The following is a 57671-nucleotide window of genomic DNA, read 5'->3' on the forward strand; positions in this document are numbered from 1 at the left end:
TAATCACTGGCTTTTCCAGAAAATACTCCGCATCATTGATTTGGATTCGTAAATTATTCTTATGAATGCATTTCTCATCTCCACCAATAATACCCATAGGATTAAAACCCGTAGATTTTATATCTCCTTCAATATACAGGTGGTACCCATCAAGGCTGATAAAATCAATGAATTCCTTCTCCCTGATTGTTTTGACCGATTGCATAATATCTTCCGTTTCTTTGCTGATGGATATCTCCTCGAAGGGAATGACGACTTGATCCACAAATTGCTTAAAAAACGCATATAAACTTAACTCCGATTTCATAAACTCTTCTTTCCAATCGGAGCGAAGCTCATCCAGCAGCAAACATATAAACAGACCAGAACCGTAGCAGCTTCTTCTGATATTAGCCGAAGATTCAAGTTCATCTATTAAATACGAACTGAATTTGTGCAATACTTCCTCATTAGGTAGGGTGGATTTTTCGGCATAGGCATTTAATTCAACATACCAAGCGGGTCCTTCCAGCGTTTCGATAAGATATTCATTTAGCACGTACTCCCCAAGCAGTTGTTCTCTTTGTTGACGGATGGCAATAAATCTGTACATTGCGTGATTACGCTCTTCAATAGTAGCTGCCATTACACTAAGATATAAATGATGTCTTTCTTGAATCCGCAATTCCATATTTTCGAGGGATAAAGGGTAGGTAATCATCAATAATTCATCTGCATAACGCTCATCTCCCATCAGGAATTGATAACCGTGAAATAATTCGTGTACACAAATGGCGTACAAGTCTTCGAATTCTTCATGTAATTCCAGATTAACGATGGCTGTAGGGTGATCCTCATATAAGATGATGGTATCTCCTGAGAATTCATTACTCCAAGAAAGCAAATGTGGATGATATCCTACCGTTTTGAATTTGGGATGATTGTACAGATACACGTTATCCTTATTATAAAATGCAAAAGAAACAGCCTCGAACCCTTTCCAATATTTCTGCAGCTTGAGGTTCGTTAAACACTTAACAATCATCTCCAAATGAAATTCCATCCCTTACCTCCTCGTTAATGGCTCTGCTTAGTATGCTCTTCTCGGTATTCTGTTGGTGTTTGACCACTAGCCTTTTTAAAAACCTGTGTAAAATAACGTGGGTCCTGATAACCGACAAGAGGAGCTATCTGATACACTTTTACGTTGCTGCTCTGCAAAATATACTTTGCCCTCTCCATCCGGCAGTGAGTAACATACTCCAAAAAGGTATAACCCGTTATTTGCTTATATAAAGTGCAGAAATGACTGATGCTGAGATCAGCCAGCTCCGCTACTTCCTCAATACTTAAATCTTTATGGTAATTACTCTCAATATAACGTTTCGCTTTCTCGATGGCGCTACGCGTATCCTCGCGGTTCACAGGCTTGTTCCCTTGCTCCAATCGCACACCAAACTCTTCTTTCAGAGCAGAGATCACTTCATTTAAAGTGCCGAGATTGTGCATCTTGCTAAGTAATCCATGCAAGGACCAATCTGAATTTATATTCAAATACTCATAATTTCTGTACAACACAACGATCAATTCAACAAGAAGACGTTCAGCCATATCCTTAGGAACAGCTTGTGACTCAATAAATAAAGCAAGCTCATCAAATAAAGACCACATCCGGTCTCTATTTAAGGTACGTATACTTTCAATCAGCGCGGTTTCCAGCTCTTTTGGGTATCTCACCTCTTTACTGCTTGGGAAAGATATCTCTTCATCAATAAAGACCCCGGCAAGCCCCGAATAGAACCGTTGATATAAGGCCTTCGCGGCCAGAGGGTAAACCGTACTTAATTGATCAATGCCTTGTGTGGTGCGGCTGATGCCTACGGAACAAGACTGCTTGGAGTATCTCTTGATTCCCGCTATCAAATGTTCACCAAGTTCTCTCCTGCTGGCGCTTAAAGATCCAGGGAACAGTAGTATCCACTCTCCATTATGAAACGGGAAAACCGTCAGCACGCCATGCTCCAGTGACCATTCTTCCACAATATTGCGGATTGCAAACAGCCATAGCCGTTTTTCTTCTACACTCCATTGACTGCTCAGTGTGGTGTAGTCATCTAACTGGACAACAGCCATGAAATATCCGCTCTCCAGTTCACTGTTCTCCAGCCATTTCAGATGCTCAAGCGGCCTTGCATTTCCCAAAGTGATTTCTGCAAACAGACGTTCACGTGCAAGCAGTGACAGCATCTGGACAGAATGAATCAGCTGATCATTTTGCTTCTGTTCATCCAGCTTAGTTCTGGCGCGGTTTAGCATTTCAACCAGTTCATCATGATCGATCGGCTTCAATAAATAATCAAAAGCACCTTGACGTAATGCTTCTCTTGCATATTCGAACTCTCCGTACCCGCTTATAAAAATAAACACCAGCTTCGGGTTTTTAGACAATACTTCCTTCATCAACGTAATCCCGTCAATTACGGGCATGCGAATATCACTAATCACGATATGTGGTGAAGTGTCTTCTATCAAGCGGAGAGCTAATTCTCCATTTCGGGCCTCTCCCACAATCTCCATCTGAAGATCATTCCATGGAATGGCTGCTTTTAAGCTACGAAGAATAATCGGCTCATCATCCACGATTATTACTTTATATTTCTCTTGTAACTCATCCATTCCCTGCACCTCCAGCATCATTGTACACTTGAGCTTTGGATCAAATTCCAATATTGAATGGAGGATGCCTGCACTTGCTTTAACGCTTGCTCAGCAGACATTTCTCCGTTAATCATCTGTTCTATAACACTCAGGAACGTTTTTTTCACTTCTGGTGACAATACATTATCATAAGGGACAAAGCTCTTCCGGTTAACTTCCATCATATTCATGACTTGCGCGAATACGGGTCCTGTCTTCTCAGGATCAAAGGCGATGCGCATGGACGGAATTCTCAACCCTTCATATACAATCCGAGTCTGAACCTCCTGGGTGTAAAAAGCTTTCATGAGATCGAGTGCAGCCTCCCGCTTCGCTCCGCTTAGTTCGGAGGAAAGACCGATGCCAAATGTATAACCGCCGGCAATCGAAGGTTGTTCCCCCTTCTTCAATGTGGGAAACGGAATAACACCTACCTCATTTTGAAAATCCGTAGGAGCTGCTGTTCCGGCAAATAAATTGATATCCCAGTTTCCGTTCAGATACATCGCAGCCTTGCCGCTCGTAAATAGTCCCACCGCATTTTCTGTGGATAACGCATTCGATTTCGTACTGAAGGCACCTTCTTTGATCCATTGCTCCAAGTGCTGAAAAGCCTTTAAATACGCCTCATTCTGAAAGCTGGCTTGATCTTCACCAGTGATCAGCTTCTCGATCAAGTCGGCGCCGGCATAACGATCCATTAAATAATGTGCAAAAATTCCTGCGGGCCAACGATCCTCGTTGCCAAGTGCAAATGGAATATATCCTGCCGACTTCAGCTTTAGTATGGCAGCATCAAGCTCTTGCAGCGTTTCTGGCGGCTTCAAACCGAGCTTTTCGAATATGGTTTTATTAAAATATAAAGGTTCAGCATTCCCTTCAATGGGCAAGCCATAAATATGGTTGTCAAAGGTCCAGAGATCCAGATCCTTGAATTGATTGGTTAGCGCATTCTCCCGGACGAAATCCGTCAGATCAATCAGACGCTTAGAGCGCACATAGGGCTCAATTTCCGCTCCACCGAACAAAACAAACATATCTGGCGGGGTGCCAGTAACCATCTCGTTCTTCAGCTTTTGATCACGGTGCAACGTCTGATCCACACCTTCAAAGTTAACTTTCACATTTGGATGCTCTAACTGGTATTTGTCCACGATATCTTCATAAATAGTCAACAGTGGCCGATCATGCTCTTTAATCCAGAAATGACGGAAAGTTAATGTGATTTTCTCTGGTGAATCATCTTCAATGGGTTCTTGCTTTCCTAAAGTTATAAATAAAACCGCACCCGAAATCAGCACTAGATATAACCACATCCAGCCCCATTTCAATAACCATTTTTTGATAACATTCTCCCCCTTTCTTTCCGTACGGTCGATTACGGCAGTATTTTTGGTATTCGGATTCGGATGGTTGAACCAAAGCCGGGGGATGAACACACTAGTATGCCGTATGGACTGCCGAACCGAATATTCAAGCGTTCATGCACATTTTTAAGCCCCACGCCGCTATCACTGTATTTCTTCTGAGCACTTCCCTCGTTATCCCAAAGACTCATCATCTTGGCAAGGTCAAAGCCGGGTCCGTTATCTTTTACGATAATGATCATATCCATGCCCATTTCATAGGCCGTAATCTCAATGATCCCTGGGTCCTCCATCTGCTCAATCGCATGATACAGCGCATTCTCAACAATCGGCTGAACGATCAGCTTTTGTGTCATGAACGTCCTAAGACCATCCGAAAGATCTATAACATAAGAGAATTTATCTTCAAAACGAAACTTCTGGATATCCAAATAATGACGGACATGCTCGAACTCCATATGCAGCGGAATCAGCTCCTGATTCTGACTGATGCTGATTCGCAGCAGCTTGCCGAGTGAGATGACCATTTTGCTAATATCTTTATTGCCTTGCAGCACTGCCATCGAATTAATCGATTCGAGTGAATTATAAATAAAATGAGGGTTAATCTGCGCCATTAGCGCTTGCATTTCTGCTTCCTTCTTACGACCCTGCTCAGTCTCCACCTGCACAAGCAGTTCATTGATCTGCGTGCTCATCCGATTAAAGCCATCAATCAGCAAATCACTTTCATCATCAGCACGATAGGGTGTAGTGATCGGCGTAAATATCCCCTGCTTCACCCGCTTCATCCCGTTAACCGCACTATTAATACTATGAACGAGCCTCCGTACGAAATAGCGGTCGAACAAAATGGCGGATAACAGCGAAACTGTACTTAAAATAATCGCAATATTCCGGATGGATACAGATTCTGACGAGATGAGATTCATAGGTGTAATGGCTACTAAATACCAGGCTGCATTATGAGAAGGTAGGAAGGTTATGAGTGATTTTTCCCCCTGATAGTTGTCGATGTAATAGTCATGTTCCTTAGCATAATCATTTTGTAAAAAGGGGAACTCTGTGCGTTGTCCAATATGTTCACCGGATTTATTAAAAACGATATTTCCTAGCTTGTTGACCAGCAAAATATCCCCCTTCTTAAGGGTTGCTGCTTCCCAGAAAATCTGATCCAATAAATCAGGTTTTACATTAACAACCAGATATCCGATATCTTCGAGAGAATATGAATCTTTGATTACTCTTGCTTGTACAAGTACCGGATTGCCGGAGATCTCCGAGTCATTTTCTCCCGGTCCTGACCACACGGGCCGCCCTTCGGCGCCTTCCATCGCGTCAAACCAGCTTTGTCTCTTCAAGTCCTCAAAAGACATCGATGCATTGTATTGATAAATTAAACGATCTTTACTATAAAAACTAAATGAAGTAATCATTGGATGATCAATGAGATAACTGCTAAGCTCCTGCTTTCGATCATAAGTGATTACAAAGTTCTTCTGCTTCAGTGATTGCTGAACAACCGGCTGCGTAATTTTTGAATTCGTGATCGAGGTGATTTCACTAAGCGCGAATTTAAGCTTTCGATCCGTTTCAAGCAGTGAAATCCAGTAGAAGTTGCTTGATTTTTTCTCCATTGCATTAGAAAAATTAACGTAAGTGACGATCCCCATCAGAATAACCGGAATAAAGACGAGAAGAATAATAGCGAACAAGATTTTACGGCGGAGTTTCATGATATTCCCCTTCCCCCTGCTGTCTCTGTCCTCTAGTATTCTTCACAAAACCGCCTATTCCCTGTAAAGATCAAAAAGTAAGATCAGCTCTTAATAGCTCCTGAAGTAAGTCCAGCAATCACCCAGCGGCTAAATAACAGGAATACAATCAGCAGTGGCAAGGTTGCCGTAAATGTTGCTGACATGATCATTCCGTAGTCTAGACCATCGCGATTGGAGAACAGCTGTTGGAGCGCAATCTGAATTGTGAAATGCTCTTGATTCTTCAGTACCACTAAAGGCCAGAAGAAGTCATTCCAAACGGTCATAAAATTCAGTATACCTAGTGTAGCCATAGCTGGAGTAATGACCGGGATAGCGATGTTCCAGAAGATCCGGAAATGTCCGCCGCCATCGATCCGACCTGCTTCAATCAATTCCGTATGTACAGCTGTAGTGATATACTGCCGCATCCAGAAGATCCCGAAGGCATTAACCATCGCCGGAACAATAAGTGCCTTGAAAGAGTCTATCCAGTGGAGCTTGGCCATAATTACGTAAGTAGGTAATACACCAAGCTGCTGTGGCACAAATAATGTAGCAATTACAAAGTAGAACAGAAAATTTTTAAACGGAAATTCATATTTGGCAAAGGCATAACCTGCCAGTGTACAGAAAAACACGACTGATATTGTAACCATAGATGAGACAAATAATGAGTTGCCCAAGGCTTGAAAGAAGTCTGTTTTGTCCAGTACCCGCTGGAAATTCTCAAAAAACTGGTCTCCAACCGTAAGCAAAGGTGGCACATGGAATACTGCGCCTCTGTCATTAGTGCCAACTACAAACATCCAGTAGAAAGGAAAGATGGACACGAGCGCACCAACAATCAACAGCAGATAAAATCCTAACTTGCCGATGATCCCTAGATCATCCGGATCTTTTTTAAATACACGCAGCGTACTCACGCTTTACCCCCTCCCGTATCTCCACCCATGCGATTTGAGACCAGCATATTGAGGACAGAGAAAATAATCGTGACCAGGAACAGCAAGACTGCCGTAGCTGCTGCCGTACCAAAAAATCCGTTGCGGAATGCTTCGCTATACAAATAAGTAACCATAGTGATTCCTTCCTGACGTGTAGATCCAGTTCCCGCTTGGCCCAAAAATACATAAGGCTCAGTGAACAGCTGCAAGGCACCTATAGTTGAAAGCAAGGTAACAAATACAATGAATGGCTTCAATAGCGGTAACGTTATAAAGGTTAGCTGTTGTCTTCTGTTCGCACCGTCAATACGTGCCGCTTCATATAGATCTGTAGGGATACTTTGCAAGCCTGATAGAAAAATAATGGCATTATATCCCGTCCAGCGCCACATTACCATTGTAGAAATGGCGATTTTAACGCCCCACCAGCCAGAGTTGAAGGCCATACTATCCAGTCCCAAGCCGTTTAGTATCCAGTTGATCATTCCGTTGTTGCCAAACAGTGTACTGAACACGAGCGTAACCGCAACGATAGACGTAATATTAGGCATAAAAAATAAAACCCGGAACGTCTTCTTAAAGCGAGTCATCGCCGAATTCAACAAAACAGCAATCAATAGAGCTAGTAATATCTGTGGAACAGTACCCATAAGCCCCATAATTAACGTGTTGCTAAAAGAAATCCAAAAGGTCGGATCACTTGTGACCAGATCATAGTTTTTCCACCCTACAAATTTCATAGGATTCAGGGCATCCCATTTAAAGAACGAGAGATAGATCGTGAAAAAGATCGGATATAGTCCAAATATCGAGAACAGAATAAAAAAGGGCGAAATAAACGTGTAAGCAGTGATGCGGCTCCTTCTTTGTTCAGTTAAAAAGCGGCGCTTGCTCTCGGCATGCGGACTTGAAATAACAGGTTGTGCCATGTCACACCTCCAGGTAATCTAACGTGTAAATCCGAATTCACAGAGAATGTTTCACTCTATGAATCCGGACCTTCTAGAAATTGAATTTCATAGGCTTTTAGCTGCGTTCAGCCAATGTTTTCGCTTGTTTTACTGCTTCGTTCCATTCTTTGGTCGGATCTGCTTTTTTCTCCAACACATTTTTCAAGGCGTTTTTGAAGAAAGTATCGGTTTGGTCATGAAGCGGACCGTAGTATACAGGTTTTACCCGGTTTGCTGCTTTACCGAATTCTACAGCGGTTTGTTGTCCACCGAAGAAATCATCTTTGAAATCTACGAATGCAGGATCTTCATACAGGGCAGGAATGGAAGGCATAAGGCCTTTGGTTTTGAAAGATTCCAGTTGGTTTTCCTTGTTATCCATCCATGCGATAAAGTCATAAGCTTCTTTCGAGTGTTTGCCTTCTTTTGGCAGCGTCAGGAACGAGCCACCCCAGTTACCAGCACCTTCAGGAAGCTGAGCAATTTTCCATTTGCCAGAGGAGTCTGGAGCATTACTCTTAACATTTCCCGCCATCCAAGCTGGTCCCATAACTACTGCAAATGAACCGTCGTTCATGCCTTGACCCCATTCAGGAGACCAGAGCATAACATTGCTGATCCAGCCTTCTTGAATACCTTTAACCGTGAAATCATAAGCTTTTTTGACTTGCGGATTGGTATCTCCGATAAAGCTGCCATCAGCTTTGCTGAAATAGATTTCATCAGCAGATTGATCACGCAAAGCATTAAAGGTAAGATCCGTAAGGTCTACAAATGGTTTGCCTGTTTTCTCTTTGAAAGCTTTGGCAACAGCTGCGAACTTATCCCAAGTATCAATAGCAGCGCCGAATCCTTCTGAGTCACTTGGCAGTCCAGCTTCTTCAGCCAAATCTGTGCGGTAATATACAACCGTTGGACCGATATCTGTTGGAAGACCTAGCTGGAAGCTGCCATCTACGGAAGAAGCTTGTTTCCATTTCCAATCCAGATAGTTGGCTTGAATATCTTTGGCGCCCAGATCATTCAGGTTATAGAACTTGTCCTGAGCGTTGATGAAACGTTCCATGAAACCGATTTCAAGTTGGAAAATATCAGGCGCACCCGATCCAGCCGACAAAGCAGTGGTCAAATTATTATGGTGAGCGGTTTGGTCACCGGTATTTTGCACTTTGATCGTAATGTTTGGATGTTCCTTAGTGTACTCCTTCGCTAAATCCTCGTAGTTCACGTTGCCCAGTGTCCAGAAAGAAAGTTCGATTTTCTCAGCCGGTTCTGTTCCCTCATCCTTAGTAGGTTCACTAGTTCTTTCTGCGTTGTTACCTGCATTTTTGTTTGATGTGTTGTTGTTCTCGGCGTTGTTGCCTCCGCATGCTGCCAGTGAACCTACGAGCATGATAGCGACTAACGATAGCGCCAAGTGTTTTACTTTATTCATTCCCCTGTACCCCTTTCAAAGGTTTCTCTTACAAGAATTAGTGTACAGGGTTTAAATTCTTTTTTTGAGGAGGTAAACTTCCGATTTATGGTGGAAATAATTACGAAACCATTCATATTTATGTTATGTCTAAGGAGGGAGTATAAAATTTCGTCCAAATATGTTCCTCACAGAATACGTGTACTTCATCATAAATTGGATTTCTTGTGCTTCCCCAGGTATACTATTTTTATTTCTTACTTCATTACATGATCAAAGGAGTTATTTCCCATGCCCATTAACCGCCCGCTGCTAAGCGACAGCGATTTCCAAGAAGCCGTTGACCGCAAATTACCTGTTCGTGTATTTCAGGACGATCATTTAGTAAATTCAGGAGCAACCGTTGTCCGCTTCACTGATTTCGATGTTGTTATTCAATCTAGAGTTAGTGATCTGACTTACTACTCACGCAAGAGCTGCGAATTTTTTGAGGTTAGACCCTAAAGAAAGCCGGAATGCAATGATCTCTAGGATCATCGCGTTCCGGCTTTCTTTAACAGACATAGGGTATAGCTTTCATCTTTAATTTTTGTTGTAGGTGCTGTACGCTTTCATTTTCTCATTCAGAACTTCCTGGAAACTCATTCTCTTCTTGTCTGCTTTTCCTTGCTTGGGATTGACCACGGGCTGAGGTCTAAAAAACTGATGATTGTAAGCCATAAGATTATGTACGATCACATTCATTGGATTTCAACCTCCTTCCGTGATGTTCCTGAAATTTACATTTCTGCTTGGTTACTTACGGCTTATTTACCCATCTTCTCCAAAGTTTAAACAGTTTTATCAGATTCATATTAAAAAATGAAAAAGTGCACCCTTTACAATATGCTAAATACATCTTTGTAAATCACGTATGTCTTTCCACGAAATAAGTTTAATCTCCTCATTAATAATCAATTCCTTAATTTCAATATCATTTAGAAGACGATATTCCAATTCTCTTTCTGTATAACATTTCGTTATTGCTATTAATTGATCTGTTATTTTAGATGGATGTATAGTTAACTGTGTTATTCCAGGTTTTAAATTCTTTAACAATTCAGTTAATCTCATTTTCATTTTGCTATATTCCGCAGCAGGGTAAAAACAGTAAGGAAGAGAAATTATATCATCGATTAATAAAATCCCCCTTTCTTTTGCTGAAGAAATTCTTTTTTGAAACAATCTCAACTGATCATTATTAAAAAAGGGTTGTTCTAATATCCTAATAGGTAAATTAAAGGGCAGGCGGTACTTTTCACACAAATCAAATATTATTTCTAAAAAATCTCGCCCAGTGTATAACCCCATAATACTCCCCCCATGACTATCCAGATGAGTTGGATCAATGTCTTGTACGATTGCACTTTGGATTTGCGATTCTAACTCTATTCTAATCTCGTCATCAGCAGCGTTTCTTTCCAGAAGAGTGGCATCTTGATGAAAATCCCCTTTCCCCGTAATTAAGCTACTCAAGATTTTTTCTTTGAATACTGGTTGATACGGATATTTCTCGCCACTCGTTAGCGTTAGATGAATTCCAATATTCTTTATTCCTTTCCAATTAATTATCTTCATAGCGTCATTTGAGTCTGGGCAAGGCATCATAATAGATGTGGATGTTATAGCTTTTCCTTCAAATAAGTTAACAATAGCTTCATTAGTTCCTTTAGTTATTCCGAAATCGTCGGCATTAATTATTAACAGACGGTCGTCAGCCGCAAAGCCTAATTTTCGAATCATAAACCTTCCCCCTATTACTGAATAATTTAACAAAAAGAAAATAAAAAATAAGGACGTAGACACCGTGAAGTGTTTGCGTCCTTATTGTGAATAGCGTGCTAAACCAATTATTCGCACCTTAGAGCAGTGGAAACCTTGAATCTAGCGCTGAGACGGGAACCTTGCTTTCCCCTTCTCATCATTATTATGATCCACTCGCCCTCTCATCAGTTCAAGCAGATATTCGGGTTCTGAGTTCATATGCAGCATTTGAAGTGCAGTTTTTGGTGCAAAACCTTCAGCCACACTATGGGAGATCAAGGCTTGCAGTGGATTAAAATAACCTCGAACATTCAGCAGCCCTATAGGCTTCTGATGAATACCAATCTGCATCCAGCACAGAATTTCAAATAGCTCATCGAAGGTTCCAAGACCTCCCGGCAAAGCAATAAAAGCATCCGCCATACCGCTCATTACCGCCTTACGTTCATGCATACTAGAGACCTCAATCAGATTCGTCAATCCGGAGTGTCTGATTTCATCTTGAAAAAGATCCACTGGCATAATTCCTACAGCTTCGCCACCATTAGCGAGTACCCCGTCCGCAACCTGTCCCATAAGGCCATTCCGCGAACCTCCATAGACCAACCTACAGCCTTGTGCCGCTATATGATAACCTAATTCCCTAGCCATTTCCGTATATTCAGAGTTAAGACCTGGATTCGATCCGGCAAACACACATATTGTAAAAGCCATTCCTATCACTCCAGACTGGTTATTATGGTGAAATTGAGATTAATTCACTTATTGTACCTCAGAATATTAATATATGTGTTAAATGTAAGTCATCTTTTTGTTTGTAATGTTAATTGGTACAGCGTACTATTCCACTCCGCAGATAGACCTGTAGCTTTGGCCAAAGCCGCTGCTGGCACTAGAGAAGTATAGCTTACTTTAATGGATTCTGCTGATGGTAATGAAATTTTCTTCCCAGCTTTCGTCAACGTCAGTTCCCCCTCCAAAGACAGGGTATATCCCAGACTTTCTGCTACATCCCTAATCGGTACTTTTACACTTCCATCCATAAAAATAGCAGACTGTGCGGAATCCATTTTTTGACCATCTACAATTACAGTAACAGGCTTTAAAATAGGAGATATAGTAAAAGGACGTGAATCAACCGCGCTAATTCCGAGTTGACCAAACCTATTTGTTCCCCAAGCCACAGCTGTTCCATCCTTCAGGACTGCATACTTACTATTCTCACCCATGGCAAAAGAAACAGGATCACTCAATCCTTTTATTAACTTAGGCTGCGTAAAAACTAAACGGTTGTCGGTTGATGGTTGGGTACTCCAAGTCCACACGGTGCCATCATTTTTAACAGCTGCAAAGTTGTCTAAATCCAGCGTAAGTTTTGAGATCGTTTTTACGGCTGTAATCTTTTGCAGACCTTGTAGTGAGGTACCAGCTTTCCATACCCAGTATTCTCCTTTTTTATTGCCAACAAGATTGAACCCGTTTTTCGTCTGGACAGATACAATATCCGTAAGACCTGGCATCTTGCTCATCGTGACTTCGTTATAATTATTGCTGTCAATTGTTCCCCAGACGCTCCCGCTCTCGGTTAAAGCCAGTATACTGAGATCGCTCATAGAGACGGACTTTACATGGTATAAATCCTTAACTGGGGTCGGTTTCTTCATCACATTCGTGTTCTCTGTTTGCGGGATAGCACTCCAAATCCACAGCGTACCGTTAGTTCGAATGGCGGCATGATAAATACTGCTTCCGATCCACTTCACTTCGCTCAAACCCTGTACCTTAGTGGCAGCAGGCAGCTCTGTATAGCCCACATCTGAAGCTTCTGGAGGATTCCACTGGAGTAGACTTCCATCGTTTCTCAAAGCTAATGCACTATGCAATCCTGACGATATACTAACCACATCACTCATTCCTGAGATCCCTTGAGGAAGCAGAACCTTGTGTTGTTTAGCACTTGCCCCATTGCCAGCTTCTGCTACACTCTTATCCCGATAATCTCCCCAAGCCTTAACCGTACCGTCTTCGTTCAGCGCTACATAGTACGCTTCGCCGATCGCCAGCTGTTTCGTATGTTCAAGCCCAGCTATTTTATGGGGAGTAATCGTCCACCCCTCAGGCCCGGCGGTACCATTAGCAAATTGACCAAAAACATTACTCCCCCAGGACCAAACATCTCCGTCAGTTCCCACCGCAAAAGAGCTTCCACCCCAAAAACCAGGCGAAGCAACAATCTCCTTAATCCCACCCAACTTCCCAGGTGATGGAGCTGCACTTATAACTTGAGGGACAGACAATGCAGTCACCAGACTTGAACAAACCAACAAACTAAACAGCCTTAGCTTCCTTGAAAATAAGTGCATCTTGATTTTCCCTTCTTATGATATTATTGTAATTATTATTTCTATTACACTAAGACGCTATAAAGCTGACAAAAGTTGTAGTTTATCTTAAATCCCGGGATTCAGATTGGTTTGAATTATGATATAATTACGCTGCCTTAGATCTACTCTTATTCAACCGCAATACCGGAACCAAATGATCATGGAGGGAAATCATGCTTAAATTTATAGGTATTATGATGCTTTTCAGATTAGTAGGCAACCCTTTTCTGGCTTTATTCATCCTGCTTGTTATCTTATATTTCTTAGATCGGCGATACGTGGGAATTTTCCCTAGTATTACAAAGCCCTTCAAACGGGTGCGGCAAATCTCCAAGCTGCGCACAACAGTATCATTGAATCCAAATGATGTTTCTGCTAAATTTGATTTAGCCCGGAATCTGTCAGAACGTAAAAAATACAAGGAAGCCAAGGATATCCTGCTACAGATCGAAGACCGTTACGAACAATCTGCCGAATATTGGGTGGAGCTGGGTCATGTGAATCTTAAGCTGGGCGCTTTGGAAGAAGGCGAAGATCAGATGCTTCGAGGTCTAGAAATCAACCGAAAAGCCCAATATGGTCAGCCATATCTTCGGTTAGCGGAAACCTTTCGCCATACAAATCACGATAAAGCGTTGCATTACGTTACTCAATTTCAAGAGATTCAATCTTCCTCTAGTGAAGCCTATTATTTAGCCGGCTCCATGTACAAAGCACTGGGCAGAACTGAGGATGCTAAACGTGCTTTCGACGAATCCACCGCCATTTACCGTTCGCTACCCAAATATAAAAAACGGCAAGAACGCGGCTGGGCGTTACGTAGCTTTTTTGCCAAAATGAAATAAACTTTGTACTTATATTTTCACAAAAAAACCTCTAGCCGCCTATTTAGGCAAACACTAGAGGTTTTTTGCTGTGTAGAGTGATTACATGTTTACATCTTGTTTAGTGGGTTCTCCACTTTGTTTGACCGCAAATGGCCACCAGTTCCCACGGCCGAAGATCCGCACCATAACAGGAACAAAAAACGGCAAGAAGATTAGTGCATACAAGGCCAACCCTACAAGCACCACTGTTGCAATCTGCATCATCGACAATACCCCTGAAGGGTACATCGATGCGAAGGTGCCGCCCAAAATAACTACCGCCGAAAGAATGACTGTTCCCATATTGCGCATAGCATGCAGGATCGCTTCCCGTACATCCCATGTTTTATATTCGTTAAAGCGGGCCATTAAGAAAATACTATAATCTACACCAAGTGCAATCAGCATAACAAAGCTGAAGAATGGCGTTGTCCAGGTAATCCCTTCAAAGTGCAGAAGGTGAACGAATATAGCCTCTGTAACACCCAATGCTGAAAAATAAGTAATCAAAAGAGAAATAATAAGGTAAATCGGCATTACGATTGAACGAAGCAGCAACACCAAGATAATGAAGATCCCACCCAGCATCAAAATTACTGTACGTGTGTAGTCTTCGTTGGAAATATTACGTAAATCGTTCTGGCTGCTTGTAACCCCGCTGATTGCAGACTCTGCATTTTCCAGCTTCGTTCCTTTCACTGCACGATCTACTGCTGCTTGAATATCATCAACACTGTCAATAGCTTCTGAACTATATGGATTCTCAGTGAATACTACATCCAGCGTCATTACCTTACGGTCGTCAGACAAGTAGGTATTAAATACCTGCTCTATACCTTCAGCTTCAAGAGCCTCAGCCGGTACAAAGAATCCACTCAGCTCATCATCCTTAGCCGCTTGAATCTGATTCAAATAATCTTGTGCAGAGCCCAGCCCACTGGTAATTTGTTTCAGGCCGTTTGCACTGTCGCTTAAACCAGTAGTTAAGGCTCCTATCTGCCCAGTTAATTGACCAAAACCATCCGCAAGCTGCTGCTGTCCGCCTTGCAATTGATCTAGTCCACTAGTAATGGATGGAATTTTATCTACGATCTGTCCTTGGCCTGCTGCGGCCTGCTCCAGCCCATATTGCAGCTGACCGATGCCCGCAACAAGCTTAGCTAAACCTTGTGCGAGTGCGGTTTGCCCTGCCGAAGCTTTGGCATAGCCAGCATTCGCCTCATTTAAGCCAGCTGCTGCTCCTTTAAGCTGCTCTGAGATCTGCCCGAGACCCGCTGCCAGCTGTGCTGCCCCAGTACCACTCTGCGTTACGGTGCCTTTAATGGTCAGGTAATTAACATCCTGCAGAATTTCCGGATAACTGCTCTCAAGACCATTAAAAGAACCATCCAGTCCCTTCAACGCTTCTGCCACACCTTGCAGCTGCTGCGGAAGCTGCCCAAGCCCTTGATTCAGCGCAGTTAAACCGCTGCCGATTTTTTTATATCCCTCCAACAGCTTCGTATTGGCATCCGCAAGCTGCTTGGCACTAGCAGCTGCCTGTTGAAGTCCTGCTTTGATTTCTCCTGCACCAGCTGAGCCGCTTTTTATTCCGCTCTCAATACGTGCCAGCCCATCGCCTAACGCGACGATTCCATCTTTCAGTTCTGCTGTGCCTTCCGTCAGCTTAGCGCTGCCTTGAGCAGCCTCTGTAAGCTTAGGTACATTTTCACTCAGCTGTTTACTAGCTTCAGACAATCCCGTTTGAATCTTGGTCAGTCCCTCACTGGTCTGATCCAGACCGTCAGATAAAGTCCCCACCTGATTCGGGATTAAGAAATCACTGATCAGCTCTCCCGTTGGACGAGACATGCTGCGCACCGATTTTACGCTGTCCACTTTTTCCAGCTCGCGGCTGATTTTTTCTGCAAGTCCAAGATATTCTGAAGTATCCATCCGATCATCATTTTTGATTACGATCTTGCCAGGCATGGATTCACCCGGCCCGAAGCTATCCGAAATGATGTTAAATCCTTTTACCGAGGCATATTCTGAGCCAATTTCCTCCAAGCTGTTGAAGGACAGCTTTCCGCTATAGGTAACAAGGAACGGAGCTACGATTACTGCAACAATTAGCAGCGCGGCCCATGGTCTTTTTAAGGAAAAAGAACCTGCTGCTCCCCAAATACGGCTCTCACTGTGCTCCAGCTTGCCGCGTGAAGGCCAGAAGAGCTTTTTGCCAAGTACCGCCATGAAGAATGGAACAATGGTTACAAGCGCCAGCAGCATAACCGCAATCCCCACGGCAACGGCTACCGCCGAGCGATACAGAATGAATTTGGATAATCCAATCGCTACAAAACCTACGAATACCGCAAGTCCGGAATAGAACACCGTTCCCCCAGCCTTACGGTAGGTTGCAATAATAGCACTTTTGGTATCTTCTGCTGTCATCATTTCTTCTTTAAAACGACTGATTAACAGGATACAATAATCCGTACCAATCCCGAACATGACCGCAACCATAAAGATTTGAGTAAATGTAGATAATGGAAAATCATAACGGTCCACTAAAAAAGCCACAACGGACTGAGAAACAATATAGCTGAGTCCTACCGTCAGTAGCGGAACAAACGGTGCCACGAACGAACGGAACACCACGAACAGGATAAGTAAAATAAAGACTACCGTAATATATTCCGATTTCTTAAGCCCGGCTTCCGAGCTAGCAATCATATCCTCAGTAATCAAACCCTCACTGGTTAAATAATGATCCGCCTTAACATCTGAGAGTAATTCATCCACTTTATCAGGAAGTGCGGTGACAGACTCTCCTCCGCCTTTGATAGACAACGCCACCATTATCGTCTTACCATCCTTGGCAATCAACGTATCCTTAAGCTCACTTTGTGAAAAAGGATCGGTGATGGAATCGATCTGCAGCATCTCCTTATTCGCAGCCAACTTCTCAACGCCCTGCTGGATACTAGCTGTTTCATTGGCTCCGATTCCCTCTGGATTATTGAATACAAGAGCTACCTGATGCAGTGTCTCTCCGCCCTTATCATTCGCCGCTTCCTTTAAGATTTCTGCCGCTCTAGATGAGGAATAGCCATCAGGTACAGTAACCTGCCCCTTCTCACGGACAAGATCAGAGAACGAAGGGGCCGTCATGACCAAAACTACGGCCACAGCGAGCCAGATTGCGATAACCGCCCATCTTGCTTTTAGAATCGTCTTCATGGATTCTTCCCTCCATCATCATTCTGAATTAAATTCGCCAGCTTCTCGAACATCATGACGAACATTTCAATATCCTTCTCTTCAAAATGAAACAAATACGGGGAAATCACTTCATGTACCTGCGTCTCCGCTGCTTCAAAAACTTTTTTTCCGTGCTCAGACATCGACAAATACACCTGGCGGCGATCATTCTCGTCACGAGTTCGCTCGATTATACCCGCTTGCACCAATCTGTTGATGATTGCAGTAATGGAGCTTTTACCCACGCAAAAAGATTCAGCAAGATATGTAGACGTACATTGTTCCTGAGCATTAATCAACCGAAGAATTTGATACTGATCATTCGTTGTCTCCGCCGCAATACTATCTTTAATTCTTGCTGCTACTTGTCTTGTCACAATCAAATAAGCATCCATGTAGCGATTGATCCAATGTTGCACTTCGTTATCCAAAGCTTCCTACCTCCAAAATATAGTTCAACTATCGAACAGTTTCATTGTCAAACTATAATACCTGCTTTTATAAAAGTCAATTGGCTTTTTTTCGGGCATTTAAAGGCAAAACGCAAAAAAAACAGGCCGAGATTCCTCTCGACCTGCCATTTTATGACCTTCAAAGACTTTTTAGTCCTCTTCCTCGGTCTCTTCAACTTCGTATACACATCTTAACATTTCAATTCCGGCTTCATTCTCTCCTAAGCTGTACACCATGAACCCTAGACTGCGATAAAAATCTGCGGCGATTTCATCCTCAGTCTCAGCTACCAGATAACGCGGCTGACGAGTAGCGAGCAGCTCCAGAATCATCCCCCGCGCATAACCTTTCCCTCTATTCTCTGGCAAGACGGCAATATGCCGAATGTCCAAAGAACCGTCTTCGGTTTCTTCGAAGCCTACAAGACCAAGCAGGAGTTCTTCTTCTTCCCAGCCATATAACTGCAGCCCGGCTTGTTCGCTGTACTCAGACGATGTCTGCTCCAACGCGTTGGGGTCATCAATGACCGCATACGTCAACAGCTCGTTCACCTCAGGCGAACCAATAAGGGATTTAAGATCTACCAACATTGTTCACATTCCTCCTTCTCTGTTGCTTCTGTACCCGATTCGAAACATACAGTAACCCGTCCATATCCCTAACATGTTTAACAATAGATCATCAATATCAAAGCTTCCGACATGCAGCAGCATTTGCAGAGACTCCAAAAGCAGGATGCAAGGAACAGCATATAAAGAGATTCTTTTCCAAGAAATTGGCCGTGTCTTTGCAAGTGGAATTAGTATTCCAAATGGAATAAACACAACAACATTTCCAAGCAGATTCACAAACCGGCTGATCAGCGATAACCCGTTATTCATGTCGAAATAAAGTGACACCGTACGTAATGGAATCAAATTGTACTGAAGCGGGCCACCTGTATGGATCTCACGCCCAAAACCGATGAACATCCAATAGATAACAGTAGCACTATACAGAGTCAGCCCTATCCGTGTCAATGCTCTCAGCTTCCGTAATCTGCTGGATTCTCCAGATCTACGAATGATCAATTGCCCGGTTTAACTTCTATAATTTCAATACTTCCATCTTTTTTACCCACAATAGCCATTGCTGCAATTCCAATAAATAAGCCGTGTTCCACAACTCCTGGAATACTTTGGATGGTCAGTGCCAGCTTCGGTGCGGACTCAATGACTTCGAACCGGCAGTCTGCGATGTAATTGCCGTTATCTGTCTTGTACAGCTCTTCTCCGCTACGACGCAATTCAGGATTGCAACCCAGCTTGGCAAGTTCAGCCACAGTCCATTCCCATGCAAAAGGAACCATTTCCACAGGCAGCGGGAATTTGCCAAGTGTGTTTACCACTTTACTCTCATCAGCAATAACGATCATACGAGTACTGTTACTCGCAACAATCTTCTCCCGAAGCAGCGCGCCACCGCCACCTTTAATAAGCTGTAGACTACTATCCAGCTCGTCCGCTCCGTCAATGGTCAGGTCCAGACTATCAATATCTCCAAAAGCTACGATTGGAATCCCAAGTTCACGCGCCTGTTCTTCGGAAGCACGGGAGGTTGCTACAGCGGTAATTTTTAGACCTTCACTGACGCGCTCACCAAGCTTGTTGATCGCCCAATAGGCTGTAGATCCAGTGCCAAGGCCGATCTTCATGCCATCTTTTACAAATTCCACTGCTTTTTCCGCGGCTAATTGTTTAACATTGATACTCATTTTATTACCCCCATGTTATCCGTTATAATGATCTATGATGATGTTGAAATCACCTATTGTTCAGGAGGATTCCGGATGAGAACCGAAAACCAAATTCAATCTAAAATCAACGTATTGACACTGCAGCGCAGATCTCTGGAATCAAGATTAGCTTCATTAACAGAGAACAGCCCACAGCAAGATAACCTACAAGCTCAGCTCACTAGAATTGAAGATATGATCATGATGCTGGAATGGGTGCTTAATGCACCCGTAGGGAGATATCATGCCTAAGTGCTGACTGCCATCCATTATTTTACCAATCAATGTGCCGGTAGCTGTGTTTAACATAAAACACGATTGCTTCCGGCTGTTTGATTCTTTTTTATATCCAAATTTGTATTATGCTTTGCGCAGATCAAAAAATCAATATTTTTCACCCTACTCTATGTATATTGTAAATTCACTGCATCCTCTAGATTGAGAATCATCTCTTTTTCTGTGTGATTAGCCGTCCTGTGTAAGTAGGCTTTATGCTCTGAATACGCATCCAAAGGCATTGGTCTACTAATCTTGTCAAGCATATTACGCTCGACATCAGCCAATAAGTAATCCCCTTTTCCCGCTGCAACTCTGCACAAAATAATCAAAGCTACAGGCTTGTTCACAACAACCGCTCCATTCGACCGCGCAAATACAGTGTATTGAAATAACGGAATGGCCTCAGGTTCTTCAACACCAGCTGCACTAGATTGGTCAAAGATAGAATACATAAGGGAAGGATCACTTGATGAAGTACCGAGTTTCTTCTGATTAGACACCAACTTGCTGTTTTGGTAGGTAAGGAATCCCGCTGCTGCCAGCACAAGCACAAGTAAAATCACCAATATCGCATACATCATCCCATCCCCACCTCCCACTCCAAAATAACAATTCCGGTTATATATTATCATGGAGGGAGGCCTAAGCCAATCTTATATTATCTGAAATTCAGCGCATACAGGTAATACTGATTCTATAAAGTTATTTTGAAATATTCAAAATAACAGTTGAAACTTTGATTTGCATGTCTCATAATGTAAATATGAATGTTGCTTGTCAATCCATATGGAAATCAAGGGAGGAAATTTAAAATGAAGTTTTTCTTGGATACCGGAAACATTGAAGAAATCAAACGTATTACTCGCCTAGGACTAGTGGATGGCGTAACGACTAACCCTTCGCTGATCGCTAAAGAAGGAAGATTGTTCAAGGATGTTATCAAAGAAATCGTTGCAATCGTTCCAGGACCTGTAAGCGCAGAAGTAATCGGACTTACAGCAGAAGAAATGCTTAAAGAAGCATACGAAATTGCTGAATGGGCTCCAAACGTTGTAATTAAACTCCCTATGACTGAAGATGGCTTGGAAGCTTGTTATGAGCTTACTAAAAAAGGCATCAAAACTAACGTTACACTAGTATTTTCCGCGGCTCAAGGTTTGATGGCTGCTAAAGCAGGCGCAACTTATATCTCTCCTTTCGTAGGTCGTCTGGATGATATCGGTGTTGACGGAATGAAGCTGATCAAGGATCTGAAGACTATCCTGACTAACTACAACTTGAAATCCGAGATCATTGCAGCAAGTATCCGCAACATTGCTCATGTTGAGCAAGCAGCTATTGCTGGTGCACACATCGCTACAATCCCAGGTTCACTTCTGCCAACCCTCTGGAAGCACCCGCTGACAGATAACGGTATTGAACGTTTCTTGAAGGATTGGGAATCTGTTCCACAAGCCTAAGAATATCTTTTATTCTTTTATCTAGAGGGCTATCCCACAAGCTGCGGCAACGCAGCTTAGGGATAGCCCTTTTTTCCATCCAGAGACATTGAGGAGGTTTGGCGAATACGTTTCGGCCAGATTGGAGGAATTATCTTCTCTGTGTCTTTAACGCCTGGCTCCCCCTTTTCCCCCTTACTCGGAGTTACTGCAAACAAGGTCAGCAATCCACCAATTGCCCCTACTGTAGCCATCAACGCAAACAAGACCCAATGCCCACTGCTTAGCAGCAACGATACCACCGGTGGCCCCAACGCTACCCCTATAAACCTCATACTACTATAAAGAGCGGTGATTGTGCCGCTGTTCTCCTTCTCAATCCCCTCCGTGATTAAAGCATCCATACAGGGAAGTACAATTCCGATTCCAACACAGCCTAAACCCATAAACCCTACTAAAAAATAAATGCCTTTGTTGAATCCCGCACAAATCATCGCCGCAGTCAGTAACACCATGCCCCCAAAACCCAGCCATTTCATTAGCGTTTTATTCTGACCAATGATCTTTCCTGTTCCATAGGAGGACAGACATAAGAGGGCAAGCGGTATCGCCAGCACAAACCCCTTCGTTGCCCCGTGCATTTTATATTTAGTTTCCAGCATTTCTGATAAATAGAATTGGACACCAAAGGTCACAAACATACAGATGCCGCCTATGGCAAAAATAGCGTACAACCAACGTCCCTTTTTACGTAAAACGCTCACAATTCCAGATAAAAACGCCCGAAGTTCCTGTTTCTCAGGTTCATCCTTTGCTTCGGGTTTTCGGACCAGAAATAAGACTAACAAAAATGAAATTAGACATAGAATGGGAATTGCAATAAAAGGAGCAAACCAGAGCCATATCCCAAGATAGGCACCAAGAATTGGACTGAGTACTTTACCAAACGTATTGGAGGTCTCAATGATTCCCAGACTTTTGCTCACATCTTCTTCTTCCTTGAACAAATCGCCTACAAAGGGGATTACAATTGGAAAAGCACCCGCTGCACCAATTCCTTGCAACAGACGCCCCGCTAAGATCACCCAATAAGCGCTAACCCCCTTCATAAACCAAGCAGCCACCACGCAGACAGCACCGCCAATTGCGGCAATGATTAAACTCGGAAGAATAACCTTCTTTCGCCCAAAACGGTCTGACAGATAACCTGCAATAGGGATCATTACAATTGCCATCAATCCATACACGGTAATCAGCATACTGACTTGAAAAGCGCTAATGCCGAGTTCTTTGGAGATCTGCGGCAGAATAGGCAGCAGCATGGAGTTACCGAGGGTCATTATTAGTGGGATTGATGCTAAGGCAAGCAGATCCCATTTTCTTTCCTTCATGAACTGACCACCTTTGTCATTGTGTACAACATTCTTTATTGTGGTTTGTTCGCCCTTCTTTATTCATGAAAACAAAAAGACCGTCCCTCCGCTGCTGCGGAAAGGACGATCTTAAAATGAAGAAATCTATGCTTACAGCGACCCGGCGCTTAAAGATGCCACATTAGCGGACGGTATAAAATGGCTAGGTTCACCCAGACTAAAAATGTGCAGCAAGTGCATAGCCCGAGTGCACGCTGTATAAAACAATTTGCGTTCACTTTCTCTGCCATATTGTTCAGCCGAGCCATCATAGATGACGACCGCATCAAACTCCACGCCTTTGGCTAAATAAGCAGGCAGAACCAGTGTCCCCTTCTGAAAATTCGGTGTTTCCTTTGTAACAAGTCTCACCGGCAGGCTACGATTCAGTTCAGCATGAACCCTTGCGCTTTCCTCCGCTGTTTTGCAGATGACCGCCACATAATGATATCCCTCAGAATGCAGCTTGCGGATATCCTGTTCCACAGCATTCAGAAGCTCCTTCTCGCTGGATACCACACTTATCTGGGGTTCTTCTCCCCGCCGATTAAAAGGTACGATTCGTTCTCCTCCAGGGATCATTGACCGCGTAAACTCCACGATCTCATAAGTTGAACGGTAGCTTTGGGTTAACGAGATCACTTCTGTGTTCTCTTCACCATATATACTTACGAGACTAGACAAATCCCCCAGTACCTCACCTTGCGCATAAATGGCCTGGTTCAGGTCGCCTAATACGGTCATTTTTGCTCTTGGAAATAAACGCCGCATGAACTCTAATTGGAATGGAGAATAGTCTTGTACCTCATCTACAATCACATGGCGGATCAGTGTGTTGGTCCGGAAGCCTTGGCTTAACTCCTTCAGATAAAGGAATGGCGTAGCATCCTCATAAGCAAGCTCGTTCACTCCAATGGATTCCAATGTTTGCTCACAGATATCATCCCACACCTCTGGTAAAGGATAATCTCCATTGAGGCGCACCATAAGCTCGCGATCTGTAAATAACGTGCTGTACAAGCCCTTAACGTCCACAAAACGACCCCGTTTAGTCCAACCCCGCAGGGGTTTGAGCCGCTGGCTGACTACATAACGAGATAACACTTCTTTTTCCGTATCAAAATCGTCAAAGCTATCCTGCGAAGCTTTCTTCTTCCGACGCAACATCTGATATGCACGGTGATAATCGCTGGAATCCAGCAGCTCGATCTGATCTTCGACCCACTTCGCATTTCTTTCCTCATGAGTAAAATCTGCAATTTTCTTAAGCAGCCAGCGGATCATCAAATCCACACGATTTGCAAGCTTTATGGCAGGATCGTACGCGTAGAACTGGCGTTCCATTTCTTCTTTACTGACCACTGCTTTCCCTTGAAACATTAAAGGCTTAAAAAGCATACCCTCCTGTTCCAACAACGTAGCATACCGCCGAATCACATCAAGGAAAGGGACGGACGATTTATAGGCAATGCCTTCTCTGCGTATAGCCACCTCAGGACCCTCAGGAGCATTAAGTAAACTTTCGGTCTGACTAAAGACATCTTCCAGCAGGAATTCATGTCCAAGACGATGTTCTAAATACATTTGAAACGTTGTTTGCTGCATATTTTCTTCGCCTAGCTCCGGGAGCACTGTAGATACATAGCTGTTAAACAGCGGATTCGGTGAGAACAGCAGCATTTGATCTGCTGATAATACTTCACGGTATTTATATAGAAGATAAGCTACCCGCTGCAATGCAGCAGAGGTTTTTCCGCTTCCCGCTGCTCCTTGCACAACTAGCATCCGGCTTTTGTCGTTGCGGATTATCGCATTTTGCTCTTTTTGAATTGTAGCAACAATACTTTTCATTCGATCGTCAGCGCTATGACTTAGCACCTGCTGCAGCAGCTCATCCCCGATCGTAACCCCAGTGTCAAACATAACTTCAATTACACCGTCAGCAATAACAAACTGGCGTTTAAGATTCATTGTTCCGGAGACTAATCCTCCAGGTGTTTCATAAGCTGCAGGACCTGGTGCTCCGTCATAATACAGACTGGAGATAGGCGCACGCCAGTCATAGATCAAAAAGGTGCCATCATCCTCCATCAAAGATCCAATCCCTAGATAAATCTTTTCCAGCCCGCCCGTTGGTTCCTCTGTGAAATCAATTCGGCCAAAGTAAGGAGAGACAACCAGCTTTTTATATTTTTTCAGCGCCTTGCTTGATTGCAAATGATGACGTTCCCGTTCATTTAGGATTTGGGACTGTTGGCGAAGACTTGTTGAGGTTTCTCCCAAATCATCCGGGCTACTGAAGTTTACGGTTACCTCTTCCCAGAAGTCTTTCCGCATATCCACTACATCACTGCGATGAAGTCCAAGCTCCTCTGATAAATTGCGAATATGGGCGGACAAAAGCTTGGTTACTCCGTCAACCCGTTCCTGTTCCTCTTTCCACTGACTTTCATTGTTATCCACTACATTTCATCCCCTTTTGGAAGGTTGACATTCCATTTGAATCATGATATGATAAATTTGCATATTTATGTTTTTAAATGCATACTTATTCGATATCTTATCATTTTAGCAATTTCAGTTTGAGATTTCAAGTATTCTCTTAAATAGATGATCCGGTCCCTGTGGAACCGGATTTTTTGCTGTTACAAAGCTTATATGTTGCTCTTCACAAGGTTATGTTTAGGCTTCATGCACAGATTCTTTATCCTCCGCTATACGATTCATCTGATCGGCCACTTTATCTAAGCGCTCCAATTGATATCCGTAATCATAAATTGCAGCAGCCACAACATATAAACGCAGCTGACCTATTTTCTCTGCATTATACCCCAAAATCGCGGTATTCAGGAATTCATCATTGTCTTCTCCCAAGGGTTCGGATTCATTGGCATTGGGCTTTAATTTGTCTTCAAACTTAAGTAAGATGTGCTGATGATATTTGATTAAATGTTCCAAATGATTATCAAATAGAGCATCTGTATGTTCGGTCCGATCCGCCTGGAAATAATGCCGATCTACGGCCTCGAGAACATCGTAACCTTTTTGCAAAGAAGCTAACAGGTTCTTATACACAACCATTTGTCTAGTCTGGCTATACTTGGCCCGTTTTAACTGCTTCTGCTCCTCCTCAAATAATGCATACTTATCAGCCAACGATTTTATGGATGAATGCAAAGCATTTTTTTCATCACGAAATACACTTTCCTTCATCTCATGAGAAACCGCTGTTCTCAGCAATAAAGAGAGGCTTGAAAAAACATTCTCAATTTGCTTAATGTATTGCTTACGAGGTTTTGGAGGAACGACAATAATATTGATTAGAAATGCAGAAACAATACCTGTCAAAGTTAATAAAAAACGATTAAGTGCGAATTGCCATTCACCCGAAGCCTCCATCACTGTTATTACAGTAACTAACGTAAGACTTATCGTATCCGCCCGGTTGATTTTCATACTGATCATAATGACTAGAATACAGACCAAACCGACTGCTATTGGGCTGTTGGATAACAGCATCCCTCCGAGTAAAGCCAGAACGGCCCCCATTGTACTAGTCGTGAGCTGGTCAAGAAAATAACGCCAAGAGCGATAAATAGAGGGCTGCATAGCGAAAATCGCCGCAATCCCTGCACCCACGGCAGAAGGAAATTGAAGCATTACAGCTAAATACAGGGCTAGCGTAACGGCCAAACCTGTTTTAAATATGCGAGCTCCTAAAGCCAAACCTATCCCTCCTAAAAATTAGCCCACGCTACAATATGAACATCAGCGAACCCTCGTACTTCTAATTACCCCAGCCTGGAGTTGATGAATTTTAAGAACCTTTAAGCTCTCACTCATGTTTCTTTCAGCTTTCAGGGAATACTAATTCGAGTAGTGCCTATCACATAACATACGAGGTGATTGAATGAATAACAATATCAAAAGATTAATGACTTTCACGACCGTTATTTTTCTCAGCCTGTCTCCAGCTCTTGCGCCAATCGGAAGTGCTTCTGCTGAGAAAGTAACCCCTACAGCCACCGCACCTGGTGCCCATCCTTCAGAGAAAGGTCACGGTCACCATCCAGGAAAAGACGGAAAGGTTAGGGCTGGTGGACATTTCATTATTTTTGAAACGGCTAAACTGCTGGAAATGGATCGTACAGAGCTAATCAATAGCCTGAAAGCAGGCAAAACGCTCCCGCAACTTGTTCTTGAGAAAAAAGGCTGGACGGAAGATCAATATATTCAGAAGCTCTGCGAATCGGCAAACCAACGGCTGGATCAAGCCATCACCGAAGGACGTCTGACAAAAGATGAAGCCCAAAAGCTTAAAGCAGGACTTCCTGCGATGCTGAAGCAAAGAATAAGCAAAATGGGGCAATTCCAGGATCGCAAAACATCTGAACAACATGTGACGACTCCTTAAACAATCCTCTTACACATAAAGACGGATATCTTCATGCGTTATGAAAGATATCCGTTTTTGTATCTATCCTACTTCTTACGCGAGCTCTTGTAGATTTGAAATAAACAAATGGACAACATCAGCCAAGCGCCACTAGCCATATATCCCCCAATTACGTCACTCGGGTAATGAACACCCAGATAGATACGGCTCCAGCCAATCCCCACGGTCATGAATACGGCGAACATTATTAATAAGACCCGTTCATGCCTCCGCCGCAGATGACGCCACAATAAAAAGGCAATAACGCCGTACAAAGAGAATGCTGCCATTGAGTGCCCGCTCGGAAAACTATAACCAATCTCTTCAACAATGCGATGTAAATTCGGACGTTCTCTGTGAAAACATAACTTCATTATTGTATTCAAGAGCTGTGAGCCTAATCCAACCCACAGGAACAAGATTAATTCAAATCGGTGTTTCAGCAAAAAATAGAGCAGTGCCATGGTAACGATAGATAGGCCAATAGCGATCTTAGAGGAACCAATCAGAGATAAACCTTTGGCGAATGAGGTCAACCCCGGTGATTCCGCTGATTGTACCCCATCAATAATATAGTTATCAAAGGTTGATACCTTATTCATACTTACAAGGACAGCTATAACGGCGAAACAAGCAGCAAACCCTAAAAAAAAGCGAAAAGCTCTAGACCAGTTCTGATAATAAAGCATAAATACCTCCATGTCTATTCAGGTGACTGTTGATCTCATTTCCAGTGAGGGACTAACCCATGTTATAATTATTGAGAGAAAAAAATTCACAGAAGATGGAGTGCTGCCAAAGTGGAGAGTTTAAAATTGCAAGAACGATTGTTGAACCAGTTCATTTCCACAAAGGTGCCTGTGACGATTTTTACGACGAATGGTGTGAAAATGCAAGGGCTCGTAACCTCGTACGATGCTTTCACAATCACTTTACAAGGTCAAGGTGATGGCAGGCAAAATGTACTATTCAAATCTGCAGTATCCACTATTGTACCTCTTAAGCCCGTTTCGCTCAAATAGTCTACTCCCTCATTCACCTCATCAACCAGATAATCACAGGCTTTTATTTTCAAAAAAAGGGAACACCGGACTTTATATCCGGTGTTCCCTTTAGCATTTCCCAAGATCACTGATTCACTCTTCAAATGGAGTAACTTTATACAGGAACATTTACGGGCTTCACACATACCGGTTTGGATACTTCAGCTGTATTTCCAGTAAATTCGAGTCGGCCACTTGCCGCTTCTATTGAAAATACAACCAGGTTATTCGCATCACGATTTGCCACGATAAGATAAGCTCCATCTGGTGTCAATGCGAAGTGACGTGGATGTCCCCCACGAGTAGATACATATTCCAGATGTGTAAGCTTAGCAGATGCATTATCCACAGCATACACAGCGATATTATCAGCCCCACGGTTTGAAGCGTACAGATATTTTCCGTCCTTGGAAATGGCGATTTCAGCGCAAGTATTCTCTTCGTTAAAATCATCAGGCAGCGTCGGCACTGTATCTACAGTATGCAGAGTGCCTGCGGCACTGTCATATGTAAACGATGTAATGGTGGAATCCACCTCGTTAATTACATAAGCAGACTTTCCGTCTGGATGAAAAGTGAAGTGGCGTGGTCCCGCTCCTGGATGCAGCGCCGTATCACCATGCACTTCTAGCTTGTTGGTTTCTCTATTGATTCTATAGGCACGAATTAAATCAAGCCCAAGATCAGATACAAACACATACTGCCCGTCCGGACTGAAAATAGCGGAATGGGGATGAGGGCGGTCCTGCCGTTCAGGATGCTGGCCATGACCTGAATGTACGGCCACATCAACTAATTGATCCGCAGCTTTCTCTTCATTTAATTTGATCAAACCAACGCTTCCACCATGATAACTACATACAACAACGTATTCATCATTCAAATCTCTATTGATATGGCAGGTGGTTGTTTGACGGTTGCCAGAAGCAGGCATGGAGGGAATGCGTTTCAGTTCACTCAATTTCCCGTCTTTTGGATCAATGGCAAAGGTAACAACCTCGCCTTCTTTTCCACCCTCACCATTCGGTTTTTCTCCTATAGCATATAGACGTTTTTCAGCGGTATCTACATTAACAAAGGTAGGATTAGTTAAGCCCTGCACCGAATCCAGCAGCTTTAGCGTACCACCTGCAGCTCCATCGAATTCAAACACCTGCACTCCGCTTTCCGCGGCACTTGCATAAGAACCTGTAAACAGCAATAACTTATTCTGCTCATTCATCTCTATATTCCTCCTCAAAAGTATTGCTACTTCACACTCATTAGATGTGATCATCTATATAATCTACAATTTTTAAACGTTAATTACAAACGATAAAGTTAGAAATGTACGAAACAATTCAAAAATGGGTCTTTCCAACGATTAACTGTTGTGATATAATGAAAGCGCTAACATTAGTCTTTTATTCCGTATAAAGGGGGAACATGAATGAGTAGCATCCTGCTGGAAGCCAGAAATGTGTACGAGGACTTCGAGGTGGAAACAGACATTCTGTTCTTTAAGGTCGGGGACCATGATTTGGTCATTTTTCACGGCAGAAACTATAACATAAAAAAGAGAATGACTGCCGAGCAATTAAATCGATTGTTGTCCAATTCAAGTTATTATCATGTGTACGGTGGCTGTTATGTCAACCTGAACAAGATCAGCTCTATCGCAGATGACTGCATTTATTTCGGTGAAATGGGCCTGTATGCTAAAAACGTACGTGTCCCAAGACGAAAACAAGAAAGCATTCGTCATCTTCTGAAAGGACTGAAGTAGACATCTTATTCCCATTAGCCGGAAGGGCATGTTACTGATGCCATTTCCGGCTTTTTGCTTTTTATTAATAGAAACTTAAAAAGATCCTGCCTTTTTTTATACTTTCTTAAGGTTTAGGATTAGGATTTCTGTTAAAGTTGTAAATAGACAAGCAACACCTATATTGAAGGGAGTCATTACTAATAATGGACAAAAAAGATCTGAATGGAAATGAGAACTTAGAAAACAACAGTACCACGGAAGAAGAATTGAACACTTCCGAGATTATCAATGAAGAGGTTGAAGTAGCGCAAGTTGCTGCTGAGGAACCTGTGAATACAACAAAAGCAGACAGTATTCCAGTAATGAACAAAGTCGGTGCGAACAACGCTACGCCACCTACACCTCCGACTGCTCCTAGAAGCAATAAAGCTTGGATGATTGCCTCTATCGTATTAGCTGCAGCACTAATCATTGTTCTGGTCGTCCAAAAAGACGACAGCAAAAAAGCTGTTGCAACAGTAAACGGAACAAAAATCACAAAAGAACAACTTTATGATAAATTGATCGAAGCAGGCGGAGAAAGCACGCTGCAATCTATGATTACAACTGAGCTTGTTTATCAAGAGGCTAAAAAAGCTAACGTAACTGTTACAGATGAAGACATCAACACTGAACTTGAAGATCTTAAAGCACAATTCGGCGGAGAAGCTGCCTTTAATGCTGCTTTGTCCCAAAGCTCAATGACTGTAGACGACTTGAAAAAGCAAATGCCGCTGCAAGTAAAGCTGCGTAAAATCCTTGAGCCACAAGTCACTGTAACGGATGATGAAATCAAAGAATACTATGACACAAATAAAGCTACTTTCAGTGAAGAAGAACAAGTTCGCGCTTCCCACATTCTCGTTGAGACTAAAGAAGAAGCAGATGCAATTCTGAAACAACTGAAAGAAGGCGCAGATTTCGCTACTCTTGCCAAGGAAAAATCCTCTGATACGGGTTCCAAGGATAATGGCGGAGATCTAGACTTCTTCAAACGTGGCGATATGGTAGCTGAATTCTCTGATGTAGCCTTTAAGCTAAAAGTTGGTGAAACCAGTGATGCTGTCAAATCCGATTATGGTTATCACATCATTAAAGTAACCGACCATAAAGATGCTAAAGATTATACACTGGAAGAAAAGAAAGATGAAATTCGTAAAACACTAGTTTCGCAAAAGGTTTCCACTCTGTCCTCCACTTGGATGTCAGAAACAACTGAAAAAGCAAAAATCACGAACACACTTACTGACGCTAAAGAAGATGCAGCTGCAACAGCTGAGCCAACTGCAAGCGCAGCAGCAGGAAATGAATCCACTAAATAATTGTGCCCGTCAAAAAGCAGGACAAGCGTTAATAAACGCTGTCCTGCTTTTTTTATTTCTATGTTCAGGCCTTTGATTAAGCCTTAATGACCTTTTTTACGGATTTGTTTATCGTGGTTCTCCCCCCACTCTTTCGCCTGCGCTGTGGCAATTGAAATCGCCCGCCCCTCCTCATAACCATCTTCGAGGAGCGCATTCGCAATATCGATTGCCTTATTGCGAACAGGTGCTGTGAAGTTCTTCAATGATTCTGGATAATCCTCTTTGTTCCATGGCATACCAAAAACCTCCTTAACCAGTCTATATACATACTTAGCCTGGTTAAGGAGGTTTCAAACGCTTATTTCACTTATTTAAAGACTTTAACACGATCTTCAATCGGTTGGAATTGTTTCTCACCAGCAGGAGTAACTGTTTTACCAAATGGCAATTGAGCAATCAATTTCCATTCTTGCGGGATGCCCCATGCTTCTTTTACTTCATCATCAATCAGTGGATTATAGTGCTGCAAGGATGCACCTACACCTGCTTCAGAAAGTGCTGTCCATACTACAAATTGCAGAATACCAGAGGATTGGTTAGCCCAAATTGGGAAGTTCTCAGCATATAGAGCGAAGTTCTCTTGCAGGCTCTTCACTACCGTTTGATCTTCGAAGAATAGTACGGAACCGTAACCTGCTTTGAAAGACGCTAATTTTTGCGCTGTTCCTTCAAATTGTTCGGCAGGAACGATTTTACGCAATGTTTCTGTAGTGATATCCCATAGTTTATCGTGTTGTTCTCCAAGAAGAACAACGGCTCTTGAGCTTTGGGAGTTGAAAGAAGTTGGGCTATGTAGCACCGCTTGTTCAACGATTTCTACAATTTGTGCATCCGAAATCGTAGATTCTTTACTAAGGGCATATATGGAACGTCTTCCTTTTACTGCTTCAAAGAAATTGTTAGACATAAAATAACTACCTCCATTAATTTTAGTAACTTACTTTTGTATATCTTAGCACCTTTTTTCTGAAAACACAACAGTTATTCACAACTTATTTTGTCGGATATATTCGTTGCCAACTCTTATTGTCGCATTTATGGGCTTAATTATGCACCTGATCTATTAATCATTAATCACTTCAGGCGGGCTAGAAACTGCCCTCTTCCTTTTCCGATATACACCACGAGCTAAAATGCGCTACAATAGTGCAGCAAATGTATAGAAGGAAGGTTATAATCATGAAATTCCCAAGCGAGAAAGCCCTTGTTCGGCATAGAAAATCAGCCTTAATCTCATTATTGCTGCTCCTTTCAATGAGCTTGGCTCTAACTAGCTGTAAAGACACAAATTCGTCTAATTTAACCTCAACAGCACAAGATCCGAATGATCTTCACCCCCTCACTTTCTGGGTGGCAACGGACACTCACTTCTTAGATAAGAAGCTACAGGATGGCGGTACAGCTTTTCAAAAATATGTAACTGGCGGTGATGGAAAAATGCTGCCTTACAGTGATGAAATCCTTGAAACCTTGGTTTATGACGCTGAGCAGCAGAAGCCTGATTTTCTCATCCTGAGTGGAGATTTAACAAATAACGGAGAACGCAGCAGCCATCAGGAGCTAACCCAAAAATTAAAGCGAATCGAAGCACAAGGAACCTCTGTATATGTCATTCCAGGCAACCACGATTTATTTAATCCTTGGGCCAGATCCTTCAGCGGGGATAAGCAGCTTGTTACGGATTCCATTACAGACAAAGACTTTACCAAGATGTATGAGGATTTCGGTTACAAAGAAGCTGTATCACGTGATAAAGAATCACTAAGTTACATCGTTAAGGCATCGCCAAATTTATGGCTCCTTATGATTGACAGCAGCCAATATCATAACAATCAGAAATACGGTTTCCCCCAAACGGACGGACGCCTGACCGCCTCTACCCTATCATGGATAGATAATTCTGTTAAACTGGCTGCCAAGGAGCATGCTTCTGTTCTCACGGTTATGCACCACAATCTACTAAGCCACACCTCTATGTCTGTTTCAGGCTTTAAACTGAATAACAGTCAGGAAACAATAAAGGTACTTCGTGAAAATGAACTTAATTTAGTCTTGTCAGGCCATATCCATATGCAGGACATCCGGGTAGACCCGGTAACTTCTTCGGAAGAAACACCAATTTATGATATCGCAACAAGTGCAATGGCTGTCTATCCACATCAATACGGAGCGATGACCTTCGATCCCCTGAGCAGAACCGTCAATTATGAAGCAACGCCCTTAAATGTAGAGGGATGGGCTAAAGCTAATGGCAATACAGATCAGAATCTTTTAAACTTCAAGACCTATGCTGAGGATACTTTTGCTACAAACTCTTATAACAAAGCTATGGATGGTTTAAAGGAGAGTTCCTTTACGCAGTCTGAAAAGGCATCGATGGCAGAGGTAATGGCCAAGCTAAATGTAAGATATTTCGCGGGGACAGCCGGCAGCTCCTCAGAAGATATTAAAGCGATGCCAGGCTACAAGCTTTGGGAAGGCCTACAAGAAGGCTTCTTAGGTGGATACATCCAAAGTATGACAGAGGACAAAGAACTTAGTAATATAGCTTTAGAGGTGGTATTAACGAAGCAATAACTGGATTATGCATTTCATATAAAAAACCCAGCCTCCACCCGCATTTATGCGTCAGATGGAAGCTGGGTTTATTGTGTTAATTAATCGTTAAGATACAACTATTTCCGTACAATAGTAATCCAACCATCTTCATCTACCGACACAGTAGCATGAAGCGCTTCAGCAAGCAGACGCAAGGATACATATGCATCGCCATACTCGTCAACAAATACAGGTTGGGCAAGCTTTACAGCCGTGCCGTTAATCAAGGCTTCGGAAGAACCGATTTTGAATACCAGTTTATCTCCGTACACACCATCAGTAACGTTAATTGCACGATTGGCCGTATCCCATTCTACAGTAGCATCTAAATCTTCTGCCAAATAACGCAGTGGGATATAAGTAGTGTTCTTGTCTACAATCGGGTAATAATATTCGTCATCAGGTTCGATAACAATGGTTCTCTTCGTAATGCCCAGATCATCCTTCAATATACGATATACATCAGAATCTGGGGCAAAGTTTCTCAAAGTCTCTCCAGGTGTAAGTCCGGAAGAAATATCAAGTGCACCTTCAGTGCTGATTGGATCAGCGGTTACAGCACCGCCAATGTTCCAAATCTGACTGGAAGCTTTAAGCGAGAGGCTCTTCAATGGGAAATCCTCGGTACCCGGAAGCGCCACTTTCAGATCAACATTCTGTTTACGCACATGCAGAGCACTATCAACGAATATATCAACAGATAACTTCGTATCCTTACTCAACACGGTCTTCATCTCAGGAGTTGATTTGTAAAGACTGTCCACTTGATTGTCATATACTAGCAGCAATGCATCAACAGCCAATTTGGCAGCATCATGCAATACAGTTACGACAGCTTCTTTATCATCCAGTGGAATATCTCCGAATCCCAGATTGAAAATATCGCCAGAACCGTCTTCATCCATAGCTTTGATCACAGGGTACAGATAGTCGTAAAGACCACCCACCAATTCAGTAAAACCTTCTGTGTCTTTGGAAACAGACTTCAGGAAGCCTTTTAACAATGCAGGAAGCTCATCACCAGTCACTTCTGCATGCAGCTTCGTCATGTTCAACTGCTCACCATACACAGCATCACTAACCGGTGTAATGTTGATTACGCCAGGATTTGGAAGATTCTTAACAACGAATTTCGTCAACAGCTTACTGACATCTTCAGCTTTTGCCGTATCCAAGCCTACTTCACCTAAGATTTCATCGTATCCTTGTACAGGGAAGTAGAACGGTTGTTTTGCTCCTTCAACTGTAAAAGCAAGTGTTTGTTTGTCCATAAACAAGGTGAATGGAATATTCAATTGTTTATAACCAACAGTTCCTTGGGCCGATAAACTCCCATTATCTTGTAACTTAGCTTTACTAATATTCAAGGAAAAAGAATTAATAAGATCAACCATTTCCTTATCTTCCGCGCTAATTCCCTCTATGGGCTCAGCATTCATGGAAAAAGTCATACTGGATTCTGATGATTTAACATCAACATCCCCAATCAACGCCTTATTAACATCGAACCCCCCTACCGACTGACAGCCGGCAAGAACTAGCATCAGTGCGACAAAAGGCAAAAACCACTTCAATTTCGCTTTAACTCTACTCATAGCATGTCTCCTTCATCTTATTTTGTGAAATCAATCCATTATCTCAGCTAAGGTAAGTTTTGTAAATCAAAGTTCCTTTTATTGTAAAATGTTTAGATATTCAACAAACTTCGCCATTCGATCTGAGCCCAATCCTTGTAAATTACAGCCTTAACTATCGCCAACATCAGTAAATGTGCAGGATAAAATGACCACCACATCCAGCGCGGAACCCGGTGCCGCTCCAAGCGATCCCAAATTAAAGGCGTAAAAGCAATCAGCAAGGTAGGTAAAATACTGAGCATCTGTACAACCCAATAATTATAAAACATATAGAAAAGATTCAGTGCCAGATGGGCTCCAACAAGCCAGTACGATTTCGTATAACGAAAAATCAATACTAAGAGCAAACCGTACGCATTATAATCTATAGGGTAATAATCCATTAACACTATAGCAGCAATTACCACAGGTATACCAAGCCATAGTGAAGGCAGCTTGTCCAAAATTACCAGTACGATTGCTGACAGCAATAACGTAAACACCACGTTCCAGCCACCAGAATTTAGCGCTAGATTATAGGGAATCTGGGCAATAATCGCAATCAAGAGCAACCGAAATAAATATTTAGGTCTGGATGAAGTATGGATATGTCCCTGCACAAGCCCATAACAATAAATCGGAAAAGCTATTCTCCCTACATATCTCCAAGCAAGATTCTCCGGGAAAAAGATATAGCCAATATGGTCGATTAGCATCGTCAGCATGGCAATAATCTGCATTACAATCCCCCTTAAGCATGTTGAAATATAAATTCGCCAAGTCCATCCTCATTTCCTTTACCAATAAGCAAATGAAGACCGCGGAGAAACGATCATCCGATTTCTGTGCACCTCCCCCCTTGACTTTATCGAATACTATTGAGTAATATTAACTAGCAACAGAATATGGCAATGATCAAAGACATGATTTCCTACACGAACTGTCCAGAGAGAGAAGTCCAGGCTGCAAGCTTCTCCAGTTACCGGTTGTGAAGTTACCCCTTTGTAGCCGTGGCGCTGAATCCGTAGAACTTTGTTTTTTCGGTAGTATGCGGCACCGATTTATCCCCGATATCGGATACCAATGAGGTCCTGTCTATATGACAGGTCGAATTAGGGTGGAACCACGAGCTGAACGCACTCGTCCCTTTCTGGGAGAGATGCGTTTTTTTGCGTTCACAACTAACAATATTTGAGAAACGGAGGCTAAAATCATGAAGATCAAGGTAACACTGCAAGATGGAACAATTAGAGAGGTACTGCAAGGAACAACGATTAAAGAAGCAGCAGGTGCCATAAGTACCAGTCTGAAAAAAAATGCTGTTGCTGGAAAAATTGATGGAAAATCTGTTGATCTAAACCAAGCGATCGAACATGATTGCCGGCTCGATATTGTTACGTTGGATAGCAAAGACGGTCTTGAGGTTTATAGACACAGTACTGCACATATCATGGCGCAGGCCATAAAACGTATATATGGAGATAAAGCTGTCCAGCTAGGCATAGGTCCTGTTATCGAAGACGGCTTCTACTATGACATTGATATTGAGAAACCTCTATCCACTGATGATCTTGCTGCAATCGAACAAGAAATGGCGAAAATCATCCAAGAGAATCACCAGATTGTCCGCCGTGTGGTGAGCCGCGCAGAGACCATTAAACTTTTTGAAGAGCTGAATGAGCCTTTAAAGCTGGAGCTTATTCATGATCTGCCGGAAGACACAGTATTAACTATTTATGATCAAGGTGAATTCTCCGATCTTTGCCGTGGGCCACATCTTCCCTCTACTGGCTTGGTCAAAGCCTTTAAGCTGTTGAATGTAGCGGGTGCCTACTGGCGTGGAGATTCCAATAACAAAATGCTGCAACGTATTTATGGAACTGCCTTTCCTAAAAAAGCGCAGTTAGAGGAACATTTACTGTTTCTTGAAGAAGCTAAAAAACGTGACCACCGTAAGCTCGGCAAAGAACTTGAGTTGTTCATGTTCTCAGAAGAAGCGCCAGGCATGCCCTTCTATCTTCCCAAGGGAATGACAATCCGTACAGAGCTTGAGAACTTTGCCCGGGAATTACAAAGACAGAGAGATTACGATGAAGTTCGTACACCGCTGATGATGAACAATCGGCTTTGGGAGCAGTCAGGACACTGGGATCACTACAAGGACAATATGTATTTCACAGATGTAGATGAAACAAAATTTGCCCTTAAGCCGATGAACTGCCCTGGGCATATGCTAATTTTCAAAAATAATCTGCATTCCTACCGGGAACTGCCTATCCGTATCTCGGAATTCGGTCAAGTGCATCGCCATGAATATTCCGGAGCACTGAACGGGATGATGAGAGTCCGCACTTTCTGCCAGGATGATGCTCACCTCTTCGTTTTGCCAGAGCAAATTGAGGATGAAATAAGACGGGTAATCTCACTGATTGACCATATTTATCAAGTGTTCGGCTTTGAGTATAAGATTGAATTATCAACTCGGCCGGCAGATTATATGGGATCTGAAGAATTATGGGATCAGGCTGAACAATCTTTACAAAATGTATTAGACAATCTCGGGATCGAATATCGTGTGAATGAAGGGGATGGCGCGTTCTATGGACCTAAGATTGATTTCCATATCTTAGATGCGCTAAAACGAAGCTGGCAATGTGGAACAATACAACTAGATTGGCAAATGCCAGAGAAATTCGATCTTACTTACATCGGGGAAGATAATCTTAAACATCGCCCGGTCGTAATCCATCGCGCTGTTTATGGGTCGATCGATCGTTTTATGGGGATTATTACTGAACATTTCGCTGGGGCTTTCCCACTGTGGCTCGCACCTGTTCATGCGAAGTTATTGCCAGTCTCTGAGAACTATGTTGACTATGCACTGCAAGTGAAGCATCACATGGAGAAGGCTGGCATTCGTGTCGAAGTAGATATCCGAAATGAGAAGTTAGGCTACAAAATTCGTGAAGCTCAGCTTGAAAAAGCACCTTACATGCTTGTACTTGGAGAGAACGAAAAAAATTCCGACACTGTCTCTGTAAGAAAACGTGGTGAAGGTGATCTTGGTTCGAAGAGTATCCAAGACATCATTGAACAGATTAATGAAGAGATTATTAGTAAGAGATAAATTTAAGGGGCTGTCTAATCGTAGAAAAACTACGTTTGAGACAGCCCCTTCTTTATAACCTATTCATATTCACATGAACTCTATTTTACGTACAGGCGGCTGCTCTCTTCCCAATATTCACCTGGTTTCAGGCTGAACAAGCCGATTTCATCAGCAGGAAGATCTACCATTGGCGCATTCACCAAGTTAATTTGTGGCTCAGGGCAGAAGAACTGTTCTGTAGCACCATTATTCCAGATCATCCATTGTTTGTACGAAGTCCCTACATCGTACACCAAGGTTACTCCAGCTTTGCTATCGGTAAGCTCCATCCGGTTGCGTCCGTTCTGAGGTACAGCCGTGTAGTGATTGTCCATCGATGCAAAATATGGATTCACACCTTCTTCACGAAGCTGAACTTCTCCTGGCTCCAACGCCTGGAATTTGCCTGTTGGCAGCATGCGGTCGTTGAGCTCCCAGCGCTCGCCAATAGTAGCTTTTACGCGGTAATCTTGTGCACTGCTTCCTGGTGCGAAAGGTGCGTTAATGGCAGTGTGGAATGCCAGCAAGCAAGGCATCACATCTTCTCCATCATTGTGTACCAGCACCTGTTGAGATAATCCTCCTTCGCCGAGGGTATAACGCAATTTGATCGTATACTTATGTGGCAAATACTGATAAGAAGGATGATTCTCATCCACCTTGATGAATACGGTTACGAAGCTTTCAGTCTTACCGCTGCCAAATTCTTCGACTTCCCAAGCTGCAGTATGTAAAAATCCGTGTAAATGGTTGCCCGTTGCAACTTCATTTACTGGGAATTGATAAGTTTGACCATTCCATGGAAATTTACCATCCTCATAACGATTTGGAGGAAATAATACAGGAATTCCGTGAATCCCCGGACTTGCCTTAAAGGCTTCCATCTCTTCAGCTCCAGGCTCATGCAGGAAGCGATATCCGTTTTCGGTATCACGGAAACAGATCAGGTTGCCGCCAATGCCTGGCAGAATAGCTGCCTCATAACGACCGGCTTTCAACCAGATAGCTGCTTCTCCTTCATATTGTCCTTCATACGCTGTGATTGACATAATATATTGTTCTCCCTTCCAGTGTCTGATAATTGTCTCCACTTGATAGATTACCACATCTAGTCATGAGGTGACATGCTCTTTTTACAATTGCTCCACTTCTACGCTCATTACATGTTCAATTTTCTTCACATCGTAATAGATTTCTGTTGCGTAATCCCGATCCGGTGCTGAGATCACCATATCGATCATTTGTCTGCCATCTTCCAAATCTTTAATTTTCATTCTTCGAATCGCTCGGGATGGACCTCTAGTACTACGCTGCGAGCTGACCTGAGGCCGCTCGATTTTTTGGATCACTTCTGTAAGCACAAAATTAGCTTCCATAATGATCCTCACTGAAACTTCATGTTTATTCAGTACTTCTGGTCCTAGCGAACGGATTAAATGAGGAACTAAATTCACAGCAAACATCAGCAGAATAACCGCATATGCTGCCTCAATATAGAATCCCGCACCCACAGCTATACCAATTCCAGAAGCTGTCCAGATGAGTGCTGCCGAAGTAAGGCCCGAAATGGCATCTCCGCCTCTACGCAGAATAACACCCGCACCCAAAAAACCAATCCCGCTGACAATCTGAGCCGCAAGCCGCATTGGGTCCATGTTTGGATGCTCTGGACCTGCGAACTTATCAAAGGCATGGATAGACACCACTGTGACAAGACAGCTCGCAATGCTTATGACCATACTGGTCCGTATCCCCAGCGGTTTCTGCTTGATCTGTCGGTCAATCCCGATGAACAGCCCGAACAGCATGGCCACTAGTAACTTCATTAATGATTCCAATTGAAAATCCATATCGCAATCTCCTTTCTCCAGAGATACTCCATTATAACGGAAATTGGAGATAATGATTAGCTTTATTTTACAACAAAAAACGGCATAACCATCCTCAGCGCATATGCTCTTTCGACCCGTGTGGTCCGGCATAGCGACGAGGATGGAATCCGTTATGAGAGGCCAAGATTATGTTGAAAAACTAACCGTGCAGAAGCGACTCTGCACCGTCACAATAAATTTCCGTCCCCGTAATATGATCTGAATCTTCAGACGCCAGAAACAGCGCCAGCTTCGCTACTTGATCAGGTCGCCCCGGACCTTCTTCCAACGGTTGATCTCCCTCAGGAAATTCTACTGGGATTTTCACTTCTTTCAGATCCTCTGATGGAAAAGTGTTGTCATCTATATTGGTCTTTATAGCCCCAGGACAGATCGCATTTACGCGGATTTGAAATTGAGCCAGTTCCAGTGCCGCCATTTTCATAAAAGCAACCTGTCCTGCCTTTGTCGTACTGTAAGCAGAAAAACCAACATTAGAAAATACACGATTTCCGTTAATGGAGCTGTTGATCAGGATGCTGCCTCCGCTTTCTTTTAGATGCGGTATCGCATATTTAACAGTCGCGAAGGTTCCACGCAGGTTAATATGAATGGTCTGATCCCAAGCTTCAATATCCATCGTTTCAATAGGCGTCATCGCCCCATTAATCCCTGCGTTGGCAAAAACAACATCAAGACGACCCCATTTCGCGGCCGCCTTATTTATCGCCGCTTCCACTTGTGGTGGTTCAGCAACATCACATTCGATAACTAGGGCTTCTCCGCCCTCTTTCTCCACTTGCTGTCTAACCTTTTCAGCATTTTCTACAGTTCTGTCCAATAATACAACTTTGGCTCCGTTACGTGCGAACTCAAGCACGGTTGCCCGGCCAATTCCTGAGCCGCCTCCGGTTACAACTGCAACCTTACCTACAAGCTTTTTATCTGCCATATCGTGATATCCTCCTTCTTATCATGCAAGTCTTCCAGTTAAGTTCTTTCCTTAACCTTAACCTTGCATACAGAAGTTGAACCGACAGATATTTACTTTTCCTTTAGGATTATTATTCTCCCTGACGAAGATGAATGATGAGATCGTTTAATCCAACTTCCCGGATCCCTTCCACTATAAGCTCAGCTAGAAGACGAGCCCCTAAAATCTGAAAATGTGTATTATCCTGCACCCCACCTGGATGCGCAATAAATTCTCCTGGATAGCTCCACATGAATAAATCTTTTGAGCCCTCTGAGCCATAAGCTTCAAAGAGCTTGCGGCTCTTCTCGGCTAAATCAATCAGTGGAACCTGCTCGGTATCTGCGAGTTCCCGCATGGCGATTAAATAATCTCCATGCGTGTCTACAATTGCTTCTTCACTATCAAATCTTCGCCGATGTACAGAGCTCACAAGAACCGGATAGGCCCCCGCTTCTCGGGCGACTGTAATCAACCGGAGCAAATGTTCTTTATATGTAGTAAAGGGCTCGGTATGTCTTAAATCATCAGTTTTGGAATCATTATGTCCAAACTGGATGAACAGATAATCTCTGGGTCTGATATCTGCGGCAATGCCCTCCAAATGCCCTTCCTCAATAAAACTCTTGGAACTGCGTCCAGAAAGTGCTCGATTATCTACAGCTATTCCGGCTTTGAAGCAGCGTGGCAGCAGTTGGCCCCACCCCGCATAGGGGTAACCTTCTTCCCCTTGATCGGTCACCGTGGAATCTCCCGCCAGAAATAAGACTAGCGCTTCATTGTCCATCTGAATGTCCAAGGCGTTAATACGCGGTGCCGCACCCGAGAACGATAGCTTTAGCTGCCCATCCTTAACCCTAATTGCAAAGGATTCGCGCAAATATTGGTCCGCAGGCACATTTAGCGTGTCCAATACGAACTTGCCTTCTCCAGCTTTGATAAATGTGCTGGTATCTGCCAGAGCATCACCCAACAGCAGCGTAACACGGTAGATCCCATTCGGGAGATCCAGAAGAAAAACTGCTTTCTGTGGGATGCAGCAATCGCTTCGCAGTATATCTGTTCCCCCTCTGAAACGACCAAAGACGGAGGAATCAGAAGTGAAACCATACCCTATTCCCTTAGAATAAGATGTGTCCGGCCGAATTTTGGTGTAGCCAGGCTCAGCTTCCTTAATCCCAAAATCAAAACGATAGCTATCCAAATTCAGCCGCACCTTTCTTAATTAGAGATTTAAAACATTTATATTCGTTTGCTGAAATCAACCTTTCAAACCACTGGTGCTGATTCCTTCTACAATCTGCTTTTGGAAGATAAAGAAGATAATCATGACTGGTGCCAAACTTAGAACAGACATGGCGAACATTGGACCCCAGTTGGATACGGACTCACTGTCCAGGAACATTTTAAGCCCCATCGAAACTGTATATTTAGAAGGTGAGTTCAAGTACAATACCGGTCCAAGCAGGTCTTCCCAGCGCCAATAGAAGGAGAAGATCGCCGCAGTAGCCATAGAAGGACGAATGAGTGGAAGTATAATTCTGAAATAAAGTCCAAATTTCCCACAACCATCGATGGTAGCCGCTTCATCAAGTTCAACAGGTATGGTCCGAATAAACTGCAGCATTAGGAAAATGAAAAACGGGACACCGAAGAACTGTGGAACAACGATCGGTTTGATACTGTCGAGCCATTCCAATTTGGCATAGATAATGTATTGAGGGACGAGCACCACATCGGAAGGAAGCATCAGGGTCATCATCATGATTCCGAACCATAAGCCATGGCCTACAAATTTATTGCGGGCAAAACCGAAGGCAACCAGTGAAGATGAAATGACTGCGCCCAGTGTTGCGACAATAACAATTACAAAAGAGTTCTTGATGAAGACACCAAAGGAGTAACCTGCAATACCTTCCCAGCCTTTAGCATAGTTCCCCCATTCCCATGGATCAGGTATAAGGTGTTGTGCTGTAACAAATACAAGCCGGCTCTCTTTAAAAGAACTCATGATCATCCACAGAATCGGATACAGCATAACGATAGCGAGGCCACCTATAAGGATGTGATAAAGCGGCCATTTCAGTTTAATTTTCGCCATGGATTATTTTCCTCCTTCCGACTCGTAGAAGACCCACGATTTGGATGTCTTGAACAAGATTCCGGTCATGATGCCGACAAGCAACAACATTACCCAAGCCATAGCCGAAGCATAACCCATATTATTAAACATAAAAGCCTGACGGAATAAATAGAGAGAATACAACATAGTGCCGTCCATAGGTCCGCCTTCACCTTTAGAGATAATATAAGCTGGAACAAAGGTCATGAATGCGCTGATCGTCTGCATAACTAGATTAAACAGAATCACTGAACTTAAGAGTGGCATAGTAATCTTGAAGAACTTTCTGAAGAATCCGGCTCCATCCACACTAGCTGCCTCATACATTTCACCAGGAATATTTTTGAGACCTGCCAGAAAGATCAACATGGATGAGCCAAACTGCCACACAGATAGAGTTATCAACATGATAAGCGCAGCGTTCGGATTGCCAAACCAACTTACCGGTCCAATTCCGAAAAAGCCAAGCATGCCGTTAATAATTCCAGTATCACTAAAAATATTACGCCACATGATGGAGACCGCCACACTACCCCCTATAATAGAAGGTAAATAATAAGTTGTCCGATAGGCTCCTACCATGCGTGATTTCGTATTTAGAATCATGGCCACAAATAATGCGAAGGTTAGACGTAAAGGCACACCGATAAATACGTAAAGCAACGTTACCTTTAGTGAATGCAAATATTTCGGGTCATTTGAGAACATTTTGATGTAATTATCAAATCCAATCCACTTAGGTGGAGCGAATAAATTGTATTTGGTAAAAGAAAGATACAGCGAAATGATCATCGGGATCAGTGTGAAGCAAAGGAAGCCAATGACGAACGGACTGATGAAGGCATATCCTGTAAGGTTGCTTCGTAACCGCCGGCCGGTGAGGTTCTTTTTCTTAACAGCCAATGGATTCGAAGGTAGGGGATTCGTTAATGCCAAGGGTCTCCAACTCCTTTTTATATGAATAATATGGGAAACGGGATGCCGCCTAGCGAAAGGGCACGCCGTTTCCCATGTGAGACGCAGTATAGTTATCTGTTACCCTACGATTAACGGCTGGAGAGAATAGAGTTCGCTTCTTTTCGGAACTGTGCCGCTGCTGCTGCTGGATCGATTTTTCCGAAGTTCATTTGTTCAGCAAGGTCTGTAAGCAGGGCTACAACCTCTGGTGATCCAACCGGTGGACTCATAGGTGAAGTAGTAGGCTCCATGTCAGCAACAAACTTAAATACTTGCTTACCGGAATCAGTTAATTGTGTAGCTACAGATTCTTTGATTTTGCTTGAAATCGGTACTCCGCGTTCGCCTTTGATCAGGTTGTTAGCTTCCACATCATTAATCCAGAAATCAACGAACTTCGCTGCTTCTTCCTTCACTTTAGAGTTAGAAGTAATTGACCAGTACATACTTGGCTGCATGTAAAGCCCTTTATCCATATCTGGACCAGGCATTTGTGCCAGCTCCATAGGACGATTTACAGCGATTTGCAAAGCAACGTATTGGTTCGACCATTGCCATACACCGATACCTGTCCCTTTAACAATATCCGACTCTTCAATAACCCCTTTATTTTGGCTCAGTTTGTCTTGTGATGGGACCGCTCCATCTTTAATCAAACCAGACAACATTCCGAAAAAGTCAGTGAACAACGCATCGTCCTCATAGCCAAGTGCGGAACCATCATTGTTATAGAGTGCCAGCCCTTTTGTACGCAGATAATAGTTGAAGAACACGTCTGCTGCCATGGAACCGTCCATATACAGTCCAGCCGACTTAGCTTTCGCGGCGATTTCCTTGTATTGATCCCAAGTCCAGTTCTCTGGGATAGAATCAACACCTGCCTTTTTCAGCAATTCTGGATCATATTGAAAACCAAGTACGTTAACCCCTAACGGAATTCCGTATTGCTTCTCACCGATCACTCCAGTACTCAGCACGTTCTCATTCACATCGCCGACTTGAATCTGAGAGTTCAAATAAGGTTTCAAATCTTCGAGCTGTCCGTTAGATCCATATTGATTAATATAGGAAATATCCATTTGAACGATATCAGGAAGTCTATTTGCAGCAGCTTGCGGAGCAAGCTTTTTCCAGTAATCATCAAAGGATGCATATTCAGGCTCAATGGTTACATTCGGATATTTGGCTTCATACATATCAATAACTTGTTGTGTATAAGAATGTCTTGTATCTCCACCCCACCATGCGATACGCAGGGTTACTGGTTCTGCTGAGGTCGTGGCCGCAGGTTTCGTCTCCGAAGGAGTATTTGTAGCGGAATCCGTAGCAGCAGCATTGTTATTGTTGTTACCTCCACAACCAGCTAACATCGACGACAACAATAATGGTACGGCTAGTAAAGCGAATCTCTTTTTCAATTTCATGTCCCCTTTTCCTATGATAGTGTAAAGGCTCTGATCCCTTTAGGTAGCGCTTTCATTGGTTAAATTTTCTCAAATATTCCGTGATTATTGAATACAAAAAACCGTCTTGTTTGTTCAATAATCAGTTCGCTTGAGGGGGTTTCATGAAATCTGTAGGGGTCTGGCCGGTTACTTTTTTAAAAACCTGACTGAAATATTGTGCATTTCCACCGAAGCCGAACATTTCAGCCAGCTCAAATACTCTTACATCCCCACTTCTCAAAATATGCTCCGATGCTTTAGCAATCCGGTAATTGGTTACGTAATTCGAGAATTTCTCTCCGGTAATTTTCTTGAATATTTTGCCGAGATAGTCGGGATTCATATATAACATTTCAGCAGCGACCGAGCTAAGCGACAGCTCTGCATTCTTGTAATCCTCTGCGATAATTTTGAACATTTTGTCTACAATAAGCGATTGCCGGGAACTAAAATGTCGGTCATACATCGCTGTTAAGCGAACCGCTGCCTCTTTGACGTATGCTTTTAAACCTCCCAAGGTTCTAATTTCGGCAAGCTCCGCCAAGCCCGATGTGAAGCTATTTCTTTCATCAGGGACTGCTAAACGAATCATAGCGGAATATAACTGTAAAACATATGAACGCGTCACGTTAATATCTAACCGTTCATCCGCGAGCAAGTTGAATAATCGTTCCAATTCCAGCTCTACCGTATTTTGATCGCCTGCTTTTATAAGTAGACAAATATGCTCTTCATCTAGCTCGATATCATTTCTTCCACTTAGCTCATCACTTGGGATATCACTCCCGGTAATCAAACCGCCCGCCTCCAAATAAAAACGATGGTTCAGGCATTGCAAGGTCTGACGATACAATCTCCGGGAATGAATCATAAGGTCAGCATCACTAATCGCGATTGTCACATCCATTTTATAAAACTTGCAGAAGACCTCTCTTACTTCAGCAATACGTTTAAGCAAGGGGCTATTCTGCACCGTATTTCCTTCGTCTTCCAGTAATATTAATAAATGACCGCCTATCGTCGCACTCAGGAGTGTTTCCTGAAGTACGTCCTGGGCAATATTTTGCAGAGCGAACAATTGCTCATATTCGTAAGAACCTTCTAGTCGGAACAGGAGCAAGCGTACCGTTTTGTCATTGAGTTCAATGCCGAATAATTCCTGATAGTACTCTAGATCCTGACTTCCATAAGTTTTGTTAGAGATCCATTCCTTCAAAAATTGTTCTTTCACATGGGGCAATACCTTCTGAAGACGTTGTTTCATACTATTTACGAATTCGCCCCGGCTCTTCTGTTCATCTAGCTCTGCTACCAGCTCAACCAGTGCATCATGGATCTGATTCTCATTGCACGGCTTTAAAAGATAATGTTTAACCCCGTTCTGCATAGCAATACAAGCATAATCAAAATCCTTATAACCAGTCAGCATAACGAATTTCACGTCTGGAAATCGTTCACTGCATTTTTGCACCAGTCCCAAACCATCTAAACCAGGCATAGAAATATCCGTAATCACTATTTCAGGGCTAAGCTCCTCTATTTTCACCAAAGCCTCAATCCCGTTCCACGCCGTGCCTACAAGCTCTGTTCCCGCTCGTCCCCAGTCCACAACCTGCGATATCCCTTCCAGAATCAAGCGTTCATCATCCACCAACAGCAGTTTATACATTCTCTAGCACTCCTTTTAAGTAAGGTATACGCACATGTATAGTTGTTCCTTGACCCGGTTCACTTTCTATGGAAGTGCCCCATTCAGGGCCGAAGACGATTTGAATCCGTTCCGCGATGTTAGCTAAGCCGATGCCTTCTCCACGGGTCTTAACTCTTCCCATCTGCAAATCTTTGATAAATTCAGCGCTCATTCCCGGTCCATTATCACTGACTCTGATATCGAGCCCCTGCTCATCTTCACTAACTGTTATAGAAATGGTACACGGTTCAATATTAGGCTCTAGTGCATAGCGGATAGCATTTTCGATTAAAGGCTGCAAGGTCAGCTTCGGAATCAAAGCGTCATGCAGATGTTCAGGTACATCCATCCGGAAATCAAGCCTCTCATCAAACCGTGTTTTCTGGATAATGACATAATTGCGCACGATAGTGATCTCTTTTTCAAGTGTAATCAGCGGATCCTTTAGACCAATAGAGCTGCGGAACAAGTAACCGAGCGCTTCTACCATTTCTGAGATTTTGGCTTGTTTGTTCATTTTGGCTAACCAGTTGATTGATTCCAGTGTATTGTACAAAAAATGCGGATTAATCTGGGCCTGCAAAGCTTTTAGCTCTGTCTCTCTAATAATCAGCTGCTTCGCATAGTTCTCATCAATAAGCTCTCTGATCCTGCGGATCATCATTTTAAAAGTCCGGTTTAGCTGACTAACCTCGTCCTGCGCAGTCTGTGAAACCACACCTAATGACTGTTCCTCCAGATTGTCCAGATCGCCTTTCTCGATTTGCTTCATTTTTTTGGTCAGCTTAGAGATCGGACGTACAATACTGCGAGCAAGCCTGTAGCCTAAAAGGAGACCAATTAATAAGATTAGTGCGAATATGATGACGACCAGCTTTTTGACAAAAGTAATATGTTTGAACATCTCATTAAATGGAGTGGCATTGATGTAGATCCAATCTATATAAGATGATTTCGTCTTGGTTATAAAGTAGGTACCTTCTTGATATTTGGCCGTGCGATATAGCTCCGGACGTTCTGTCTCTTCTTTAAGCTCTTCTGGCAAAAGAATTGGCGCTTCAGGATAGATTGCCTGTCCCGTCGTGGCATCAACTGCGATTAATTGGTCAGTATCGCTCGTACTATCCGCAATGATTAGATCGATCCGAATACGGATCACGAGTGTTCCCAGATCATCCAGCGTAAACGTTGACCCTGTATAAGATTTAATCTGCCGAACCGCCAAAAGTGAATTTCTGTTTCCTTGCGGATACCACACTATACTCCCGCTAGCTTCCGCAGCTAACGGCTTTAACTGATCCTGCAGATCCTGTGATACTCCTTCACGATTGCCCGCAGTCATTACTCCGCCACTCGTATCCATCAGCATCATGGAATAAACGTATTTCTCTGCCCCTGCAAAAGCAACCAGCCTGTTTATGATCTTGTTATGTAGAACTTGTCTTTCATAAGGCTGTGGATCATTCTGCAATTGGCGCAGGCATTCTTGAATTTGCTCATCAGACACCACTGTAAAAGAAAGCTGATCCAATTCTCTTAGGGCATTTTCGATGCTAATGGAGGACATCCCCAGTACCTCAGAGGCCTTTTCATAAATTTGCTTGTCATAGATACGATACACATATTGTAAAACGGTCAAAGAGAATAAAAAGGAAAGTAGAAGCAAAAAGGAAATAATCAGTATCATTTTGTTGAAAATGCCCGAACTTCTGTAAGCGCTAACATTTTTCCAAATCATCTGCATTCTCCGCTCCCTAAATATGATAATTTTCATTTATTATCACTATAATTCCATTATAAACCATAATGTTCCATTTGGGTAAATTTACGTGAACTGAAAGATAAGGATAGTATAATGGCTCGGCGAAAAAATTCCTATGTAAAAAAGGGCTCGAAATGAAATCCAGAATCAGACTTCACTTCAAGCCCTTATATTGAGCTACCTTCACACCTACAACTGACTAGCCAAGCATCATTCGGTCATCTGCCAATTTATGTCCGCTGATTGTCTCGAATTCTCCGAGCAGCCGTTCTACAGTAAGATCTTTTTTACGTTCCTCATCGATATCCAAAATAATACGGCCCTTATCCATCATGATCAGACGATTGCCAAGACGAATGGCCTGTTCCATGTTATGAGTAACCATTAGGGTGGTTAACTTCATCTCACGGACAATGGACTCTGTAAGTTTAGTAATCAGCTCCGCACGAGAAGGGTCAAGGGCTGCTGTATGTTCATCTAAAAGTAAAATTTGCGGTTGAGTAAAGGTCGCCATTAGCAGACTTAGCGCTTGTCTCTCTCCACCTGACAACAACCCTACTTTTGCCCGCAGGCGATCCTCCAGCCCAATCCCCAGACGGCTTAGCTCATTGCGAAACAAAGCTCTTTTAGCTTTATTTACGCCAAAGGTTAACCCTCTGCTTTTGCCTCTTTTATAAGCCATAGCTAAATTTTCTTCAATCGTCATATGTGGAGCCGTACCCGCCATTGGGTCCTGAAAGACACGGCCAATCCAACGACTCCGTTGAAATTCCGCCAAATGGCTGATTGAATTTCCCTCAATGCTGGCTATACCCAGATCCGGCTTCATGACACCGGAAATAATGTTCATCAGTGTAGATTTGCCAGCTCCATTACTTCCAATGATGGTGACAAAATCACCGGGAAGAAGCTCCAAATCAATGCCGAGCAGCGCTATTTTCTCATCGGGTGTACCGGGATTGAACAGCTTAGATACGTTCTCTAGTTTAAGCATCGATGGTGCCCCCTCTCTTGCTGCTTAGCGCCTGCTCAGCTAATTCAACGGAACGCCTCCGCGCCATATTCTTCTGCTTCAGGAAACGCTGAATCGACGGGAATACAAGAGCGAAAATAACGATAATTGCTGTGATCAGCTTAAGATCCGAAGCTTTCAGCCACGGTACCCGCAAGGCAAGTGCAACTACGATCCGGTAAACTATGGATCCGAGCACAACAGCCAATGTGGCCCGAAATACATTTTTAGCACCGAATATGGCTTCACCGATGATCACCGAAGCTAACCCGATTACAATCATCCCAATACCCATAGAGGAATCCGCAAAAGTAGAATACTGAGTGATTAGCGCCCCCGAGAGCGCCACCATTCCATTGGATAAACTGACACCAAGAATAGTGGTATTATCCGTGTTCACACCCAGACTACGGATCATTCTTGCATTATCTCCGGTAGCCCGCAGCGCAAGTCCAAGATCTGTACGCAGGAATAAATCCATTACTATTTTCACAAAAATAACTACAAACGGCAGTACGAGCAGAGGATCAATGGAAGTGAACAAGGTAGTGTCGCCCATTAAAGACCAGTTCGGTTTGCCACCAAATATCCGCAGATTAATGGAATAGAGTGCAATCATCATCAAAATCCCGGATAACAGTCCATTAATCTTGCCTTTCGTATGTAATAGGCCCGTACACATTCCTGCCAGCATTCCACCAGCAATAGCGGCCAGGGTAGCAAGCCATGGTGCATAACCGTTAGTAATCATAACAGCGGCAATGGCACCACCAGTGGTAAAGCTCCCATCTACAGTCAAATCTGGGAAATCAAGAATACGAAAGGTAATGTATACACCTAAAGCCATAAATGCGTAAAGCAGTCCCATTTCAACGGCCCCGAGCATCGAATTTAACATAGATGACTTCCTCCTTCGAGCGGAAAGGGGCGTTCTCACGAAATCGCCCCCTATATAATGGCTTATTGAATAATATTGTTAGCTTGATCGGCAACTTCTGCCTTCATTGCATCAGTCACTTCTATGCCTTGCGCTGCTGCAGATTTCAGGTTAAGAATGAGATCGAGTTTTTCTTGCATGGTTACTTTCATATCAGCTGGCTTTTTACCATTTTTCAAAATATCCACGGCCATTTGACCCACTTGATAGCCATGATCGAAATATTTAAAACCAACGGTGGCGAAAGCTCCCTTTTCAACCGTATCACGGTCACTGGAGAAGAAGGGTATTTTCTTGTCATTAGCTGTTTGAATAATGGTATCCACTGCACTTACGACTGTGTTATCCAAAGTAATGTAGAATGCATCTACACGACCCACAAGTGATTCTGCAGCTTGTTTGACTTCAGAGGTATTCGTGATGGCAGCCTTCACTAGCTCGATTCCATGTTTATCCAACTCTTTTTTAGCAATCTCAGCCATAATTACTGCATTTGGTTCACCTTCATTAATAACGATGCCCAGCTTTTTCACGTTAGGAAATTGGGTAGCTATAAATTGCATTAATCTGTTAATCGCTTCGGGATTGGTGTCCGATACCCCTGATACATTGCCACCTGGATGCTCCAGATCCGTGACTATCTTCGCGTCGAGTGGGTCAGTTACGGCTGCGAATAAAATCGGTGTATCCTTACTTGCTTTGCTGAGTGCTTGAACAATTGATTGAGCGGAAGGCGTTGCAATTGCCAATACCAAATCATTAGAGTCAGCGGCAATCTTTTGAGCAATGGACAAGTTATTCGCTTGATCTGCCTGAGCATTCTCAAGGTCAACCTTCAGGTTCTCACCTTCAACGATTCCTGCATCCTTCAAAGCAGCGAGAATTCCTTCACGTGTAGCATCAAGTGAGGGGTGCTCCACATATTGCGAGATCGCAATTTTGTACGTTTTTGAATCTGCTGCTCCTGCATTCGTAGGGGAATTACCGGAATTCGCTGCATTTCCTGCGTTTCCCGCAGTGTTATTGTTACCACAACCAGCTGCTACGAGCATGAAGCATAAGCTTAATCCCGCCAAAATGTTTCTCTTTTTCATCAAAGTACCCCATTTCATTAGTTTATTAACGCATACATCAAGGTGAGCGACTCAGCATTATCACTTTTATCGATAAAAGCATTAAAGCATAAGCTTACACGTACCTCACATTAATGATAGAAATCTATTAAACCTATATTATATGGAGGTTGTTTATCCGTCAATCACTTATCATATTTCCATAGATTTCAAATTCTGAAGAATATATGACATCAAAACAGGTAATGCTTGGTTGTCTCTTACAGCGATTGCCTTCGTTTCTTTTACATAAAAAAAATCGCCCTGCACAAACTGAATTTACAGTTTGAAGATGGAGCGTGTTAAATGGCTAATAATCACAAAAGACTACTAACCACCGCTACTGTATTGCTTGCTGTCGCTTTAACGAGTTCATCCTGCGGTTATTCATCTCAATCGCAAAAACCTAAGGTTAACGCGCTAACTCCTGATGGAACAAATGCCTCCAGTTATTATGAACAATCTGCAATTACCGACGCTCAGGGAAAGTATTGGATTCCACTTAAGCCTGCGGTTACTTCGCTCGGATATCGGATGAAAGATGATGGTTCTAGTGATGGATACACTAAAATCGGTTATAGCGATGTTATGTATATGCTGCGCCCTGGCTCACCACAGGTATTCTCACTTGGGGAAAAAATCACACTGCCACAAGCCCCTAGACGGCAAGAAGGGCAAATCTATATCACCCCTTTAGCCTTGTCCAAATTTCTGCAAACAGAAGTAGGCTGGAATCCCCAGTCGGGTGAGATAAACATTGCTACACCGTCCGAACGTAAGACTATCGAAAAATTATCGACGGTCGAATCCACGAGTGAATCTAAATCTTTACGCATTCAAAGTATTTCTGAAGCGGATAAAAAGGAGTTAGTCGCTTTTGCCAAAAATTTCTTAGGTGTACCCTACGACTTTGGCGCTGGATCTTATGAAGAAACCAAAAAATTTGATTGCTCTTCTTTTACAAGGCATGTATTCAAAAAATTCGGTGTCAGCTTACCTCGTTTAGCTAAAGATCAAGATAATTTAGGTACTCGTGTAAGTCGAAGCGAACTGGATGTAGGAGATCTTATCTTTTTTACCGTTCCCGGCCGATTTGAAAGTGATGCTATACCTGGTCATGTCGGTATTTACATTGGAGACGGAAAGTTTATCCACACTTGGGGTGAACCCGGAGTTCAGATCAGTGACCTCGACTCGGGTTATTGGAGTAATGTAATCCTCCACATGCAACGTGTTTTATAAGCTTCCCATACTTTAAAAGAAATCATTCAAAAAGCCTGAATCCCTATTGAAGGGATTCAGGCTTTTTGACTACAACTCTTAACCAAATTCTTAATCCCAGCTCTTGCCCCTTCCGCTTATCCGGACAAACAGCTTTACAAGTTCTACTATGACAATAATCGCTACAGCTGCTGCACATACTATTCCCCACTGTATTCCACTTAAATGTGAGACACCAAACCAGTCGTTTAAGCCCGGGATGATGATCACAAGCACAAGCATTAGTATAGAGATCAGCGACGCCCATAACATATACCGATTGCTGAACCAACCGATCTGGAATAGCGATTTTTTATTGGATCTCACGTTAAAAGCATGGGCAATTTGCAGTAATCCTAATGTGGCAAAGGCCATTGTAACCGCAATACCTTCATTGTAATGCGTATGCGCCCATTGGTACACCAATAACGTAAGTGCCGCTTCTATAATCCCTTGATATATAATCCCGATTCCTACGCCGCCAGCAAAAATGCTACTGCTTGCTTTACGCGGCTTCTTCGCCATTACATCCTCACCGGCTTTCTCAAGCCCTAGGGCAAGTGCAGGTAAAGTATCCGTAACGAGATTAATCCACAGGATATGGATCGGCTCTAGAATACGCCAACCAATCATAGTGGCAATAAATAATGTCAGCACTTCCCCAAGGTTAGCGGAGAGAAGGAACTGGATTGCTTTGCGGATATTGCTGTAAACTTTCCGTCCTTCTTCAACGGCAACAACTATAGTCGTAAAGTTATCGTCGGCAAGCACCATATCTGATACACCCTTGGCAACATCCGTTCCGGTTATCCCCATGCCCACACCGATGTCGGATGATTTAAGTGCAGGAGCATCATTTACACCATCTCCGGTCATCGCCACAATTTTTCCTTTTTGCCGCCAAGCCTTAACGATACGCACCTTGTGTTCAGGAGAGACGCGTGCATAAACCGAATAATCGGTAACCTTCTCCGCAAATTCCTCTTCGCTGAATTTATCCAGCTCACTGCCCGTTAATACACCTGATTCATCTTGAATAATCCCTAATCTTTTGGCAATAGCCGCTGCTGTATCACGATGATCCCCTGTAATCATTACAGGTCTTATTCCCGCTTTACGGCAGATGGCTACCGCATCCCGTACTTCCTCACGCGGCGGGTCTATCATACCAACCAAACCAATAAATACTAACTCTATCTCCGTGGTATCTGGTGAGAGATCGGTCGGCAGCTGCTCCTCATCTCGGAAAGCAAACGCCAACACTCGAAGTGCGTCATTTGCGAGCATTTTATTACTCTCCATGATATTCCGCTTATGTTCGTCTTGTAGAGGTACAATTTCTCCATCCACATAAATATGGCTGCATTTGGACAAAAGTACATCTGGTGCACCCTTTGTCAGCACACGATATCGACCATCTTCTACCTCATGAATCGTTGTCATCAGCTTGCGATCAGAGTCAAAAGGCAGCTCATTTTTACGTGGATATTTCTTTTCAAGCTCCCTTTTGTCAGTACCTATACTAAGCGCATAATCGACTAACGCGGTCTCCGTCGGATCGCCGATGATTGCTTTTCCGCTCTTGGTTTGGGGATCCTTGGTTCCAGCTTTTGCTTCAGTTTCACTAGGAGTCTTTCCTTCGTCAATGCTGGAGTCATTACAAAGCGTCATAGCTTGAAGCAATAACTCACCACCAGGAATCCCTTCAAGTCCTGCACTGGAATCAGTGGTCTTTCCGTTGACATGTACTTTTTCGACAGTCATTTTATTTAATGTTAAAGTACCTGTCTTATCGGAGCATATAATCTCTGTACTTCCGAGTGTCTCCACGGCAGGAAGCTTGCGAATGATCGCTTTTCGTCCCGCCATTCGCTGCACACCAAGCGCGAGAATGATCGTAACAATTGCTGGCAGCCCTTCCGGGATAGCCGCTACCGCAAGTGAGATCGAGGTAAGTAGCATATCCATTAGCTCTCTTCCCTCGAAGATCCCAACGGCAAAGATAATCACGCAAACGCCAAGAATAATAAAGGTGAAATATTTCCCTAGTTCATCCAGCTTTTTTTGCAGCGGTGTTACATCATTATCTTCCTCCGAGATAAAACCGGCAATTCTACCGACCTCCGTCTGCATTCCTGTTGTTGTAACGACACCAACCGCCCGGCCATAAGTAACACTGCTGCTCATGTAAGCCATATTGGTGCGGTCACCGATTACAATGTCGCTGCCTTCAAGCACACCGGCCCGCTTTTCTGATGGCAATGATTCTCCTGTAAGCGCGGCTTCCTCCGTCTTTAACGATGCGGCTTCCAAAAGTCTTATATCCGCCGGAACTACATTTCCGGCTTCCAGTAATACGATATCCCCGGGAACGAGGTCTTCACTTTTTATCTCAGTAACCTGACCGGAACGTCTTACTCTGGCATGCGGAGAGGACATGCTTTTAAGCGCATCGAGTGCCTGCTCCGCCTTATTTTCCTGAATAACTCCAAGCACCGCGTTCAGAATGACTACAAGCAAAATAATAATCGTATCCGTCCATTCCCCCAAAACTCCTGACAATACAGCTGCTACTAGCAAAATAAAGATCATTACATTTTTAAATTGTTCGATAAACTTTTCTAATAGCGATTTAGTCTTCGCTTCTTGCAGTACATTCTTCCCATATCGCTCCAGAAGTTTAGCTGCTTCATCGGAAGATAAACCCTCTTTCCGAGTTTCCAGCCTATTCAGCACTTCTTCCTCGCTCAGTGTATGGAAGGGTACCAGCCCTTGCGATTGTGAATTATTTGAATTCAAGACCATAGCCTCCTTCCAGAATTGAGATCTGGTAAAACCTCTCATATGAGTTTTACCCAAAACAGGCATGGTGATTCTTGAATGGTATGTACTTTTTTAGAAATTTAGATGTTCTTTCTTCAAATCGCGATTGAAGCTTTTAAACCTAGTCCCTTGATACAGGAGTTCGCCTCGGTCACCTTCTACAATCAGGCCAAAATCCTGATCTCTTACCTGCAACTCTAAACGAGAGCCATCGGCAAACTCAAACGTAACGTAATAACTAGTATTTGCTCTCGATTCACCGGATCCACCCCATACCTCGGTTCGTTTGGTGACCGCTGTGCAGTTTGCTTTTATCAAAGGACTTGCGTTATTGGACATCCAGATTCTCACTGATTTAACAATTATAAAAACGAAAAGGCCAAGAAAAAGCAAAGCAAATAATTTAAAAAATAGTGGCATCTCATGAATGAAACTTCCGAAAAAGCTGCGCTCATCAAAACCGTTAAAATCCTGCCATTCGCTCAAATTTATCCCTCCTGACTGAAACTAGATAATAAAAGTTATCTATGCTGCGAAATACGTCATTTTTCCCGTTCGGTTTCATGTTTTCATCATCTATATATGAATTTTTTTCACAAAACAATTTGGATTCAAAGGAAAAGGTATGGTATGCTTTTTATACTACATACAGTTGGGAGGTGTTATTTCGGTGCAATATATAGCGCGTTTATCACTACATTGGTTTCTTCGTATCGTCCTAATTCTGGGAATGATGTTTTCTTTTCCACCTGCCTGGTCTGGAGGAATATTCACTACGGAGCAAGAATCAACGACATCCGAAATTGAACGCTACGAGCGAAAGTTTACACCTCCCGTAAGGATTGCACCTCAAATAACCCCTCAGGTAGGAGCCATCAAAATAACTGAACAGTGGGGAGCGAAGTCCCTTGCGGTAATTGCAATACTCCCTGTACTTTCTTTACTGTTCCGTC

At 43.1% G+C, this 57671-nt stretch carries 52 protein-coding genes (2 of these 52 cut by a window edge); 12 read left to right on the forward strand and 40 right to left on the reverse strand.

The features are described 5' to 3' along the window. The 7 genes from MHI15_RS24355 to MHI15_RS24385 form a co-directional block, all read right to left on the reverse strand. Nucleotides 1–1042: the 5' portion of a hypothetical protein gene (locus MHI15_RS24355; protein WP_341164971.1), read on the reverse strand. It extends 155 nt beyond the left edge of the window; the window shows 1042 of its 1197 coding nt (coding positions 1–1042); it begins with the start codon at nucleotides 1040–1042; the stop codon falls past the left edge of the window. A gap of 14 nt (nucleotides 1043–1056) precedes the next feature. After that, nucleotides 1057–2655: a response regulator gene (locus MHI15_RS24360; protein ID WP_076218203.1), complete on the reverse strand. Its 1599-nt coding sequence runs from the start codon at nucleotides 2653–2655 to the stop codon at nucleotides 1057–1059. A gap of 17 nt (nucleotides 2656–2672) precedes the next feature. Continuing rightward, complete coding sequence (locus MHI15_RS24365) at nucleotides 2673–3992, reverse strand: ABC transporter substrate-binding protein (protein WP_076308159.1); 1320 nt, start codon at nucleotides 3990–3992, stop codon at nucleotides 2673–2675. Nucleotides 3993–4054: 62 nt separating this feature from the next. Further along, nucleotides 4055–5779, reverse strand: coding sequence for a cache domain-containing sensor histidine kinase (locus MHI15_RS24370; protein ID WP_340012461.1), 1725 nt, complete (start codon nucleotides 5777–5779; stop codon nucleotides 4055–4057). Nucleotides 5780–5862: 83 nt separating this feature from the next. Further along, nucleotides 5863–6726: a carbohydrate ABC transporter permease gene (locus tag MHI15_RS24375; protein WP_038570403.1), complete on the reverse strand. Its 864-nt coding sequence runs from the start codon at nucleotides 6724–6726 to the stop codon at nucleotides 5863–5865. Continuing rightward, nucleotides 6723–7676, reverse strand: coding sequence for a carbohydrate ABC transporter permease (locus MHI15_RS24380; RefSeq protein ID WP_036686279.1), 954 nt, complete (start codon nucleotides 7674–7676; stop codon nucleotides 6723–6725). The genes MHI15_RS24375 and MHI15_RS24380 overlap by 4 nt, the downstream gene beginning before the upstream one ends. 97 nt (nucleotides 7677–7773) lie before the next feature. Further along, nucleotides 7774–9132, reverse strand: a complete 1359-nt coding sequence (locus tag MHI15_RS24385; RefSeq protein WP_341164972.1) for an ABC transporter substrate-binding protein — start codon at nucleotides 9130–9132, stop codon at nucleotides 7774–7776. Nucleotides 9133–9402: 270 nt separating this feature from the next. On the opposite strand from MHI15_RS24385, the gene MHI15_RS24390 reads away from it, so the two are divergent. Beyond that, complete coding sequence (locus tag MHI15_RS24390) at nucleotides 9403–9615, forward strand: hypothetical protein (protein WP_076125931.1); 213 nt, start codon at nucleotides 9403–9405, stop codon at nucleotides 9613–9615. 78 nt (nucleotides 9616–9693) lie between these two features. On the opposite strand, the gene MHI15_RS24395 is transcribed toward MHI15_RS24390, so the two are convergent. The 4 genes from MHI15_RS24395 to MHI15_RS24410 all read right to left on the reverse strand — a co-directional run bounded on the left by MHI15_RS24395 (nucleotide 9694) and on the right by MHI15_RS24410 (nucleotide 13220). Further along, the gene (locus MHI15_RS24395; protein WP_172628809.1) at nucleotides 9694–9855 is read right to left on the reverse strand and encodes a hypothetical protein; all 162 of its coding nucleotides are present in this window, start codon (nucleotides 9853–9855) and stop codon (nucleotides 9694–9696) included. A gap of 144 nt (nucleotides 9856–9999) precedes the next feature. Further along, complete coding sequence (locus tag MHI15_RS24400) at nucleotides 10000–10893, reverse strand: polysaccharide deacetylase family protein (RefSeq protein WP_076189902.1); 894 nt, start codon at nucleotides 10891–10893, stop codon at nucleotides 10000–10002. 141 nt (nucleotides 10894–11034) lie between these two features. After that, nucleotides 11035–11628, reverse strand: a complete 594-nt coding sequence (locus MHI15_RS24405) for an LOG family protein (RefSeq protein ID WP_076125930.1) — start codon at nucleotides 11626–11628, stop codon at nucleotides 11035–11037. A gap of 89 nt (nucleotides 11629–11717) precedes the next feature. After that, the gene (locus MHI15_RS24410) at nucleotides 11718–13220 is read right to left on the reverse strand and encodes a hypothetical protein (RefSeq protein ID WP_341164973.1); all 1503 of its coding nucleotides are present in this window, start codon (nucleotides 13218–13220) and stop codon (nucleotides 11718–11720) included. Between the two features lie 251 nt (nucleotides 13221–13471). Here MHI15_RS24410 and MHI15_RS24415 point away from each other — a divergent pair, with 251 nt between their 5' ends. Continuing rightward, nucleotides 13472–14143 (forward strand): tetratricopeptide repeat protein, encoded by a 672-nt coding sequence (locus MHI15_RS24415; protein WP_076218208.1) that lies wholly within the window; start codon nucleotides 13472–13474, stop codon nucleotides 14141–14143. Between the two features lie 81 nt (nucleotides 14144–14224). Here MHI15_RS24415 and MHI15_RS24420 read toward each other — a convergent pair whose 3' ends face one another. From MHI15_RS24420 to rpiA, 5 genes are all read right to left on the reverse strand, one after another. Beyond that, on the reverse strand, nucleotides 14225–17386 hold the full coding sequence (locus MHI15_RS24420) for an MMPL family transporter (RefSeq protein ID WP_341164974.1): 3162 nt from the start codon (nucleotides 17384–17386) through the stop codon (nucleotides 14225–14227). Continuing rightward, nucleotides 17383–17838, reverse strand: a complete 456-nt coding sequence (locus tag MHI15_RS24425; RefSeq protein ID WP_038570382.1) for a MarR family winged helix-turn-helix transcriptional regulator — start codon at nucleotides 17836–17838, stop codon at nucleotides 17383–17385. The genes MHI15_RS24420 and MHI15_RS24425 overlap by 4 nt, the downstream gene beginning before the upstream one ends. 171 nt (nucleotides 17839–18009) lie before the next feature. Continuing rightward, a complete protein-coding gene (locus MHI15_RS24430) occupies nucleotides 18010–18450 on the reverse strand; it encodes a GNAT family N-acetyltransferase (RefSeq protein WP_341164975.1) in 441 nt (146 codons plus the stop codon). A gap of 3 nt (nucleotides 18451–18453) precedes the next feature. After that, nucleotides 18454–18930, reverse strand: coding sequence for a VanZ family protein (locus tag MHI15_RS24435; RefSeq protein ID WP_341164976.1), 477 nt, complete (start codon nucleotides 18928–18930; stop codon nucleotides 18454–18456). After that, the gene (gene rpiA / locus MHI15_RS24440) at nucleotides 18927–19607 is read right to left on the reverse strand and encodes a ribose-5-phosphate isomerase RpiA (RefSeq protein ID WP_139331057.1); all 681 of its coding nucleotides are present in this window, start codon (nucleotides 19605–19607) and stop codon (nucleotides 18927–18929) included. Before rpiA ends, MHI15_RS24435 begins: the two co-directional genes overlap by 4 nt. 81 nt (nucleotides 19608–19688) lie before the next feature. Here rpiA and MHI15_RS24445 point away from each other — a divergent pair, with 81 nt between their 5' ends. Next, nucleotides 19689–19886 carry a hypothetical protein gene (locus tag MHI15_RS24445; RefSeq protein ID WP_341164977.1) on the forward strand — a complete coding sequence of 66 codons (198 nt, stop codon included), beginning with the start codon at nucleotides 19689–19691 and terminating at the stop codon, nucleotides 19884–19886. Between the two features lie 152 nt (nucleotides 19887–20038). Here MHI15_RS24445 and MHI15_RS24450 read toward each other — a convergent pair whose 3' ends face one another. Next, entirely contained in the window at nucleotides 20039–20494 is a 456-nt protein-coding gene (locus MHI15_RS24450; protein WP_339248384.1) for a hypothetical protein, read from the reverse strand. A 231-nt stretch (nucleotides 20495–20725) separates the two neighbouring features. Here MHI15_RS24450 and fsa point away from each other — a divergent pair, with 231 nt between their 5' ends. Next, nucleotides 20726–21373: a fructose-6-phosphate aldolase gene (gene fsa / locus MHI15_RS24455; RefSeq protein ID WP_036686257.1), complete on the forward strand. Its 648-nt coding sequence runs from the start codon at nucleotides 20726–20728 to the stop codon at nucleotides 21371–21373. A gap of 56 nt (nucleotides 21374–21429) precedes the next feature. Here fsa and MHI15_RS24460 read toward each other — a convergent pair whose 3' ends face one another. The 3 genes from MHI15_RS24460 to MHI15_RS24470 all read right to left on the reverse strand — a co-directional run bounded on the left by MHI15_RS24460 (nucleotide 21430) and on the right by MHI15_RS24470 (nucleotide 26490). After that, a complete protein-coding gene (locus tag MHI15_RS24460) occupies nucleotides 21430–22743 on the reverse strand; it encodes an MFS transporter (RefSeq protein ID WP_341164978.1) in 1314 nt (437 codons plus the stop codon). A gap of 132 nt (nucleotides 22744–22875) precedes the next feature. After that, nucleotides 22876–25227, reverse strand: coding sequence for an RNA polymerase recycling motor HelD (gene helD / locus MHI15_RS24465; RefSeq protein ID WP_076279786.1), 2352 nt, complete (start codon nucleotides 25225–25227; stop codon nucleotides 22876–22878). A 219-nt stretch (nucleotides 25228–25446) separates the two neighbouring features. Further along, a complete protein-coding gene (locus MHI15_RS24470; protein ID WP_076125912.1) occupies nucleotides 25447–26490 on the reverse strand; it encodes an FUSC family protein in 1044 nt (347 codons plus the stop codon). A gap of 184 nt (nucleotides 26491–26674) precedes the next feature. Here MHI15_RS24470 and MHI15_RS24475 point away from each other — a divergent pair, with 184 nt between their 5' ends. Beyond that, nucleotides 26675–27178 (forward strand): hypothetical protein, encoded by a 504-nt coding sequence (locus MHI15_RS24475; protein ID WP_341164979.1) that lies wholly within the window; start codon nucleotides 26675–26677, stop codon nucleotides 27176–27178. A gap of 68 nt (nucleotides 27179–27246) precedes the next feature. On the opposite strand, the gene MHI15_RS24480 is transcribed toward MHI15_RS24475, so the two are convergent. Beyond that, nucleotides 27247–27888: a phosphatase PAP2 family protein gene (locus MHI15_RS24480; protein WP_076125909.1), complete on the reverse strand. Its 642-nt coding sequence runs from the start codon at nucleotides 27886–27888 to the stop codon at nucleotides 27247–27249. 111 nt (nucleotides 27889–27999) lie between these two features. On the opposite strand from MHI15_RS24480, the gene hfq reads away from it, so the two are divergent. Further along, nucleotides 28000–28221 (forward strand): RNA chaperone Hfq, encoded by a 222-nt coding sequence (hfq, locus tag MHI15_RS24485; RefSeq protein WP_036686247.1) that lies wholly within the window; start codon nucleotides 28000–28002, stop codon nucleotides 28219–28221. A gap of 136 nt (nucleotides 28222–28357) precedes the next feature. Here hfq and MHI15_RS24490 read toward each other — a convergent pair whose 3' ends face one another. Beyond that, nucleotides 28358–29464, reverse strand: coding sequence for a lactonase family protein (locus tag MHI15_RS24490; protein WP_076217722.1), 1107 nt, complete (start codon nucleotides 29462–29464; stop codon nucleotides 28358–28360). Nucleotides 29465–29671: 207 nt separating this feature from the next. Here MHI15_RS24490 and MHI15_RS24495 point away from each other — a divergent pair, with 207 nt between their 5' ends. Together MHI15_RS24495 and MHI15_RS24500 are read left to right on the forward strand one after the other, a co-directional pair. Next, nucleotides 29672–30007, forward strand: coding sequence for a LytTR family transcriptional regulator DNA-binding domain-containing protein (locus tag MHI15_RS24495; protein WP_036686243.1), 336 nt, complete (start codon nucleotides 29672–29674; stop codon nucleotides 30005–30007). 185 nt (nucleotides 30008–30192) lie between these two features. Continuing rightward, complete coding sequence (locus MHI15_RS24500) at nucleotides 30193–31350, forward strand: peptidylprolyl isomerase (protein ID WP_341164980.1); 1158 nt, start codon at nucleotides 30193–30195, stop codon at nucleotides 31348–31350. A gap of 83 nt (nucleotides 31351–31433) precedes the next feature. Here the strand turns inward: MHI15_RS24500 and MHI15_RS24505 are convergent, their stop codons facing one another. Then, nucleotides 31434–31628, reverse strand: coding sequence for a hypothetical protein (locus MHI15_RS24505; protein ID WP_036686240.1), 195 nt, complete (start codon nucleotides 31626–31628; stop codon nucleotides 31434–31436). Between the two features lie 71 nt (nucleotides 31629–31699). After that, nucleotides 31700–32299 carry a nitroreductase family protein gene (locus tag MHI15_RS24510; RefSeq protein ID WP_076125903.1) on the reverse strand — a complete coding sequence of 200 codons (600 nt, stop codon included), beginning with the start codon at nucleotides 32297–32299 and terminating at the stop codon, nucleotides 31700–31702. Nucleotides 32300–32571: 272 nt separating this feature from the next. Between MHI15_RS24510 and MHI15_RS24515 the strand changes: the two genes are divergently transcribed. Further along, nucleotides 32572–33969 (forward strand): metallophosphoesterase, encoded by a 1398-nt coding sequence (locus MHI15_RS24515; protein WP_076217720.1) that lies wholly within the window; start codon nucleotides 32572–32574, stop codon nucleotides 33967–33969. Between the two features lie 98 nt (nucleotides 33970–34067). On the opposite strand, the gene MHI15_RS24520 is transcribed toward MHI15_RS24515, so the two are convergent. Further along, entirely contained in the window at nucleotides 34068–35585 is a 1518-nt protein-coding gene (locus MHI15_RS24520) for a copper amine oxidase N-terminal domain-containing protein (protein WP_076125900.1), read from the reverse strand. Nucleotides 35586–35677: 92 nt separating this feature from the next. After that, nucleotides 35678–36346, reverse strand: a complete 669-nt coding sequence (locus MHI15_RS24525; RefSeq protein WP_076125898.1) for a TraX family protein — start codon at nucleotides 36344–36346, stop codon at nucleotides 35678–35680. Nucleotides 36347–36819: 473 nt separating this feature from the next. Between MHI15_RS24525 and thrS the strand changes: the two genes are divergently transcribed. Then, a complete protein-coding gene (gene thrS, locus MHI15_RS24530; protein ID WP_341164981.1) occupies nucleotides 36820–38733 on the forward strand; it encodes a threonine--tRNA ligase in 1914 nt (637 codons plus the stop codon). 80 nt (nucleotides 38734–38813) lie between these two features. On the opposite strand, the gene MHI15_RS24535 is transcribed toward thrS, so the two are convergent. The 12 genes from MHI15_RS24535 to MHI15_RS24590 all read right to left on the reverse strand — a co-directional run bounded on the left by MHI15_RS24535 (nucleotide 38814) and on the right by MHI15_RS24590 (nucleotide 52617). Further along, entirely contained in the window at nucleotides 38814–39803 is a 990-nt protein-coding gene (locus tag MHI15_RS24535) for an aldose 1-epimerase (protein WP_076183424.1), read from the reverse strand. Nucleotides 39804–39887: 84 nt separating this feature from the next. After that, complete coding sequence (locus MHI15_RS24540; RefSeq protein ID WP_036686231.1) at nucleotides 39888–40604, reverse strand: MgtC/SapB family protein; 717 nt, start codon at nucleotides 40602–40604, stop codon at nucleotides 39888–39890. Nucleotides 40605–40785: 181 nt separating this feature from the next. Continuing rightward, entirely contained in the window at nucleotides 40786–41577 is a 792-nt protein-coding gene (locus MHI15_RS24545; protein ID WP_076105002.1) for an SDR family oxidoreductase, read from the reverse strand. A gap of 112 nt (nucleotides 41578–41689) precedes the next feature. Beyond that, a complete protein-coding gene (locus MHI15_RS24550) occupies nucleotides 41690–42802 on the reverse strand; it encodes a rhamnogalacturonan acetylesterase (protein ID WP_076304168.1) in 1113 nt (370 codons plus the stop codon). Between the two features lie 57 nt (nucleotides 42803–42859). After that, on the reverse strand, nucleotides 42860–43699 hold the full coding sequence (locus MHI15_RS24555) for a carbohydrate ABC transporter permease (protein ID WP_038570347.1): 840 nt from the start codon (nucleotides 43697–43699) through the stop codon (nucleotides 42860–42862). A gap of 3 nt (nucleotides 43700–43702) precedes the next feature. After that, nucleotides 43703–44623, reverse strand: coding sequence for a carbohydrate ABC transporter permease (locus MHI15_RS24560; RefSeq protein ID WP_076105030.1), 921 nt, complete (start codon nucleotides 44621–44623; stop codon nucleotides 43703–43705). A 143-nt stretch (nucleotides 44624–44766) separates the two neighbouring features. Continuing rightward, on the reverse strand, nucleotides 44767–46101 hold the full coding sequence (locus MHI15_RS24565; RefSeq protein ID WP_076125892.1) for an extracellular solute-binding protein: 1335 nt from the start codon (nucleotides 46099–46101) through the stop codon (nucleotides 44767–44769). A gap of 121 nt (nucleotides 46102–46222) precedes the next feature. Then, the gene (locus tag MHI15_RS24570) at nucleotides 46223–47791 is read right to left on the reverse strand and encodes a response regulator transcription factor (protein WP_076279781.1); all 1569 of its coding nucleotides are present in this window, start codon (nucleotides 47789–47791) and stop codon (nucleotides 46223–46225) included. Then, nucleotides 47784–49550: a sensor histidine kinase gene (locus MHI15_RS24575; RefSeq protein WP_339190676.1), complete on the reverse strand. Its 1767-nt coding sequence runs from the start codon at nucleotides 49548–49550 to the stop codon at nucleotides 47784–47786. The genes MHI15_RS24570 and MHI15_RS24575 overlap by 8 nt, the downstream gene beginning before the upstream one ends. Before the next feature lie 223 nt (nucleotides 49551–49773). Then, nucleotides 49774–50568, reverse strand: a complete 795-nt coding sequence (locus MHI15_RS24580; RefSeq protein WP_076280813.1) for an ABC transporter ATP-binding protein — start codon at nucleotides 50566–50568, stop codon at nucleotides 49774–49776. Next, nucleotides 50561–51484 (reverse strand): ABC transporter permease, encoded by a 924-nt coding sequence (locus MHI15_RS24585; RefSeq protein WP_036686219.1) that lies wholly within the window; start codon nucleotides 51482–51484, stop codon nucleotides 50561–50563. Before MHI15_RS24585 ends, MHI15_RS24580 begins: the two co-directional genes overlap by 8 nt. 62 nt (nucleotides 51485–51546) lie before the next feature. Further along, nucleotides 51547–52617: an ABC transporter substrate-binding protein gene (locus tag MHI15_RS24590; RefSeq protein WP_076125887.1), complete on the reverse strand. Its 1071-nt coding sequence runs from the start codon at nucleotides 52615–52617 to the stop codon at nucleotides 51547–51549. 324 nt (nucleotides 52618–52941) lie between these two features. On the opposite strand from MHI15_RS24590, the gene MHI15_RS24595 reads away from it, so the two are divergent. Beyond that, nucleotides 52942–53877 carry a C40 family peptidase gene (locus tag MHI15_RS24595; RefSeq protein ID WP_076125886.1) on the forward strand — a complete coding sequence of 312 codons (936 nt, stop codon included), beginning with the start codon at nucleotides 52942–52944 and terminating at the stop codon, nucleotides 53875–53877. Nucleotides 53878–53967: 90 nt separating this feature from the next. Here the strand turns inward: MHI15_RS24595 and MHI15_RS24600 are convergent, their stop codons facing one another. Further along, entirely contained in the window at nucleotides 53968–56664 is a 2697-nt protein-coding gene (locus MHI15_RS24600) for a calcium-translocating P-type ATPase, SERCA-type (protein ID WP_341165003.1), read from the reverse strand. 126 nt (nucleotides 56665–56790) lie between these two features. Continuing rightward, complete coding sequence (locus tag MHI15_RS24605; protein ID WP_254848946.1) at nucleotides 56791–57204, reverse strand: DUF2500 domain-containing protein; 414 nt, start codon at nucleotides 57202–57204, stop codon at nucleotides 56791–56793. Nucleotides 57205–57388: 184 nt separating this feature from the next. Between MHI15_RS24605 and MHI15_RS24610 the strand changes: the two genes are divergently transcribed. Further along, on the forward strand, nucleotides 57389–57671 hold the 5' portion of the coding sequence (locus MHI15_RS24610) for a hypothetical protein (protein WP_076189885.1). 80 nt of this gene lie beyond the right edge of the window; the window shows 283 of its 363 coding nt (coding positions 1–283); its start codon is at nucleotides 57389–57391; the stop codon falls past the right edge of the window.

The organism is Paenibacillus sp. FSL H7-0918, from assembly GCF_038007025.1.
Classification (GTDB): domain Bacteria; phylum Bacillota; class Bacilli; order Paenibacillales; family Paenibacillaceae; genus Paenibacillus_AQ; species Paenibacillus_AQ odorifer.

Coding starts and splice junctions, on each gene's coding strand:
- MHI15_RS24360 (WP_076218203.1), bottom strand. CDS start 2,655: ATGGATGAGTTACAAGAGAAATATAAAGTAATAATCGTGGATGATGAG.
- MHI15_RS24365 (WP_076308159.1), bottom strand. CDS start 3,992: ATGTGGTTATATCTAGTGCTGATTTCGGGTGCGGTTTTATTTATAACT.
- MHI15_RS24370 (WP_340012461.1), bottom strand. CDS start 5,779: ATGAAACTCCGCCGTAAAATCTTGTTCGCTATTATTCTTCTCGTCTTT.
- MHI15_RS24380 (WP_036686279.1), bottom strand. CDS start 7,676: ATGGCACAACCTGTTATTTCAAGTCCGCATGCCGAGAGCAAGCGCCGC.
- MHI15_RS24385 (WP_341164972.1), bottom strand. CDS start 9,132: ATGAATAAAGTAAAACACTTGGCGCTATCGTTAGTCGCTATCATGCTC.
- MHI15_RS24390 (WP_076125931.1), top strand. CDS start 9,403: ATGCCCATTAACCGCCCGCTGCTAAGCGACAGCGATTTCCAAGAAGCC.
- MHI15_RS24395 (WP_172628809.1), bottom strand. CDS start 9,855: ATGAATGTGATCGTACATAATCTTATGGCTTACAATCATCAGTTTTTT.
- MHI15_RS24400 (WP_076189902.1), bottom strand. CDS start 10,893: ATGATTCGAAAATTAGGCTTTGCGGCTGACGACCGTCTGTTAATAATT.
- MHI15_RS24405 (WP_076125930.1), bottom strand. CDS start 11,628: ATGGCTTTTACAATATGTGTGTTTGCCGGATCGAATCCAGGTCTTAAC.
- MHI15_RS24415 (WP_076218208.1), top strand. CDS start 13,472: ATGCTTAAATTTATAGGTATTATGATGCTTTTCAGATTAGTAGGCAAC.
- MHI15_RS24420 (WP_341164974.1), bottom strand. CDS start 17,386: ATGAAGACGATTCTAAAAGCAAGATGGGCGGTTATCGCAATCTGGCTC.
- MHI15_RS24430 (WP_341164975.1), bottom strand. CDS start 18,450: ATGTTGGTAGATCTTAAATCCCTTATTGGTTCGCCTGAGGTGAACGAG.
- MHI15_RS24445 (WP_341164977.1), top strand. CDS start 19,689: ATGAGAACCGAAAACCAAATTCAATCTAAAATCAACGTATTGACACTG.
- MHI15_RS24450 (WP_339248384.1), bottom strand. CDS start 20,494: ATGATGTATGCGATATTGGTGATTTTACTTGTGCTTGTGCTGGCAGCA.
- fsa (WP_036686257.1), top strand. CDS start 20,726: ATGAAGTTTTTCTTGGATACCGGAAACATTGAAGAAATCAAACGTATT.
- MHI15_RS24460 (WP_341164978.1), bottom strand. CDS start 22,743: ATGAAGGAAAGAAAATGGGATCTGCTTGCCTTAGCATCAATCCCACTA.
- MHI15_RS24475 (WP_341164979.1), top strand. CDS start 26,675: ATGAATAACAATATCAAAAGATTAATGACTTTCACGACCGTTATTTTT.
- MHI15_RS24480 (WP_076125909.1), bottom strand. CDS start 27,888: ATGCTTTATTATCAGAACTGGTCTAGAGCTTTTCGCTTTTTTTTAGGG.
- MHI15_RS24490 (WP_076217722.1), bottom strand. CDS start 29,464: ATGAATGAGCAGAATAAGTTATTGCTGTTTACAGGTTCTTATGCAAGT.
- MHI15_RS24495 (WP_036686243.1), top strand. CDS start 29,672: ATGAGTAGCATCCTGCTGGAAGCCAGAAATGTGTACGAGGACTTCGAG.
- MHI15_RS24500 (WP_341164980.1), top strand. CDS start 30,193: ATGGACAAAAAAGATCTGAATGGAAATGAGAACTTAGAAAACAACAGT.
- MHI15_RS24505 (WP_036686240.1), bottom strand. CDS start 31,628: ATGCCATGGAACAAAGAGGATTATCCAGAATCATTGAAGAACTTCACA.
- MHI15_RS24510 (WP_076125903.1), bottom strand. CDS start 32,299: ATGTCTAACAATTTCTTTGAAGCAGTAAAAGGAAGACGTTCCATATAT.
- MHI15_RS24515 (WP_076217720.1), top strand. CDS start 32,572: ATGAAATTCCCAAGCGAGAAAGCCCTTGTTCGGCATAGAAAATCAGCC.
- MHI15_RS24520 (WP_076125900.1), bottom strand. CDS start 35,585: ATGAGTAGAGTTAAAGCGAAATTGAAGTGGTTTTTGCCTTTTGTCGCA.
- MHI15_RS24525 (WP_076125898.1), bottom strand. CDS start 36,346: ATGCAGATTATTGCCATGCTGACGATGCTAATCGACCATATTGGCTAT.
- thrS (WP_341164981.1), top strand. CDS start 36,820: ATGAAGATCAAGGTAACACTGCAAGATGGAACAATTAGAGAGGTACTG.
- MHI15_RS24535 (WP_076183424.1), bottom strand. CDS start 39,803: ATGTCAATCACAGCGTATGAAGGACAATATGAAGGAGAAGCAGCTATC.
- MHI15_RS24540 (WP_036686231.1), bottom strand. CDS start 40,604: ATGGATTTTCAATTGGAATCATTAATGAAGTTACTAGTGGCCATGCTG.
- MHI15_RS24545 (WP_076105002.1), bottom strand. CDS start 41,577: ATGGCAGATAAAAAGCTTGTAGGTAAGGTTGCAGTTGTAACCGGAGGC.
- MHI15_RS24555 (WP_038570347.1), bottom strand. CDS start 43,699: ATGGCGAAAATTAAACTGAAATGGCCGCTTTATCACATCCTTATAGGT.
- MHI15_RS24565 (WP_076125892.1), bottom strand. CDS start 46,101: ATGAAATTGAAAAAGAGATTCGCTTTACTAGCCGTACCATTATTGTTG.
- MHI15_RS24570 (WP_076279781.1), bottom strand. CDS start 47,791: ATGTATAAACTGCTGTTGGTGGATGATGAACGCTTGATTCTGGAAGGG.
- MHI15_RS24575 (WP_339190676.1), bottom strand. CDS start 49,550: ATGATTTGGAAAAATGTTAGCGCTTACAGAAGTTCGGGCATTTTCAAC.
- MHI15_RS24580 (WP_076280813.1), bottom strand. CDS start 50,568: ATGCTTAAACTAGAGAACGTATCTAAGCTGTTCAATCCCGGTACACCC.
- MHI15_RS24585 (WP_036686219.1), bottom strand. CDS start 51,484: ATGTTAAATTCGATGCTCGGGGCCGTTGAAATGGGACTGCTTTACGCA.
- MHI15_RS24590 (WP_076125887.1), bottom strand. CDS start 52,617: ATGAAAAAGAGAAACATTTTGGCGGGATTAAGCTTATGCTTCATGCTC.
- MHI15_RS24595 (WP_076125886.1), top strand. CDS start 52,942: ATGGCTAATAATCACAAAAGACTACTAACCACCGCTACTGTATTGCTT.